This is a genomic window from Maritimibacter alkaliphilus HTCC2654 (assembly GCF_000152805.1).
GTDB classification, from domain to species: Bacteria; Pseudomonadota; Alphaproteobacteria; order Rhodobacterales; family Rhodobacteraceae; genus Maritimibacter; species Maritimibacter alkaliphilus.
In genome coordinates, this window is sequence record NZ_CH902579.1 from 25,695 (window position 1) to 83,365 (window position 57,671).

Here is a 57,671-nt window from a genome sequence, read left to right on the forward strand (position 1 = left end):
GCGTGTACAGGTGATACGTGTCTTGGTACCCGCAAGCTCCTGAACATAGGACGCTGTCAAGGTTGCCGTCCCAGACAACCGTCCGGCAAAGTTCAGGGCAACACGCTCTGCGGCAAGGATCGACGCCGCCGATCCCTCTATACGCATCAACGTATCGCCCGCTTTGCAGGCCGTACCATCCGCCACGACAGTCTCGACCACAAGATTGGGATCAATCAGCCGAAACGCGAGAGAGGCCACCTGCATCCCAGAAACAACCGCGTCCTGCCGTGCACGCATTTGCGCCTTGTAGCGCGTGCCTTCAGGCAGAACGGAACGGGTTGTCACGTCGCCTGCGGCACCCAGGTCCTCCATAATAGCGTTCCGAACCATGGGTTCGAGGATGATATCGGGGACGTTCGCAACATTGCTCATTATTTTTTAGATCCTTATCGGTTTGCAAAAGGGGCAGGAAGGGATGGCCTCATCCCGGCCAAAGCAATCAATACAGAAAAAGCTTTTGGATCCCAGACCCCGTTCGCACATTACCTACGCACCGGGTCACTGACCCGACAGATTGATATGCACATTCTTTTCATGGGTGAAGGAAATCAGTTCGCCAATACCTACTTCGCGCCCGATACCCGATTGCTTGACCCCACCGAACGGGGCACCAAGGAAATGCCGACCGACTTCGTTAACCCAAACAAACCCGGCCTCGACGCGTGCAGCCGTACGATGAGCCATCACCAGATCCCGAGTCCAAATTGCACAGGGCAGCCCAAGCTCAAGTGCATTGACCTCGTTCAGCATGGAATCTTCGTCCGACCATTTGCGAACCGCAAGAACTGGCCCGAAAATCTCTTCACGGGCGATACGCATCTGCGGCGTTACATCCGCAAAAATCGTCGGCGCGATAAAGCTGCCTTTCGCCAGCGCACCTTCGGTCACCGCATGGCCGCCGGTTACGGCACGCGCGCCTTCGCTCATGGCGGATTCGATGAAGTCCATGATCCGATCGAACTGTGTCCGGCTGACGATCGCCCCCATCGTGGTCTCCGGCTCTGTCGGAATGCCTGGCTTGTACCGTTCGACAGCCGCTTTGAGATGTGAGATGACCGCATCGTGGATGTCTACATGCAAGAAAGCGCGGCTCGTCGATCCGCAAGATTGCCCGCACCAGCCGAAATTCATGCCGCCGACGATCGCATCGGCGATCTTCTTCGGATCGCTGTCCGGATAGGCGATCAGCGCGTTCTTGCCGCCGAGTTCGAGCAGCACTGGTTTGACGGTGTCGCTCGCGCTGCGCATCACCGCCCGGCCCGCGGGTACGGAGCCGATGAGTGTGACCTTGGCGACGTCGGGATGTTCGGCCAGCCCAGCTCCTGCCTCGACGCCGCCCGGCAGAACATTGAACGTGCCTTTAGGCAGCAGGCCATCGATGAGCTCCGCCAGCCGCAGCGAAGACAACGGAGCCTGAACCGGCGGCTTGATGATGACGGCATTGCCTGCGGCCAGAGGCGCTGCCATCTTTCCGCCGCAGAACATGAACGGATGATTAAAGGCAAGAATCCTTGCAACCACGCCCATCGGCTGGCGTAGGGTCATGTTGATGCGCTCTGGTCCCATAGGGATCGTATCACCCTTCATTTCGGTCACAAGACCGGCGAAAAACTCCATCTGCGCTGCCGCAATCGCGGCGTCGCCGCGCATTTCAGTATAGGGGTTGCCACAGTTTGCAGCGTCCATCATCGCCAGTTCATCGCCATGCTTTCGCAAGAGATTTGCGATTTCCTTCAGGATACGTGCGCGTTCCAGCGGCACAACATCCCGCCATACCTCGAACCCTTCTTTCGCTGCCGCAACCGCCGCATCGACATCGGCGCGACTTGCCGTCGCAACCGACCCGATCCGCTCGCCGGTTCCTGGGTTGAAAGTGTCTTCGTACTTTCCCTCTAGTGGCGGCACCCATGCGCCGCCGTAGTAGAGATGGGCTGGTTCTTGAAGAGAGAGCTTCGCGTCTAGTTTCAGATTTTCCATCTAAGGTATCCTCCCGGCTTGAGGCCCTAATAACTTAGACTTCTAAATAATGTCAATCAGAGAACCCGCCCGAGGGCCGATTGGACGCCAAGCAAGTGCGGCAAGTATGTTTCAATCGTCTGCTTCGGTGTCCAGCCGGCAGACGACAAACCGATATTGAGAGCAGCGACGGTCAAACCCTTGCGATCATTCAGCGGAACAGCGATTGACCGTAAACCCGTTTCCACTTCCTGGTCCACAAACGCATATCCGTCCTCTCTCGCAGCATCGATCCGGCACAAGGTCTGAACTGGGTCGAGTATTGAGAACTTGGTCCGCGGGGTAAGGTCCGAGCGTCTGACAAGCAGGTCAGCCTCTTCGCGAGGCAGCGCAGCCAACAGAACCCTTCCCATCGAGGTGCAATGGGCGGGGAGTCGTGACCCAGGCATGAGCCCGATGGACATCACACGTTTCTGCGCCGCGCGCGCGATATACACGATCTCGGTCTCATCGAGCAGTGCCACGGAACAGCTTTGACCAATTTGCTCGGAGAGTTGGTCAAGCCAAGGTTGGACAATCTGCGAGAGCGGTAGGGAAGCAAGTGCGGCCACTCCGAGCCGTAGGATGCGCGGGGTAAGAGTAAAAAACTTACCGTCATAGTCGGCGTAACCTTCGCGGTGGAGCGTCAACAGTACGCGTCGCGTAGCAGCGCGATCCAAGCCACTGGCGACGGCAGCTTCGGATATCGAAAGACGCGGGGATGTGGGTCCGAAGGCTTCGATCACTTTCAGCCCCTTGGCGAGCGAGGCGATGTAGTCGGTGGGATTGTTCAACATGCGAACGTTGATATACACATGTTGAAAAAAGATCAATATATGAACATTTTACTCGCTACGGCGGTAATCTAGGGATATTTCGAAGTGAATGTAAGGAGGATCCTGATGAACAAAACATCGCCCAGCCTCGCTGACGCGGTTGCGGATATCCCCGATGGCGTACAGGTTATGATCGGTGGCTTTGGAGGCTCCGGAGCCCCGATCGAACTGATCCACGCTTTAATCGACCGCTTTCGTGCCACCGGCAGCCCCAAGAATCTTACCGTGATAAACAATAACGCGGGAAACGGCGCGATCGGAATCGCCGCGATGATCAAAGCGGGGATGGTCAGGAAGATGATCTGCTCTTTCCCGCGCAGCTCCAACGCCGAGGCATTCAACGAAAAATACCTGGCAAGCGAAATCGAGCTCGAGTTGATCCCGCAGGGTACATTGGCCGAACGCATTCGCGCGCGCGGAGCAGGCATTCCCGCTTTTTATACGCCAACTTCTTTTGGTACCGAGCTTGCCGAAGGCAAGCCGACAGAGACGTTCGACGGCAAGATGTACGTGCAAGAGTTGTGGTTGAAGGCCGACTTCGCCCTGATCAAAGGCCATGATGGTGACGAGACCGGCAACCTTACCTATCGTTTGGCTGGCCGGAACTTCAATCCGTTGATGGCGATGGCTGCCGATCGCACGATTGCGCAGGTCTCCAACCTCCGCGCACCCGGCTCCATCGATCCTGAGGCGGTAGTTACCCCCGGAATCTTCGTCGACAAGATTGTCGAGGTTCCCGCGCCTCAACAAGAAGAAGTACTCGTGCGTAGGGGGGTGGTCTACTGATGTCCGGTTTCAATTTAATGGAAGACAAACTGACGAACGCGCAGATCGCGTGGCGTGCCGCTCAGGATATCGAAGATGGTTCCTATGTGAACCTCGGTATCGGATTTCCCGAGATGATCGCCAAGTTCCAGCCCGATGGCCGCGATGTAACCTATCATACCGAGAACGGCGTGCTGGGATTCGGAAAAGCCCCTGCGGAGGGACAGGAAGACTGGGATCTTATTAATGCGGGCAAAAAGGCGATTACATTGAAGCCCGGTGCATCCTTTTTCCATCATGCCGACAGCTTTTCGATGGTGCGCGGTGGCCACCTCGATCTGGCCGTTCTTGGCGCGTATCAGGTCGCCCAGAACGGCGATCTGGCGAACTGGCGCGTAGGCACCAAAGGCGTGCCGGCCGTGGGTGGAGCAATGGACCTTGTGCATGGGGCCAAGCGTGTGGCGGTTGTAACTGACCATGTAACCAAGGATGGCGGCCCGAAACTGGTCGAGGCCTGTACTTTCCCGCTGACAGGCGTCGGGTGCGTGACCCGCGTCTACACCTCTCTGGCCGTGATTGACATCGAAGATAGCAAATTCGTGCTTCGTGAAAAACTGCCGGGCATCACTTTGGACGCCTTGCAGGCGGTGACTGGCGCGACGTTGCACATTGTTGGCGAAGTTGCCGAACTCAATGTTCCCGAGGGAATCTCATGACTGACGTATACATATGCGACTACATCCGCACACCAATCGGCCGCTTTGGCGGTGCGCTTTCCTCCGTCCGCGCTGACGACCTTGCCGCGATTCCGCTTCGGGCCATTGCCGCGCGCAATCCGGGCCTCGACCTTGCCGCGATCGACGAGGTGATCTTCGGCTGCGCCAATCAGGCTGGCGAAGACAACCGCAACGTCGCCCGCATGGCGCTGCTTCTCGCAGGCTATCCCGAGACGGTGCCGGGTACGACGATGAACCGACTTTGCGGCTCGGGTATGGATGCGGTCATCACTGCAGCTCGGGCGATCAAATCCGGCGAGGCCGAGCTGCTTGTCGCCGGAGGGGTAGAGAGCATGTCGCGCGCGCCATTCGTGATGCCCAAGGCCACCTCCGCCTTCTCGCGGGCCAATGAGGTCCACGACACCACTATCGGCTGGCGTTTCGTTAACAAGCTGATGAAGGAAAAATATGGCGTCGACAGCATGCCCGAGACGGCAGAGAATGTGGCCGAAGATTTTGGCATCTCGCGCCCCGATCAGGATGCCTTCGCCTTGCGCTCGCAGCAGAAAGCGGCCAAAGCCCAAGTCAATGGCCGTTTGGCCCAGGAGATCGTGCCGGTTACGATCCCGCAGCGCAAAGGTGATCCTCTGGTCATCGACACCGACGAGCATCCGCGTTCCACGACTACATACGAAGGCCTGAAAAAGCTTCGGCCCTTCGTGAAAGCCGATGGCACTGTGACAGCGGGCAACGCCTCTGGCGTGAATGACGGGTCTGCCGCTTTGATCCTTTCGACGAAAGAAGCTGCCGAAAAGCATGGGCTTAAGCCGATCGCCAGAGTGCTCGGCGGGGCGACCGCCGGCGTGGCGCCGCGCATCATGGGCTTCGGCCCGGTTCCGGCCTCGAGAAAGCTTCTGGCGCGTCTTGGCCTGCGCCAAGAGGAGTTCGCAGTGATTGAGCTTAACGAAGCTTTCGCCTCGCAGGGCCTCGCCACGTTGCGTAATCTTGGGATTGCTGATGATGACGTGCGTGTGAACCCCAATGGCGGGGCAATCGCGTTGGGTCATCCGCTGGGCATGTCGGGTGCGCGGATTACTGGCACCGCGATGCTTGACCTCAAGCCTGGTGAGAAATCGCTATCCACCATGTGTATCGGTGTAGGACAGGGTATTGCTATTGCGCTAGAAGCCGTCTGACTGGCTCAACGACGGGCGCAATCCTCTTCAACCCGCCGGTGTAGAAGCCGCGCCAGCAGATCGGCATGGCTGTCTTCGTCGAACGTGAACTTGCGTGTCAGACCTACCGCCCCGGCCATGTAATCCGACTTTAGATCGAGCGCAGCAAGGCTGCCGCGCGCAATTTCCCGCGCCACGACGCCGCGCGAGATGAACCAGAGCATCTCAGAACCTTCGAGAAGCGTTTGCGCCGCCGGCAGGGCCACCGTCTCGAACACCGGTGTGAGATCGGATAACCCCATCGCGGCAAGGTATTGATCCACGCTCTGACGGATGATCGCGCCAGGGTTGGGCAGGATGAGGGGATAGCGTAGCAGAGCGTCGGTCACCGGCAGATCCAGCGCTGGATGTCCGGCGCGCGCCACCAGCAAGATCGGCTCGTCATAGAGATACTCGAAAGACAGGTGTCGCGTTGCCCTTAAATCGGCTCTGCCTCAATCTGTGTGGTGGAACGGTAGCATTCTCGCCCGCAACAATTCTGGACCGGCTCGGCCGTACATGGCGCGTTTGAGGGTCTTCAGGCGATTGATCTGACCTTCTGCTTGGCCGTTGCTCCAGGGCATCTCGATGGCGTTTTTGACGGCTTCGTAGTCCCGGTTCACTGTGCGGGCAAAGCGCACGATGGGCGCCAGGTCGGTTTCGATCGCGTCGTCGATCCATGCAGGGAGCGGGTCTGCCACGCGGCCGCGCAGGATACCATTGAACCGCATGGCGAGGCTGCGCATCGATACGAAGGCGGGAGAGCGGGTCTTGAGCGCATCGACTTTACGCGCCTGATCCGAGGTGAGCTTGCCGCGCGGTTTGATGCACAGCGCGGCCGCGATGACCGGGGAGATCGCGTGCCCCGTTTCCGGGTCCCGAACCGGCTCCAGGATCTTGTGTTCTACCTTGGGATCGCTCGCTTGCTGTTCGGCTCTGCGCCAACCCGCCAGCAGCCGCTGCAAATGCGACTGGCTCCCCTCGTAACCACGCTCTTGGATCAGACTGAAAAGGGCGCTGCCAGTTCGAATGCCCTCCTTCCAGCTTTGGCTCAGAACTCTTCAAAATACCATGGCGAACTCGGCTTCAAAGCGGCCCGCCTGCGGTCCGGTGGTGTTTCGAACTGCAGCCATTTCGCGATGCTGCGACGCGGAAACCCTGTTCGCCGCCCGATCTCGCTGCAGGAAAGTCCCTGATTTCGGAGCGCATGGATGGTGGTGAAAATCTCTTCCCGGGACGTCCTGTGCGCAAGGCGGGACTTCAGAAGGCTTCCGGCTGCGGTGATGTTGTCGGCGTCGGACAGCAGCGCCCTGCCGGTGGCACGGCCGTGAAGGTTCATCTGTTCCTCAATGGCCTGCCGCAGGTTTTGCACGATATGGAACCGGTCGGCGACCTGCTTTGCGTGCGGTGCCCCTTGCCGGGCAGCCTTGGCGTAGAGACCGCACCGATCTCTGCTGATCACTTCCACCTCGGGGTGTCGCTTTAGCCAGTTGGTGCAGGTGACGACATCTCGATCCTCGAGGATGTCGATGACCACGCGACGCTCCAGATCCACGATGATCGTGCCGTAGGTTTGCGATTTCCGCCAGCTCCAATCGTCGATCCCGATGATTGTCGGCGCCTCGGTGGTGCCTTGAGCACACCTTTTCAGCTGCCTGAGCACCGTGTCATCGCTGACCCCAAGGCCCAAACGATGCAACAACCGCTCCGCAGGCCGTCCGCCTGTCGCATGCCCAAGATGGCCGACAATCTCCCCTACACGCGAAGTACGACGTGCAAATGGACGCGCAATCGAGCTGATCTGGTCCGAGAAAGTCCGGCGCGGGCAAGCAGGCGCCAAACATCGCCAACGGCAAACTGCGAGATCAACCGTTACCGCGTCTCCATGCGCGGGATAATCCTGCAGCCACCGACGCCGCCAGCCATGACGTCGGCGTGAATGCAATCCACAGTCTGGGCAAATGCCGTTGGGTGCCAAGACGCCAGATACAATCCACCCGCCGGATTCACTTCGTTCAACGCTTTGAACTGCAACATCGCTGCCCGGCGACCAGTGCTTCTTCGAACTCACAACTATCCCTCCTGAATTTTCCAGTTTCAGGATAGTTGCGCCACACAAAGTGAGGCAGAGCCCTTAAACCTGAGACAGGGTTCGCAGCTTCGTGTGGCAAATATTGATGGATGATGATCGCGAAGACTTCGTTGCCGCTGGTGCTGAGGAGGCGCGCAGGGCGGCCGTTCTGCGTCCGCTTGTTCAGGCATATCTCAAAGGAACTGGCAGTCTGGAAAGTGGCATCAATGACGCCGTTTGGGAGCTTGGTGTCAGCAGGGCGACTGTCTGGCGCTGGATAAAGCGTCTGGCCGAAGAGGGTGGGCGCACCAGCGCGCTGGCTTCTCGGAAACGGGGCCGCCCGACTGGTACAACCTTGATATCCGGCAAGGTGGAAGCGGTGATCGAAGAACATCTTCGCCGTTATTTCTTACGGCGGGAACGCCCAAGCCTGTCGCGCATCGTGACAGAAATCCGAAGCGCGTGCTGGCAGCAGGGCTTGCAACCGCCGACACGTCGGACGGTTCAGCGCAGGCTGGATGCAATGGATGCCCGTGAAATTGCCAAGGCACGCGAAGGCGCAAAGGCGGCCCGCCAGAAATTTGCGCCGGTCGTAGGCGACAACAAGGCAAACCGGCCACTGGAGGTCGTGCAAATCGACCATACGCCTGCGGACATCATTCTCGTCGACAGTTTTGAACGCAAACCAATTGGGCGGCCTTGGGTCACGCTGGCGATCGACGTCGCAACGCGGATGGTGACCGGATATTACACCTCTCTCGAGGCACCTTCGCGTCTGTCGGTGGCGCTTTGCCTGACACAGGCTGTGGCCCCCAAGGCGGAACTTCTGGCGGAATTGGTGCGCAATGTTCCTTGGCCCGCGCAGGGTAAACCGCATAGCATCCACGTCGATAACGGGCGCGATTTCCGGTCGCATGCCTTTCGGTCGGCATGTGCAGAATGGGGGATCGATCTGGTCTATCGGCCGCCAGGCAGTCCTCATTTCGGAGGGCACATCGAACGATTGATCGGCACGATGATGGGGGCCGTGCACCTGTTGCCTGGAACAACGCAATCCTCGGTCGTGGCCAAGGGCGACTATGACGCCGAGGGCATGGCCACGATGACCTTAAGCGACTTCGATCGCTGGTTTGCTCTGGAAATCTGCCGCTACAACAACAGCATTCATTCAAGTCTTGGCTGCACGCCCGTTGCCAAATGGGAGGCGCTCTCAGAGCAAATGATGGGCGATATCCCCTTCGAGATTGAAGCCTTTCGGGTGAGCTTTCTGCCAAGTGAACTGCGCAAGGTCAGGCGTGACGGCATCCATCTGTTCCAGATACGGTACTGGTCCGATGCGCTTGCAGGCCACATCGGGCGCGGGGATGGAAAGGTGGTCGTCCGCTACGACCCTCGCGACCTCTCGGTGATCTGGGTCGAACTGGATAATGACCGATACGTCGAAGCTCGGTACCGAAACCTGGAAATTCCGCCTGTGTCGCTCTGGGAATATCGCGAAGCCATGAGGAATGCCCGTGCCCTTGGCAAGTCCGGGTCCAATGAGCTGGTCCTGGCTGAGCTGATCCGACAGCAACGCCAAATCGAGTCTGAAAGCCGGAGCCTGACGAGGGCCGAACGCCGATCCCGTGAAAGAAAAGGGACATTGGAGGGCGCCAACTCGGCCGTCTCAACAACCGAAGGGCTGCGCGCGATCGATACGGGTGATACATCGCGCCCATTGTTCAAGGTGGAGAGATGGTGAATTGAGGGCAGGAAAAACAGAGGAAGACGGTCGGATCACCCTCATTCAATCGGATATCTGGATTGGCTTTCCGCGGGCCGAACAAGTTCTGGACCGTTTGCAGTGTATGATCGAAGCGCCAAGGCAAACCCGTATGCCTGGCCTTCTTGTGCATGGCGCGTCCGGGATCGGAAAGACGATGATCGCCCGCAATCTTTCGCGCAGATATGCACCGGAATATGACCCAGCATCGGGAATTACGCGAACGCCGCTGTTACTGTTACAAGCACCACCAGCTCCCGACGAACGACGGTTCTATCTGCACATCCTGGCGACCGTCGGGGCACCGGCCACGGCACTGAGCGCGCGCGCTCAAAATGTGGCCTCCCTCGAAGTCCGTGTCGTCGCGCTCTTGCGCGACCTTGGCCTGCGGATGATCATGATCGACGAAGTCCACAACCTCTTGGCCGGGACCCACCGCGAACAGCGCCGCTTTCTCAATGTTCTGCGGTATCTCAGCAATGAACTCGAAGTGTCGCTGGTCTGCCTGGGGGTCAGCGAGGCCGTCGATGCCATCCGTGGTGATATCCAGCTTGCCAGGCGGCTGGACGAACATCACCTTCCAAACTGGCGCGACGACGCCGAGTTCTCGGACATGATCCAGACACTCATCGCGGCAATGCCCCTCGAGAAGAAATCCAATCTGAAGGTCAAGTCACTAAAGCAGATACTTGCGCTGACCGGCGGGGTGACCTCGCGCATCTTCGCCCTGATCAAGGATCTTTCCATCGACGCCATTGTCACAGGTGATGAATGCATCACCGATGACGCAATCGCAAAATGGACGCCGGTTTGGTCGCGCCATGCGAACCCCCATCGGCGGCTCGAGAAGTCCGGGGTGTGAAGCCGCACCCGCTGCCCAAGACTGTCGCGCCGCTGCCCGACGAGTTGTTGTCAGGTTGGTTGTCTAGGCTGGCGGCGGCCAACTACTGTGATGATGCGGAACTACTGGCTCATCTCAGAATCGATACCGCGCATGGCACCGCCTTGAACTTCAACGTCGACGCGGCTGCGGCGGCGAAGATTGCCAACGCCGCACGGATTGACCCAGATGTTGTGCGATCTTTGACCTTCCCAGCAATGACGACACGAGAAGCCTCGCTGACGGCCCAGATACCATTCCAGCATTGCCTGCAATGTTCCAGAGAGGGCCTTTCGCTCAAGCATTGGAGGCGAGCCTGGGCATTCGACTGCCAGGTTTGTGGGACGAGACTTGTGCCGACGCTCGGCAAGGCCAGTGGCGAACAGATGCCCGAAAAGCTGATAAATCGTGCGCGCAACGGCGCCGCGCGGCTTGAATACGCCGCGCGATTACGCAGCTCCAAGCAATTTCGGCGCGCAATGCGCGCGGTCACCTTTGCCATATCATTAAAGGCCTTCCGCGGAGATCCGTTATACGCTCTTCAGGGCCACAGGCTGGAAGTAAGGCTGTTTGGCCTTGCTGCAATTGATGCAGCCCAATCCCGTCCACTGGTCAAAGCGGCCATCTCAAGCTCCGGCATCGACGACTATGCAAGGGTTGCTCTATTGCGCGCCTTCGATAAGGAGCCACGTCTGCTTGCCGCGGTTGTTTACATCGCCCGGCAGCGCGCGAAAAGCATAGGCGCGATGGCAGTGGAATCTCATAATTAAGGGCTCTGCCTCACTTTGTGTGGCGCAACTATCCTGAAACTGGAAAATTCAGGAGGGATAGTTGTGAGTTCGAAGAAGCACTGGTCGCCGGGCAGCGATGTTGCAGTTCAAAGCGTTGAACGAAGTGAATCCGGCGGGTGGATTGTATCTGGCGTCTTGGCACCCAACGGCATTTGCCCAGACTGTGGATTGCATTCACGCCGACGTCATGGCTGGCGGCGTCGGTGGCTGCAGGATTATCCCGCGCATGGAGACGCGGTAACGGTTGATCTCGCAGTTTGCCGTTGGCGATGTTTGGCGCCTGCTTGCCCGCGCCGGACTTTCTCGGACCAGATCAGCTCGATTGCGCGTCCATTTGCACGTCGTACTTCGCGTGTAGGGGAGATTGTCGGCCATCTTGGGCATGCGACAGGCGGACGGCCTGCGGAGCGGTTGTTGCATCGTTTGGGCCTTGGGGTCAGCGATGACACGGTGCTCAGGCAGCTGAAAAGGTGTGCTCAAGGCACCACCGAGGCGCCGACAATCATCGGGATCGACGATTGGAGCTGGCGGAAATCGCAAACCTACGGCACGATCATCGTGGATCTGGAGCGTCGCGTGGTCATCGACATCCTCGAGGATCGAGATGTCGTCACCTGCACCAACTGGCTAAAGCGACACCCCGAGGTGGAAGTGATCAGCAGAGATCGGTGCGGTCTCTACGCCAAGGCTGCCCGGCAAGGGGCACCGCAGGCAAAGCAGGTCGCCGACCGGTTCCATATCGTGCAAAACCTGCGGCAGGCCATTGAGGAACAGATGAACCTTCACGGCCGTGCCACCGGCAGGGCGCTGCTGTCCGACGCCGACAACATCACCGCAGCCGGAAGCCTTCTGAAGTCCCGCCTTGCGCACAGGACGTCCCGGGAAGAGATTTTCACCACCATCCATGCGCTCCGAAATCAGGGACTTTCCTGCAGCGAGATCGGGCGGCGAACAGGGTTTCCGCGTCGCAGCATCGCGAAATGGCTGCAGTTCGAAACACCACCGGACCGCAGGCGGGCCGCTTTGAAGCCGAGTTCGCCATGGTATTTTGAAGAGTTCCTGAGCCAAAGCTGGAAGGAGGGCATTCGAACTGGCAGCGCCCTTTTCAGTCTGATCCAAGAGCGTGGTTACGAGGGGAGCCAGTCGCATTTGCAGCGGCTGCTGGCGGGTTGGCGCAGAGCCGAACAGCAAGCGAGCGATCCCAAGGTAGAACACAAGATCCTGGAGCCGGTTCGGGACCCGGAAACGGGGCACGCGATCTCCCCGGTCATCGCGGCCGCGCTGTGCATCAAACCGCGCGGCAAGCTCACCTCGGATCAGGCGCGTAAAGTCGATGCGCTCAAGACCCGCTCTCCCGCCTTCGTATCGATGCGCAGCCTCGCCATGCGGTTCAATGGTATCCTGCGCGGCCGCGTGGCAGACCCGCTCCCTGCATGGATCGACGACGCGATCGAAACCGACCTGGCGCCCATCGTGCGCTTTGCCCGCACAGTGAACCGGGACTACGAAGCCGTCAAAAACGCCATCGAGATGCCCTGGAGCAACGGCCAAGCAGAAGGTCAGATCAATCGCCTGAAGACCCTCAAACGCGCCATGTACGGCCGAGCCGGTCCAGAATTGTTGCGGGCGAGAATGCTACCGTTCCACCACACAGATTGAGGCAGAGCCGATTTAAGGGCAAGGCGACACCCACTTCCGAGAGAACCAGGAACGGTTGCCTGACCATGCTGCGGCTGCCATCCATGCGTTGATCTGCCAAGCGGAGGCGATTGCCGATCAGGCTGAGGCCCTGGAGAAACGGATCCTCGAGTGGCACCGGACGCACGAGACGAGCCGGCGACTGGCGACCATTCCCGGTATCGGACCGATCACCGCCAGCGCAATTGCTGCAAATGTTCCGGATCCGAGCCTGTTCCGCTCGGCACGACAGTTCGCGGCCTGGCTAGGCCTGACGCCACGGGCGAACTCAAGCAGTGGCAAGGATCGACAGACCGGGATCAGCAAGCAGGGTGATGGATATATCCGGCGACTGCTCGTTTCCGGCGCGACTGCGGTGCTTCGCTTTGCAAGGCAGGGCGATGCCGGCAAGGCTTGGATGCTTGGGCTTAAAGCACGCAAGCGACCGAAAGTCGTTGCGGTCGCGCTCGCCAACAAGACTGCCCGGATCGCTTGGGCGCTCCTGCGCCGCAACGAGATCTACGCGGCCCCTGTCTCCTGAGCGCGGAACCGCTGACGGAATGCGTGAAGCTGAGAAGAGATGACAAACCGGTCGAACCGGGGATCGGGACACCCCAGGGGGTCAAGGCGCAGAAAGCGCGCAATTTTGATTGGGACCCGATCCGCGGACTTCATCTGGGCCAGCGGCTAGACCGCACCACAAAGGCCGTAGACATGACTGCTTTCGGCATAGGCGCGTCAATTCCCAGCTTGCGCAGCAGGGGTCGTCCAGACATGGGAACACTTGCCCTCGCCAGAGATGCCCACTGCGCGTTGGCGACGGTCCACCAATGACTTGCGCCACCGGACCTGTGGGGGAACCGGCGCAGCGCCAGTTCCCCATCGGCTCATTCTGCCGGAACCCAGGGCCGGTTATAGGCTGCCACGCGCCAATCACCGTGTTCGATGAACCGGGGGGCGCTCCCGGTTTCCAGCGCCTCGGCTGCGGCGTTCAGCGCCTCGGGCGATGTCTCGGGCCAGGCGCCCGTTTCGATCCGTTCGACCAGGGTCTCGACGATGGCCGTGCTTTCGGCAGCCGTGAACTCGCAATGGCCCGTGCCCTGGACCAGCGACTGCCGATACAGATCGCCGGTACCCTGCTCCTGCACCAGCGCGCCGTAGCCTTCCATCAGCGTGTAGGGAATGGCCCAGTCGCCCAGCATGTGGATGCGGATCGCCGGAACCTGCAGATCGCCGGTCGTCGTGCGCCCGTCTGCGGCCCAGAAATCGCGCGCATAATCCGAGGCCGCGATGCGGGGGGCGGCGTCGATCCTGGCAATGTCGGCCTGAAGGTCCAAACCGGCCTGTTCGTAGAGCGCCTCAACCGTCCGCGCCATCGCGGGTGCGGCATTCTGGTAGAAGGCGGCATAGTCGACCCCCTCGTTCCCGGAAAGTTGCTGCCCCGATGCGGCGTTTTCGAACAGAAGCCGCGAGGTCCCGCCAACATTACCGCCGATGCGCAGCGCCGAGGCCACGATCATGTCGGCCATGGCGCCGGCATCCGCGGTGTCGGGTAGTTCGGTCCCCTCGACCATCCACGGCGACCACTGTCCGATGGCGAAGGCAAGCGCCAGCCGCGCGCGGCCCTCCGGGCTTTCGCCCGCCGTTTCGATGGCGGCCATCCAGGACGCACGGATCGCGTCAAGGCTGCGCTCGCCACCCGCTCCGGCATTGGGCAGGCCGACGATGGCGAGATCGCTGGCCGGACCGTGCCCAGCGGCCTCATAGCTTTCGCCCAGCAGGGTCTGCATGGCGAACCAGCCATCCAGGAAACTGCTCATGATCCAGACCGGCGTATGGGCGGCAAGCACGGCGGCACCGTCGATCCTGTCCGGGTAATCCTCGGCCGAAGCGAGGCTGTCGAGCCCTCCGCCAGAACAGCCGTATTGCAGCACCATGTCAGGAGCGCGCTCCAGGTCCGTGAAAATGTCCTGAACAGCTTGTAGATTCAGGATTTCACGCTGCGGATCGTATTGCCACAGGCGCAGCGGGTGCCGGGCGAGCCCGGCGAAGGCATAGCCACGACCGAGCAGGTCGTCATACCGCTGGACCGCTGACGCGACCGAAACGTTGCTGGCGAAATCCAGATCCCTGAGTAGTCGACCATTCCAGTTCTCGGGCACGCGGATCAGCCATGCCGTCCCGTCCGGCAGGGTTCCCGCATGTTCGTTGAAGGCGGGCTGCTCCTGCGCCGACGCGAGCGGGGCGAAGCCCGCGGTCAGAGCGAGGCAAAGCACCACCATTCCGGTCCGCGAACGCGGGCCGACCAAATTAGCTGTCCGTGACATGAATTTCCTCCAGTTTGATGCAGCGATGAAATCCGGCTCCTCTTCCGGGGAACCATCGCCGGGAAAAACATAGATAGCTAATTATTAGTGTCAAGGGCTCTGATGCACAAATCGGCTTAAGGCCGAGGTTCCCCTTTCCCCGGACGGACTTATCCCACAGCTTCCGTGACGGGTATTCCGAGCGCGGTGTAGCCGTTCAGGACGGCGATGCGGACCTGGAGTTCGGCGACCTGTCGATCGAAGTCCCGTGCCATGAGCCGCTGGCCCAGCAACTTGATACAATGCATCTTTGTCTCGACGCGGCTTCGGCGGTGGTATCCACTCCATCGTCGCCAGAGCGCGCGGCCCAGGTATTTCGCCGCGCGCAGGGCCTCATTTCGCGCCACGGCTCCGGCGGTGATCGTCTTCCAGGGCTTCGCGTTCTTGCGGGGCGGGATGACGGCATGGGCACCGCGATCTGCAATCGCATCGTGGCATTTGCGCGTGTCGTAGGCGCCATCAGCCGTAACGCTACCGATTTCCTGGTCCTGCGGGATTTGGTCGAGAAGGTGGGTAGGATGGGCGCATCACCGATGTGGCTCCCGGTGACTTCGACGGCCCGGATCTCCAACGTTTCTTCATCGATCCCAAGGTGGAGCTTGCGCCAGACGCGCCGTTTCGGGCCGCCATGCTTGCGTGCGTGCCACTCGCCTTCACCTTCGACCTTGATCCCGGTGCTGTCGATCAGCAGGTGCAACGGCCCCTTGGAGCCGCGGTAGGGGATGTTCACGGCCAAGGTCTTCTGGCGGCGAGATAGCGTGCTGAAGTCGGGCACCGTCCAGTTCAGGCCGACCAGCCGTAGCAGGCTCTCGACGAACCCGGTCGTCTGCCGGAGCGCCATGCCGAACAGCACTTTCATCGAGAGGCACGTCTGGATAGCGGCATCGCTGTAGGTCTGCTGGCGGCCACGCCTGCCTGTCGGCGCGGCATCCCAGCTCATCTCGGGGTCAAACCAGATCGTCAGCGAGCCCCGGCGCTTGACTGCTTCATTGTAGGCTGGCCAGTTCCTGGTCTTGTAGGTCGGGGGTATGGGTCTGCTCATGCAGCCTGACTAACAGACTGGATTCGCAAGGTGAAACCTTCACAGCATTTGCGCAACATGTATAACCGCCCCTTGCGCAAGAGGGTTTCTGGATCAGTTTCGCGCGGTGTCGGGTGCTGACATGTATCCGGCCTCTGTTGCGGCCATCATCACGCCGCGGGCCCGTATGGTGTTCGCAGGTCGGGTCCAGATCAAAGCCGCGTGCTCGATGGCACTCTGTTGCGCTCTGGTTCTCCCGATCCCGTCTCACGACCGTGCGCCAAACGTCTCCTTGCCCTCTTCCGCTCCGACGTCCTCGCGACCAGTGACGGCTTACGCCGCAGCGGTCGGAGACTGGTAGGCGCCGCCTCGGGCCATCAGCGCCCAGACGATCCGCGCCATTTTGTTCGCCAGCGCGACCCGCACCAGCATCGGCGGCTTGCGCGTCAGCATCTCGCCAAGCCATGTGCCCGGCCGGGCAGCGGCATGAACATGCCTGTCGCGTAGCCCTTAATTGGGCTCTGCCTCAATCTGTGTGGTGGAACGGTAGCATTCTCGCCCGCAACAATTCTGGACCGGCTCGGCCGTACATGGCGCGTTTGAGGGTCTTCAGGCGATTGATCTGACCTTCTGCTTGGCCGTTGCTCCAGGGCATCTCGATGGCGTTTTTGACGGCTTCGTAGTCCCGGTTCACTGTGCGGGCAAAGCGCACGATGGGCGCCAGGTCGGTTTCGATCGCGTCGTCGATCCATGCAGGGAGCGGGTCTGCCACGCGGCCGCGCAGGATACCATTGAACCGCATGGCGAGGCTGCGCATCGATACGAAGGCGGGAGAGCGGGTCTTGAGCGCATCGACTTTACGCGCCTGATCCGAGGTGAGCTTGCCGCGCGGTTTGATGCACAGCGCGGCCGCGATGACCGGGGAGATCGCGTGCCCCGTTTCCGGGTCCCGAACCGGCTCCAGGATCTTGTGTTCTACCTTGGGATCGCTCGCTTGCTGTTCGGCTCTGCGCCAACCCGCCAGCAGCCGCTGCAAATGCGACTGGCTCCCCTCGTAACCACGCTCTTGGATCAGACTGAAAAGGGCGCTGCCAGTTCGAATGCCCTCCTTCCAGCTTTGGCTCAGGAACTCTTCAAAATACCATGGCGAACTCGGCTTCAAAGCGGCCCGCCTGCGGTCCGGTGGTGTTTCGAACTGCAGCCATTTCGCGATGCTGCGACGCGGAAACCCTGTTCGCCGCCCGATCTCGCTGCAGGAAAGTCCCTGATTTCGGAGCGCATGGATGGTGGTGAAAATCTCTTCCCGGGACGTCCTGTGCGCAAGGCGGGACTTCAGAAGGCTTCCGGCTGCGGTGATGTTGTCGGCGTCGGACAGCAGCGCCCTGCCGGTGGCACGGCCGTGAAGGTTCATCTGTTCCTCAATGGCCTGCCGCAGGTTTTGCACGATATGGAACCGGTCGGCGACCTGCTTTGCCTGCGGTGCCCCTTGCCGGGCAGCCTTGGCGTAGAGACCGCACCGATCTCTGCTGATCACTTCCACCTCGGGGTGTCGCTTTAGCCAGTTGGTGCAGGTGACGACATCTCGATCCTCGAGGATGTCGATGACCACGCGACGCTCCAGATCCACGATGATCGTGCCGTAGGTTTGCGATTTCCGCCAGCTCCAATCGTCGATCCCGATGATTGTCGGCGCCTCGGTGGTGCCTTGAGCACACCTTTTCAGCTGCCTGAGCACCGTGTCATCGCTGACCCCAAGGCCCAAACGATGCAACAACCGCTCCGCAGGCCGTCCGCCTGTCGCATGCCCAAGATGGCCGACAATCTCCCCTACACGCGAAGTACGACGTGCAAATGGACGCGCAATCGAGCTGATCTGGTCCGAGAAAGTCCGGCGCGGGCAAGCAGGCGCCAAACATCGCCAACGGCAAACTGCGAGATCAACCGTTACCGCGTCTCCATGCGCGGGATAATCCTGCAGCCACCGACGCCGCCAGCCATGACGTCGGCGTGAATGCAATCCACAGTCTGGGCAAATGCCGTTGGGTGCCAAGACGCCAGATACAATCCACCCGCCGGATTCACTTCGTTCAACGCTTTGAACTGCAACATCGCTGCCCGGCGACCAGTGCTTCTTCGAACTCACAACTATCCCTCCTGAATTTTCCAGTTTCAGGATAGTTGCGCCACACAAAGTGAGGCAGAGCCCTTAATTGTGAGATGAGAAATCCAACGAAATCAACGGCCTTGCTTTGCCCTTAAATATGATATTTTGCCTTTAAATCGGGAGTGGACAGAACATGGGGGTCGTCGTCGGTGATCTGGCCTGTGCTAAGGTAAGCTCTTTGTATGGGGGGCTGCCATGGACGTACGGATTACAATCGAAACTACCTTCGACAACGGGGAGAAGCGCACTCATCAGCTTGACGGCATTTCTCGACCATACCGGGTGACCTGCCCAGACGGGATCGGGCTGCGCCTCGAGGATGGGAAAAGGATCCTCGAACAGATCCAGAGGGTAATCCTTTACGATCAGGTCGATGAGATCATTCGAGAAAGCCGCGTATGCCCGGATTGCGCCTCGGTTCGTGCCATTCATGACTATCGCACGCGCGATCTCGACACGCTCTTTGGGCGGGTTCGGGTCAAAGCCGCGCGCTTGCGCCGCTGTTCGTGTGATGCCAGGTCAGCGGCGATGCCCGGCGGACCTATTTCTCCGCTGGCCTATTTCTTTCCTGACCGGGCTACCCCGGAGCTGCAGCGGCTCCATGCGGAACTCGGGTCCCGGCATTCCTTTCGCGAAGCCGCGCGGCTGATGAAAAGCTTCCTCCCCTGCCATCCGCCCCATCACACCACGGTGCGTGACCGGTTGGGAAGAGTAGCCGCGGGGCTCGAGAAAAGTCGAAGGGCATCAGGCGATCCCGCTGAAGCACTTCCCAAAGGGGGTTTGACGGTTTTTCTGGACGGTGCGCATATCCGCTGTCGACCGGAGTATCAGCAGCGACACCTGGATCTTGTGGTCGGTAAGATTGAAAGTCGCAATATGTGCCGACGATTTGGCTTGGTCGCCAATGCGACGGCATCGCCAGGCAGCCGGATGCGAGAAGAGCTGTCAGACTTTGGATGGAAGCCGGGCCGTCTGTTGACGGTAATCTCTGATGGCGAGCTTGCTCTCCCGAACCTCATACGGAATGCCATGGGTGGCGACGGCCAGGTGAAGCATATCCTCGACTGGTGGCACATCTCGATGCGTATTCGACATGTCGAGGCCGCCGTTCAGGGTCTGGTCCAGATACCGGGATTCACTGGAATTCCGGTGCTGTTCCAGCGCCCCGCGAAAAGCCTTCGCTGGTGGCTGTGGCATGGCAGAGCACGGGTCGCGGAAACTTATCTGAAAGGGCTCATGCACGATTGCACCCGCCGGCATTGCCAACTTATTTGCACCCGGCTGAATGCGGCCTGCTCCGCGCCCGTCATGCGGTCATCTCGAGTGCGTAGCCGTTCCAAAGATCAAAGGCATCGGATCGGGCGTGGCGGTACGATGTGGCGGTAAGACGATAGCGGCGGGGACGGAAGAACATGTTGATCTGGTCATGTGCGTCCAGAAATCTCTGAGCCTGTCCGGGTGACTTGAACCGCCCCATGAGTTTCTCTCGCTTGCGGGTTGGCCGATGGGATCCTTCGATCCGGTTGTTCAAGCCCTTGTGCGCCCGATGATCAGCATTCGCCACGAGGTTGCGGATCGGCCTGATGTAACTGCGCAGCTTGTCGGTGATCACGACCCGCGGCGCGCCAAACCGGTCGATCAGCCGCTTCAAGAACCGGCTGGCGGCCTTTGCATTACGTTGCTTTTGCACGAGAATGTCGAGCACATTCCCATTCGCGTCGACTGCCCGCCAAAGCCAGAACTTCACGCCATTGATCGGAACAACGACTTCATCCAAGTGCCATTTGTCACTGGCGCCCGGCCTGTCGCGCTTGATGCAATCGGCGAAATGGCGGCCAAACCGGTTCACCCAGTTCCGGACGGTTTCCCGGCTGACCATCACGCCGCGTTCGGCCAGCAGATCCTCGACATCTGCCGTGCTCAGCGCAAACCGATGGTAAGCCCAGACGGCATAGGAGATGATCTCGCGGGGAAAACGAAAGCCCTTCAGGCGTCGAATTGTCGGCACGGTTTTCATGATGACCGCCTATCCCGACGGAACCCCGTGATCAACTTGGCAATGCCCCTGCATTACATCCCCGTTCTGGCCCGCAAACCCGGCGCCCTTCGCAACGGGGCGCCCTTCAGGGAATGGGAGCTGCCGGTGCCAATCCGCCGCGTGTGGCGCAAGCTGGAACGCCAGCCGGGCGGTGACCGGCAGATGGTCGACATCCTGAGCGCCGTGCTGACCGACGGGATTGATGCGGTCGAGGCGGCCTGCGCCGAAGCCCTGTCGCACAATGTCCATTCCGCAGGCGTCGTGCTGAACATCCTGGCCCGGCACCGCGAGCCGCCACCACCCCTGACAATCACCACCCCGGATGCGCTGAAGCTGGCCTGCGAGCCCATTGCCGACTGCAACCGATATGACAGCCTGAGGAGAACACAGAATGGAAAGATCCGAGGTAATCGACGCGATGGGAAAGCTGAGGCTCTACGGAATGAGGGCCGCCTATGACGAGGTCCTGACCACCGCCGTCAAACGCCAGCACGAGCCGCAACAGATCATTGGTGACCTGCTGACCGCCGAGATCAGGGAGAAGCAGGCCCGGTCAGTCAAATACCAAATGACCATCGCCAAGTTGCCGCTCGCCAAGGAACTGGAGGAGTTCGACTTCGAGGCCGCCGAGGTTAACGAGACCCTGATCCGCGACCTGGCCAACGGCGACTTCCTCGACCATCAGCGCAACCTCGTCCTGATCGGCGGCACAGGCACCGGCAAAACCCATCTTGCCGTCAGCATCGCCCGGACCTGTATCCGGGCAGGGCGCCGGGGCCGGTTCTTCAACGTGGTCGACCTGGTGAACAAGCTCGATGCCGAAGCCCGCGCCGAGCGCCAGGGCCGGACCGCCGACCTGATCTCCCGCCTCGACTTCCTGATCCTGGACGAGCTCGGCTATCTGCCCTTCGCCCAGACCGGCGGCCAATTGCTGTTCCACCTGATCAGCAAACTCTACGAACGCACATCCATCATCGTCACCACCAACCTGGCCTTCGGCGAATGGCCCAGCGTCTTCGGCGATGCCAAGATGACCACCGCACTGCTCGACCGGCTCACCCACCATTGCGAAATCGTCGAAACCGGTAACGAAAGCTGGCGCTTCAAGAACCGCGCATAGCGCCAACCCGAAACCCCGCAGGCCCGCCGCCGCTGCGCTATGTGAGGGCTACGCAGCGCCGGGCCTGCTCACCACCAAGGGGGTCAATATTGGATGCCGATAGGGGGTCAAACTTCAATGCCGATTGACACCGCGATGTACAATCTGTGCCTGCTCGACCCCGATTTCCGTTCCTTTGATCTGGACTGCTGGAGGGTGGCCGGTTTCGGCGGTGCGCCTATGCCGCAATCCACAATTGCGGCGCTGGCAAGGGACCTGCCGAACATGGTGCTGCACAATGTCTACGGGTCGACCGAAACCACATCGCCGGTCACCATCATGCCGGGCGGCCAGATCGCAGAACATGCCGATACTGTGGGACAGGTGCTGCCCCTTGCTGACATCATCGTGGTCGACGACGCTGGTCGTGAAGTGGCCCCCGGCGAAAGCGGAGAGCTTCTGATCGGAGGACCGATGGTGGTGCCGGGATACTGGGAGAACCCGGAAGGCAATGCCAAGGGGTTCACCGGCGGATACTGGGTGTCGGGCGACATCGGTTCAAAAGACGAGAATGGCTTCGTCCGCGTCTTCGACCGCAAGAAGGACATGATCAACCGCGCGGGCTTCAAGGTCTACTGTATCGAGGTCGAGGACGTGCTGGCGTCGCATTCCTTGGTCGTTGAAGCGGCAGTGGTGGGCGTCCCTGACGACGTGTTGGGCGAGCGGGTGCACGCCTACATTTTCCTGGATGGAAATCAGGTGGACGCGGACGAGATCAAAAATTATTGTTCTGCCCGACTATCCGACTATAAGGTTCCCGACCTCGTGACCTTTCTGGATGGGCCATTGCCGCGCAATGCGAACGGCAAGGTCTTGAAGAACGTGCTGCGGGACATCAAGACGGCCTGACACCTTGCGGTGATCAAGGTCGGCGCGGTGCGCGGAACTATGGGAGCACAATGGTTCAAGACCTAAAAATCGAGGCGTTGTCGGCGCCGCCGGCCTATCAGGTCGTGTCGCGCGAGATCCGCAAACTCATCCTGTCGGGCAGTCTCCAACCGGGTGAGCCCTTTCCGTCGGAGCTCAGTCTTGCCGAGAAACTTGGGGTCAACAGGTCCACCGTGCGCGAGGGGATCCGTCAGCTCGAAGCCGACGGGCTGGTCCGGCGTTCGGGACGCCGGCGACTTTTCGTGTCGATCCCGGACACGTCGCAGATCGCGCCGCGCGCCACCGATGCCATGGTCCTGTCACGCATTACGTTCCTCGAACTCTGGGAGGTGTGTCGTGAGGTCGAACCGCTTTCGGCGAGACTGGCGGCAATCCACCGGACAGAAGATCAATTGGTTCCGCTGCGGGCAAACCTGATCGAATTCCGGGATGCGATGGAAACAGGACGGGCGGATTACGAGATCGACCTCGCGTTTCACGCATTGATTGCGGAGGCGAGCAACAATGTCGCGCTTCTACTGACCCGTTTCCCGATCGGGCAGTTGCTTTTTCCGGCCTCGCGGCACCTCAAACCGGTGCTCGAGCAGGCCCGGCCGCGCGAGATGGCAGCGCATGAAAAGATCTTCGACGCCGTCGAGCGGCAGGATCCGGACGAGGCCGAGCTTTGGATGGCGCGGCACGTCGCGGACCTCAAACGTGGTTGGGACCTCGTCGGCTTGCCCTACGATTTCGAGATCAATCCCTTCGTCTCCACATAATGACACGATAGGCATTCCAAGCGTGCCCTAGATTACGAAAAAGCCGGCGCGGGGAGGTCTCGCGCCGGTCGTCATCCGATGTGTCTGTCGGTCGCCTGAATTCCTACTGGCGATGCTGATCCGGTAGTCTGTCTTGCTGACGCGCAACGTCGAGCTCCTGTCAGGCTAGGGGCGGGGTCCACCCAGGTGGGCAGACCCCGCGAGGGGTCATTGGCTCGGCGTCCAGGGACGGTTGTACGCCCCAACGCGCCAGTCGCCAAATTCGACGAAGCGGGGATCGGATCCCGTCTCCAGCGCGGCCGCGGCCGTGTTGAGTGCCTCGGGCGTGACCTCCGGCCAGGTGCCGGTTTCGATCCGTTCGGCCAGAATTTCAACGATCACGCTGCTTTCTGCGGCCGTGAAGTCGCAGTGCCCGGTCCCCTGAACGAGGGCCTGCCGATAGAGGTCGGTGGTGCCGGTTTGTTCGACCAGCGCCTCGTACCCCTGCATCAGCGAATAGGGGATGGCCCAGTCTCCCAGCATGTGGATCCGGATGGCGGGAACTTCGAGCTCTCCGGTCGTGGTGCGTCCGTCCCCGGCCCAGAAGTCGAGCGCATAGTCCGACGCCGCAATCCGGGGTTCGGCGTCAACCGTCGCAAGATCGGCCTGAAGGTCCAACTCGGCTTCGGCATAAAGCGCCTCGACCAGCTGTTTCATCGCCGGCGCGGCGTTGGCGTAGAACGCAGCGTAATCGACGCCTTCGTTGCCGGACAACTGCTGACCCGATGCCGCATTTTCGAAGTACAGCCGCGCAGTGCCGCCGACATGGCCTGCAATGCGCATCGCCGATTTCACCACCATATCAGCCATCGCGGCGGTATCGGACGTGTCGGGCAGGTCAGTGCCTTCCACCATCCAGGGCGACCACTGACCAATGGCAAAGGCCAAGGCCAGGCGGGCGCGACCTTCGGGCGTCTTGCCCGCATTTTCGATAGCGCTCTTCCACGACGCCCGGATGGCGTCGAGGTTACGATCGCCGCCCGCGCCTGCGTTCTCCAGACCGCCGCCCGCGCCTGCGTTCGGCAGACCGGCCACCGTCAGATCCGAGGCCTGGCCCAGGCCCTGTGCCACGAAATCTTCCGCCAGCAGCGCCCGCATCGCGAACCAACCGTCCAGAAAACTGTTCATGATCCAGACCGGTGTATGGGCCGCAAGCACCACCGAGCCGTCAATCTTGTCGGGGTAATCTTCGGCCGAGGCGAGGCTGTCCAGACCGCCGCCGGAGCATCCGTATTGCATCACCATGTCGGGCTCGCTTTCGAGCTGGGTGAAGGTGTCCTGAACGGTCTGGAGGTTCAGGATCTCGCGCTGCGGATCGTATTGCCAGAACCGGAGGCGATGGCGCTCCAGACCGGCAAAGGCATAGCCGCGCGCCAGCAGATCTTCATAACGGGGCGCGTAGGCCGGGGCATGGATGAAGCTGGCGAAATCGAGATCGCGCAACAGGCGGCCGTTCCAGTTCTCCGGGACGCGGATGAGCCAGGAAGTGCCGTCGGGCAGAACGCCGCTATGCTCGCGGAATGGGGTTTTGTCCTGTGCCGAGACAGGGGCTGCAAGGCTGGCCGCAAGCGCTAGGCAAAGCATCTTCTGCCCCGCCCGATATGAAAATCGAAACATGGTTCTCCTCCAGGTTGTGTTTTGGATGGCGCAGAGCTCCTCTCGTCCCGCCATCCTGTCAATAAACGTAGATGGCTAAATTTATGAGTGTCAAGTTCATATTTGCGTAAGGTCAAAGCGTTTTTTTTTTCGAAATTGCGCCAATGCACAACTGCTGATCGGCTCCGGACGTCAGACACAAGATTTTAGGGCCGTTGCCAAAGCGGAACAGCTGAAAAGTCGCGACGCTGATCTCTTTGATTAATCAGCGTTTATGGTTACTCTACCCTTCGAATAATACAGCGAACTCCTCACGCAGCTCACGCTTCAGGATCTTCCCGCTCGCATTCTTCGGAAGGCTGTCCCGCAGGGCGATGTGCTTGGGTGTCTTGAATACGCTGAGCGCGCCGCGGCAGTAATCGGTAACCTCTTCGGCGGTCACATTCTGCCCTGGTTTTGGCACCACGACGGCGACGACGGCTTCGATCCACTTCGGATGCGGAACGCCGAAGACAGCAACCTCTGCAACCTTGGGATGTCGAAATATGGTCTCCTCGACCTCGCGGCTCGCGACGTTCTCTCCGCCGGTCTTGATCATGTCCTTCTTGCGGTCGACGACGTAAAGATACCCATCCTCGTCGAACCGTCCGAGGTCGCCACTGTGGAACCAGCCGTTGCGGAACGCCTCTGCCGTCTTATCGGGGTCGTTATAGTAGCAAAGCGTAAGGTGGGGGCTTCTGTGCACGATCTCGCCAACTTCCCCGACCGGGACCTCATCGTCCTGATCGTTGACCACACGCGTCTCGACATTCAGGCCCGGACGGCCCGCGGATCCTAGTTTGGTCAGCTGTTCTTCCGGTCTGAGGATTGTCGCGCAGGGCGCCATTTCGGTCTGGCCATAGAAATTGTAGAGCCGCATGTTCGGCAGTCGCGCCGACAATTCCTCGATGATGGCGGTCGGCATGATAGAGGCGCCGTAATAGCCCTGACGCAGGCTCGACAGGTCGTGCTTGTCAAACTCGGGATGGCGCAGCAGCAGGATCCAGACCGTGGGCGGACAGAAAAGCTTGGTCACCTTTTCCGCCTCGATAGCGGCGAACATGGCCGCCGGGTCGGCCCCATCATGCAGGATGCTGGTCGCGCCGAGGTAGAGGTCGGGGGTCAGGAAGCAATCCAGTTGGGCGCAATGAAAGAGCGGAAGGCAGTGAAGTTCGACAGTGTCCGGCTGCATCTCTCCATCCACGATGACGGTGACGTACTGATCGAGCAGCGCGGAAGTGCTCATCATCGCGCCCTTAGGCCGGGATTCCGTGCCGCTGGTGTACATCATCTGGATCGGGTCGTCGGGCTGGACATCTGTCCAAGGCTCGGAGGCATCGGCACAGGCAAAAAGGTCTTCGACCGGGCTCCACCGGTCGGACACCGCTCCGCCCCCATGCGCGATAGAGAGCAGAATGTCGGGGCCGCCCCCGATCCGGTCCAGCGCCTCCTCCGCGACCGGGCAGAGCGTATCTTGGCAGATCAGGCCACGGGCCCCAGAGTGATCCAGAATGTAGGCGACATCCTCGGCGTTCAGCATGAAGTTGACGGGCGTTGCGATGGCCCCGATCTTTGCGAGCGCAAAGCGGACGATGACGAACGCACGGCTGTTGCGTGACAGGATGGCAACCCTTTCCCCCTTCGATATGCCAAGCGATATCAGTGCATTCGCAGTCCGGTTCACCACGTCGTTCAGATCGGCGAATGTGTCCCGGTGCTCGCGGAAGGCGAGGGCGAGCCGGTCTGGATACCGGGCCGCGCTTCGCCGCAGCAGATCGCCCAGCTGCTGGCTGCGTGCCCTTTGCTGCTCTGCGCCGGTCTGAATCTCGAGACCTGTGTTCATGGTTTTGCCCTCCCTGTCACGGTCGCCATGCGGGCAACCCTCCTGAAAATCTCTGTGTCGCTTTGATGCCCTGTCCGCCTCGGAATGTTGCGACTATTGCGTTAGGCTTGGCCGGTGGTTGAGCCGGCCATGCCCTTGAATGCCAACCGCACGCTTGTACGACCGGCAAGTGCAGGGCGCCCGAATTATTGCCGAAGCGATGTCAATGTGGTCACCAGGCTCTTGCTGGTTTCGTCAGTGATCTCTGACGCGAGTTCGGCAAAGACCGGGTCCCAGGCCGGGGCGAGACGTTGGCGATTCTCTTCGGTCACGCGATAGAGGTTGGCCGTTGTTTCAACCTGTGTCAGCGCGGTCTCGTTGATGGTGCGCAGGCCTTTCGTTCCACTCAATGTTGTTTCGGAGGACACGCGTTCGACGGTTGCCCGCTGCTCTTCGCTCAGCGCATCCCAGACATCCATTCCGACAACGGTAATCAAGGCATTGCCGGTCAGCTGGTAGCCCGAGAAATACGGCGCGACCTCGTACATTGAACTTGCAAGGTAGATCGTTGGAACGGTCAGCGAACAGTCGACGGTTCCAGTCTGAAGTGCGGTGTAGACGTCAGAGGCCGGCAGGGCGACTGGGCTGCCGCCAAGGATCTCGACCTGCTTGGCCTGCCAGCGTCCGGCTGCTCGGATCTTCTTTCCCGCCCAGTCGTCTATGGTTTCGACAAAGGCGTCGCGACAGGCCAGCACGCCGCTGCCCACAGCGTCGAGCGCTTCGGGGATCGAGACCAAACCACCATTGAAAGCGGCCTCGAACTGCACCTCTCCGCCGGTGGCCTCGGCCAGGGTCTCAGCCCATGTCACCCCGATCTGCGAGAATTCGTTCGCGGCATTGAAGGGGAGCGAGTAGGGATGTTCTTCGGCGATCGCCCCCGTCGCGAGACACAGCGCACTTGCCGATATGACTGCAAATTTCTTCATGTGTTTTCCTCCCTGGTTGGTGCGGGCTGATTGCCGCGCACTTGTATCAGCGAGCGCGTCTGCCTCCTCCGACAGGCGCGCAGGCCTTCGGCCCCGCGTGTTGTCAAACCGATGCAGGACCGGCAGAGTCTGACGCCCTGAACCGGACGCCGGACAGCGCTTCCTTCTTCACGCGATTGCGGAAGGCTTCGATGGTGTCGGGCCAGTGAGTGAACACCTTGCCGGTGCCGCCGACCCGGTAGTAGGACACGCAGTTCCCCTGAACGAGGACGCTGGCATCGGCCCTGGCCTGGATATCGTCGTTGAAGGCGGCATAAGCCGCTTCGTCGACCTCGAGGATGTCTGCACCGCGATCTTCGGCCTGCTTCATTGCATCAAGGATGAAACGGGTCTGCGCCTCGACCATGTCGGTGACCGACGCGCCGCCGCCGTTCGGGCCGCAGATCATGAAGAAGTTAGGAAACCCTTCGACCATGGACCCGAAATAGGCGTGCGGGACCTCCTGCCATTCCTGCGCGAGGACACGGCCTTGGCTGCCGGTGATGGTCAGGTCGCCCATCATCCCGGCTGGATCGAAACCGGTGGCCCAGATCACGACATCGACCGGGTAACGCTCGCCGTCCACATCGACGATCGCGTCCTCCGAAAGGCCGGACACACCGCGTCCGATCAATTCGACGTTGTCGCGTTCGAAAGCCGGGTAATAGTCGGTGCTGAAGAGTGGTCGCTTGCACCCGAACCGGTATTTCGGCGCCAGCACCTCGCGGGCATGCGGATCCTTGACCTGTTCGTCAAACAGCTTGCGCCAAGCCGCTTCCTGTTCCGCGATCACGGCGCCGTTCATCGGAAACCGGGACTTGGCGATCACTTCGAAACGGTCGAACCATTCCTTGCGCCGTTCCAGTTGCTGACTGGCAAACTCTTCGCTGTCGCGATCGATATCCGCAAAAGAGATGTCCGGACGCGGCATGACATAGGAGGGGGTACGCACAAAAACATAAAGCTTTTCAGCATGTTTCGCCGCATAGGGCACCACCTGGATTGAGGTCGCACCGCCACCGACGACGGCCACCCGCTTGCCGTCGAGGTCAATATCGTCGTTCCAGAAAGAGGTATGGATGGACTGGCCCTCGAACCCGTCGAGGCCCTTGATCTCAGGCAGGGTCGGCTGCGAGAGGAGGCCACCGGACCAGATCAGCATCCGTGCGGCCCAAGTCCGGCCATCGCGACTCGTCACGCGCCAGCATCCGGCGTCATCGTTCCAGGTGGCCTGACTGATGCGAGTGTTGAACACCGTCTTGCGGGTCACGCCATACCGGTCGGCGAGGTCGCGGAGATAGGCTAGTATTTCGCTGCCTGGCGCGAAATTGGTCGACCAACTGGTGCCGGGGTAGAAGCTGTAGGCGTAAAGGTCGATCGGCGTGTCGCAGGCGATATTGGGATATCGGTGCTGCCGCCAGACGCCGCCCACGCTATCTGCGGCCTCGATGACGGCGATGTTGTCGTATCCGCTTTCGATCAATTGCGCAGCCGTTCCGACGCCGCCTAGTCCTGCGCCAATGATGAGCACGTCCAGCAAGGTGTCGTCGCTCATGATCCGACCCTCTCATGTCCGTTTTGGAAACCGGTGTCGGGGCGTACCGTGTCGTCCTGCATGCTATTCCTCCCTATTCGGCGCGGTTCGGCGTCTTCAGGCCAGGTCATTCCGTTCATCCGGACGACGGTGCCGAAAGTCCGATCCGGGCGGGACAGTCAGGCCCTGGGGCCTGACATCCAGATTTCACCTTAAGATTGCGGGCCGATCTCCTCCTCCGGCCGGTGCAATCGGGCGGCGTCGGGACTAGCGGCCGTAGTATGCCGTGAAGGTGGTCGACGCGATCTTGTTCTGATGAACCATGAAGCCGACCATCGCGGCCGAGGCCTGATCGTCGAGCGGCAGAGCTTCAACGCTCAGGGCGTGTAATGTGAATACATAGCGGTGCGGCTTGTCGCCCGGTGGCGGAACCGGACCGCCGTAGATCGGGGCGCCCCAGTCAGATCGGCCCTGAACAGTCGGCATCGGAAGGTCGCCGGTCGCTGCGGCGTTTTCCGGAATGCTGGTTGTCCCGGCGGGGATGTTGAAGAGGATCCAGTGCCAGAACCCGCTGCCGGTCGGGGCGTCGGGATCGTACATCGTGAGGGCAAAGCTTTTGGTCCCATCGGGCGCCCCGCTCCATTCCAAGCCGGGCGACTTGTTGTCGCCGGTGCAGCCCCAGTCATTGAAGACGAAGGTTTCGGGGATCGTTTCGTTTTCAGGAATGCCTACGACATTTATCTTGAAGGTGCTCGCTGTCGCGTCTGCCATGGTATACTCCATTGTTTGCTGGCTTAGGTTTGGTCTGTTCAGGGGATCAGGACGACCTTCCCGAACGGGCGGTTATCTTCGACATGGCGATGCGCCGCGGCAGCTTCGCTCAGTCGGAAAGTCTTTTCCACGGGCATCACGAGTTCTCCGGCGGCGACATCCGAAAGCAGGCCCGAAATCATTTGTCCGATTTCGGGAAGGTGCATGACTTTGCCGAAGATGAAGCCTGTGACCGTGACCGCGGATTGTCGGATCGCGGCAGGGTCAAGCGTGGGTTGAACGCCGCTTGCCATGCCGACCATGACCAACCGACCCCGGGGGCGAATGGCGGCAAATAAGTCGGAAAACTTGGGGCCACCGACAAGGTCGATCGCTAGATCGACACCATATCCCCGGGTCGCCGCCAGAGTTTCGGCCCTGATGTCGCCCGTCCTGCCGTCGATACCGATATCGAGACCGAGCGTCTTGAGGGCGGCGATCTTCTCGGGTGAAGAAGCGGTGCCGATCACCCGGGCGCCGGCCCGCTTGGCGATCTGGACGAGAGCGATACCCACCCCTCCGGAGGCGCCGTGGATCAGTAAAGTTTCACCCGATCTCAACTGTCCGTATTCGAAGAGCGCCTGATGCGCCGTTCCGAAAGCAACCGGCACTGTTGACATCGCCTTCAGATCGGTACCGGCGGGGTGTGAACCGGCATGCAAGATTGACCCCTGTATTGGGGTAATCGGCGTCCAAAAGTGACCCCCCTGATATTTCTGTTCAGAAGCTTCCTCAAAGGATTGAGGGAGCGATTTGGGGATGTTGGTTGTGGAGACGATTGCGAAGATCAGGCGGGCGCATTTCATCCAGGGGAAGTCGATCAAGCAGATCTGCCGGGAGCTGCGGGTATCACGGAACACGGTGCGGAAGGTGGTGCGGTCCGGGGCAACCGAGTTCAGCTATGACCGTTCCACGCAGCCCCGCCCCAAGATCGACCCGTGGCGGTCCGATCTGGATGAGATGCTGGCTGAGAATGACCGGCAACCCAAACGCCAGCGGCTGACACTGGTTCGGATTTACGAAGAGCTGCGCAACCGGGGTTATGACGGCAGCTATGATGCGGTGCGGCGCTATGCGGCGAGTTGGTCGAAGGCGACCCGGGAAGCTTCCGCCGCTGCCTACGTGCCGCTGAGCTTCGACCCGGGCGAAGCCTATCAGTTCGACTGGAGCCATGAGGTTGTCCTGATTGACGGCGTGACCACGACGGTGAAGGTTGCGCATGTGCGCCTGAGCCACAGCCGGATGCCGTTTGTGCGGGCCTATCCCAGAGAGACACAGGAGATGGTGTTCGACGCCCACGACAAGGCGTTTGCCTTCTTCGGTGGGGCCTGTGCGCGGGGCATCTACGACAATATGAAGACCGCCGTTGACGCGATCTTCATTGGCAAGGATCGGGCCTATAACCGGCGGTTCCAGCAGATGTGCGGCCATTACCTGGTCGACCCGGTGGCCTGTACCCCGGCCTCGGGCTGGGAGAAAGGCCAAGTCGAGAACCAGGTCGGCGTGATCCGCCGGCGCTTCTTCGTGCCGCGTCCGAAGTTCAAATCCTATGCCGAGTTGAACGCCTGGCTGGAGGATCGCTGCCTGGCCTATGCCAAGGCGAACAAACATCCAGAGTTGCGCGACAAGACGATCTGGGAGGTGTTCGAGGACGAGCGCCCGAGCCTTGTGCCTTACGTCGGCCCTTTCGATGGATTCCATGCAGTTCCCGCATCGGTGTCCAAGACCTGCCTCGTGCGGTTCGACAAGAACCGCTACTCGGTCGATGCCCGGGCGGTCGGGCGGCCGGTGGAGATCAGGGCCTATGCCGCCCGGCTGGAATGCTGGCAGGATGGGCAAATCGTTGGCCAGCATGAGCGGGCCTTCGGGCGGGACAAAACCATCTTCGATCCCCTGCATTACATCCCCGTTCTGGCCCGCAAACCCGGCGCCCTTCGCAACGGGGCGCCCTTCAGGGAATGGGAGCTGCCGGTGCCAATCCGCCGCGTGTGGCGCAAGCTGGAACGCCAGCCGGGCGGTGACCGGCAGATGGTCGACATCCTGAGCGCCGTGCTGACCGACGGGATTGATGCGGTCGAGGCGGCCTGCGCCGAAGCCCTGTCGCACAATGTCCATTCCGCAGGCGTCGTGCTGAACATCCTGGCCCGGCACCGCGAGCCGCCACCACCCCTGACAATCACCACCCCGGATGCGCTGAAGCTGGCCTGCGAGCCCATTGCCGACTGCAACCGATATGACAGCCTGAGGAGAACACAGAATGGAAAGATCCGAGGTAATCGACGCGATGGGAAAGCTGAGGCTCTACGGAATGAGGGCCGCCTATGACGAGGTCCTGACCACCGCCGTCAAACGCCAGCACGAGCCGCAACAGATCATTGGTGACCTGCTGACCGCCGAGATCAGGGAGAAGCAGGCCCGGTCAGTCAAATACCAAATGACCATCGCCAAGTTGCCGCTCGCCAAGGAACTGGAGGAGTTCGACTTCGAGGCCGCCGAGGTTAACGAGACCCTGATCCGCGACCTGGCCAACGGCGACTTCCTCGACCATCAGCGCAACCTCGTCCTGATCGGCGGCACAGGCACCGGCAAAACCCATCTTGCCGTCAGCATCGCCCGGACCTGTATCCGGGCAGGGCGCCGGGGCCGGTTCTTCAACGTGGTCGACCTGGTGAACAAGCTCGATGCCGAAGCCCGCGCCGAGCGCCAGGGCCGGACCGCCGACCTGATCTCCCGCCTCGACTTCCTGATCCTGGACGAGCTCGGCTATCTGCCCTTCGCCCAGACCGGCGGCCAATTGCTGTTCCACCTGATCAGCAAACTCTACGAACGCACATCCATCATCGTCACCACCAACCTGGCCTTCGGCGAATGGCCCAGCGTCTTCGGCGATGCCAAGATGACCACCGCACTGCTCGACCGGCTCACCCACCATTGCGAAATCGTCGAAACCGGTAACGAAAGCTGGCGCTTCAAGAACCGCGCATAGCGCCAACCCGAAACCCCGCAGGCCCGCCGCCGCTGCGCTATGTGAGGGCTACGCAGCGCCGGGCCTGCTCACCACCAAGGGGGTCAATATTGGATGCCGATAGGGGGTCAAACTTCAATGCCGATTGACAAAGTCCAGGGACCACCGCGCATTGGGTTGTCCCGCGATCGGCATCGGCGTCCTCGTCCCACGTGCGCGCTTGCGACCGCGCCGCCTTTTCACGGACAGCCCTTCCTCGCGGTAGATGCGATACAGCTCTTGTGGTTCATGGTCATGCCCTTGCGCTCCAGCAGCAAGCCGATCCGGCGGTAACCGAACCTGCGCCGCTTACCGGCGATCTCCTGCATCTCCTTGCGTATCTCGGCATAGTCCGGCGGGCGTTCACGCCGAACTGTTTTGGGATCGACACCGACCAGCCGACACGCCCGGCGCTGCGAGATCTCATGATCCCGCATCACCCGGAGCGCTGCCTCTCACCGCTTGATCAATGTCGTCAGTTCTTTCCCAAAAGATCTTTCAACACGACATTATCCAGCATGGTGTCCGCCAGCAGGCGTTTGAGCTTGGCGTTCTCATCCTCAAGCGCTTTCAGCCTTGCAGCCTCGGACACTTCCATCCCGCCATACTTGGCCTTCAGTTTGTAGAACGTAGCGGTGCTCAGGCCATGCCTGCGGCATACCTCGACCGTCGGCATTCCGGCCTCCTGCTCTTTGATCATCCCAATGATTTGCGCCTCGGTGAAACGGCTCTTTCGCATGTGTCTGCTCCTTCAGAGTTGGCGCAGACTCTACATCACGGTGAGGGATTTCGCGGGGGGCAGGTCATGTCGAATATCTCCTCATTCAGAAGTTCGTCACGCAGGCTGCCGTTGAATGACTTGATGAACGCATTCTGTCGTGGCTTGCCGGGGTCAATGTAGTGCAGGGAATGGCATTGTGGTCGGCCCATCTCAGGATGGCCCGGCTGGTGAACTCCGTTCCGTTACACCTTCGGAATAGCGCTGATTGAAGGCTATGATTGCCTGCGGAGCCCACAGATTGCGCAGTAGGCGATCATAGCCGGGTTTCAGGTCCCTACAGTGGTTTTGCACAAACTACACCGCAAGGCAGACCGACCATGGCCGGTAACAGTATTGCACAGGCCGAGCCCGTTTTGGCGGTGATTGATATTGCCATGCCCCGCCACGAAGTTTTGACAACTATTCCCGGCAGGAAGCGACACCAATCCTCAACATACCTCGCCAGGGTACTAGTGAGACATAAAAACCGGAACTTTACTGGTCCTCGTTACCTCATGCGTGACACCACCAAAAAGGTCTTGAGAGAACTTGCTATGTTCGTACGCCCCCATCACGATTAACTTTGCGTCCAGTTCTCTGGCCGTCTCTTGAATAACCTCGGCGATACCGCCCTTGCTTTTTGGACGGATAACATGCTCTGCGTCGACATTATGACGCTTCAGATGCGTCAAGATATCCGCCCCCTCCGGCATTTTCGGAAAGCTAGACCCAACACTTAGTATTGTCACCCGACGCGGCTTTTCCTCGAGGATCGTCATTGCATCGTTGAGCGCCCGGGCCGCAGAACGCTTTCCGTCCCATGCGACAAGTGCATGCGATGCAAGCTGATCCGTAGAATATCCATTCGGAACCACAAGAACGGGTCGGCCGCTCTGCAATGAGATCATATCCGGGCTGACGACCCGAAACTCATCTGTTGGTAGGTTGGAATGATAGCCGGTAACGACAAAATCGAAATTTCGCGCCAGCTCTGGCAAGTTCATTTTGCCAATCTCATTCGGCATAATAAAGCGGGACCGCTCTGCAAGGCCTGCCTCGGCAGCCGCCTGTTGGAACAGATCACGTGCTGCTGCAATTTTCTCGTTTCTTGCACTGCCAAGCTTGTCGAGAAGATCTTCTGTCAAACCAAGAACATGCTCGAAATACGAGGATGCGTTCCCATAGACACAAGTCAGCCATGCATCGTGCTTTGCGGCGATTTTTGCCGCGTGCTTAACGCTGCTTGGGAAGCCTGCGCTACCGGAATGTGCAATAAGGATGTTCTTGATGCTCATTTTATCCTCACAATTCGAACTTCATAGGCAAACTAGCAATCACAATCTTAGAAGTCTATGATTTTATGAGGAACAGTACACGCCCTGCATCCCGACAAAGAAAAGACTGGGCAAGCAAGCTGCCCAGTCCCCTGGTGATACAAGCCCTACATTCCGCTTCATGAGGAGTGCAGGATGCTTGATCACCCTTTCTTGTTCGCTTCAATCTCGTCGAGGAACGGAATGTCTGACCTGAGACCCGTTTCCTCCTCCGTTTTGAGGTAGAATCCGTCCCAACGAAGGAGACGGAAGAATGAAGCGATCACGGTTCAACGAAGAACAGATCATCGCGATCCTGAAGAAGCAGGAGAGCGACATTTCGAAGGCGGTTGTGTGCCGAGAGCATGGGATCAGTTCATGATCAGCCCCACCTGCGTGGTCCGGTTTGATTGTTAGTGCATGACCGGTCTCGGGTCCATCAGAGCGATGGTTTCCGGGGCGGGTGGGCGATATCAAGGCACTATGTGGTCGTTTGGTATTGTAGTGTTTCCTCCATTGCTCGATCAGGATTTCCGCTTCCCGAAAGCCGTAGAAGACTTCTCCCGTGAGCAGTTCATCGCGGAACCTGGCATTGAAGCTTTCGCAGTAGCCGTTCTCCCAAGGTGACCCGGGCGCGATGTAGGCAGTCTTGGCGTCGGCGGCCCTGATCCAATCCTGAACGGCCTGAGCCACGAACCCCGGGCCGTTGTCAGACCGGATGTAAGACGGCACACCCCGCATGATGAACAGGTCGCTCAAGGCATCGATCACGTCATCCGAGTTCAGCTTGCGCTTCACCTTGATCGCTAGGCATTCCCGGCTATGCTCGTCCAGGATGTTGAGCGTCCGGCAGTGGACAAAGTCATAGCTCCAGACGTGGTTGCGATACTCAGGGCGCAGCCGGACACGGGATCCGTCATTCAGCCAGAGCCGTCCCTTCTTCGGTTGCTTCATTGGCACCTACAGCCCCTCTCGCCGCCATACGCGCTCGACCCGCTTGTCGTTCGCCTCCCAGCCCGCATGTCTCAGAAAAGCGGCGATCCGACGATAGCCGTAGCGGCCATACTGCCGCGCCAGTTCGATCATGTCCGCGACCAGACGCTCCTCATCGGCACGGCCATGCGGCACTTTCCTCTGTGTGGATCGGTGCTGCCCCAGGACACGGCAGGCGCGTCTCTCTGACAGATGGAACCGGGTGCGGACGTGATCGATGCAGGCACGGCAGCGAGCGGGGCTCAGAAGTTTTCCTTTGGCGCCTCCGCCAGGATCAGCTTGTCCAACGTCAGATCCGAGACGGGTTTTCTCAACCGTTCGTTCTCTTTCTGGAGGCGCTTCAGTTCCCTGAGCCGGTCGGTTCCCATACCCCCGTACTGCTTGCGCCAGCGATAATAAGTCTGCTCTGTAATGCGAACCTTGCGGATCGCATCCACCCGGGACATGCCTTGCCCGACAAGCACTTCAACCTGCCGCAGCTTCGTGACATTCTCTTCCGGCTTGTGTCTCTTCGTAGCCATTCTGATCCTCCATTTTCCTAAACATAACGGCGGACCACTTCAGTGTGCGAGGATCAATGCAGGCGGCCCGCCTTGCAACAAATCAAGCATCCCAGGGATTTGACGAAGACGAACTTACCGTCTTCTTTGCGGCGATGGACAAGCTGATCAGCAACCTTTCACATAGCTGACCGTCCCTCGGCGTTCACTCAAGCGTCGGAGCAATCGCAAGGATGATGACCCCCGTCGCAGCCAGAGCAGCCGCAATGTAGAACCTGGGGCCAGGCCGTCTTTCGGTTTTGAAGATATGCCCAGCAAGCCAGGCTGCAAAGAACATCTCGATAGATGACATGATGGCAACGACGGTCACACTGGTGAACATCAACGAGAAAAACAGTGCGACTTGTCCGATTGTCATCGCACCACCAGCCAGCAATTGCCACCCGCTTGGCTTATGCAACCTCCATGAAAGCCCTACCCGGCCACGCAATCGAAAAAGCCCCCACCCAACGAACCATACCAATCCCGTCAACGCACCAATGAACACCCCGGCCAGCGGATCAGGCAAGGTCTGCATCGCGAGTTTGCGCGCTACGAAGGAGCCACCATAACCCGCAGCAGAGCCAAGCGCCAAAACCCGACCCTTGGTCCTGTCCTGTGGCGAAGGTTCCGTAGAGACCAGGGTCGATACCGCCTTGGCGGACTTGCGAGTCATCATGATCAACACGCCACCTGTCACCAGAATAAACGCAATCACAATAGAAGTCGTAATCACCTCTCCAAGCAGGAGAAATGCGAAAATCGCTGCAAAAACAGGAATCAGACGCCGGATGAAGCCTGTCTCGATCGCGCCAGCCAGCTCCACCGACCGAAACAACGTCAGGCGGCCAACCACATTCCCCAGAACACCCGCCAGCACAAAATAGGCCACCCCGATCAGTACGGGCTGGCTAACAGAAGGCAGCTCTGGCCCCCAAACCTGCCAAAGGGCACCGGAAACGAAACCTGTCATCAACACTGACAGCAGAACATCATTCCCGCGCCCTTGGGCGGATTGAGAGCTTTTGGCAATTGCGACCGAGCTAAGCGCATAACAAAACGCACCAAACGCGGCCATCAGACCACCAAAGCCAGCAGTCATTGGTCTAATCGGGCAACAAGAGCGGCGCTATTCATCCGCGACAAGCTGATCCAGGAAGCGTTCTGCCGACATGATTTCACGCATGGGCAGCTTTTCCTGCTGCTGCATAAGCTCTGTCGTGTATGTCAGCCCCTTGCCATCCCAGAACCACCAGTAAATGATCTCGCCCTTCTTATCCCGAATGGGCATTCTGAAAATTGGGAACTCCCTTTCAGCACGGGGAATTTCAACCGTACCCACCCGGGCGTGTTTCAGCCCGAGCTTTTTCAGAACACCACTCAAAGGCACCATCGCGATGGGCGAGGCCTCGCGTGCCAGAACGGTTACAGCTTCGGGCCGTTTCTGGAATGGGCCTTTCAAGAACTTCACGACCGGGGGATAGCTGGGATGCGTATGCGTAAGCTGCACATAAGCCAAACCAGCAGATGTTTCGATCTCAACAATGTCGCCAGGTTGATAATCTTCCATTCTCGGCATTCCTCTTACAGGCTATAGGCTTCCAGGGTCGACGGATGGAACAGCTCTTCGATCTCCACACGGCGCGGCGACAAGCCCTGGCTTACGTGGTAGTCCAAAAACTTGTTGAGCACATGCGCATTTCCACTGACGCCATAGCTCCAAGGGTCATCCCCCATCAGCGCGTGGACACGGTTGAGATTGTCCTCCACGAAGGGCATCGTCACCTTGGTGGCAGATGTGTCCGAAAGGGCCTCTTCGGCCAACCGTTTTGACTGCGTAAATGCCTTGAGCAATGCCGCGGGCAAGAACGGGTATTCTTCTGCCAGGCTCCGGCGTACGCCCAGTACGTGCATGATCGGGAAGATTTTGGTTTTCTCGAAGTAATATTCCGCCGCTGTAATGCTGTCTGCGAACAGTCGCCCAACATGCGGATGACGTTCAGCAAAGCAACGCGGCCAGCGCGGCCCGATAAAGCCATCAATTTCACCCGCTTCAAGCATGCTGTTCAGCGTGCTACCTTCTGGGGCTTCCTCCATACGAATGTCATCGGGCAACTGAACCTTGATTTTTTCAGGCCGGCCGGGTGTGTCCATGCCGCCGCGCACCCAGATGATATCCGAGGGCTTAACGCCATATTCCTCTTCCAGGATACCACGCACCCAAACGTTAGCTGAAAGCTGATATTCGGCGATACCGATACGTTTGCCCTTCAGGTCTTCTGGTTTGTTAATCCCTTTGTCCGTGCGGATATAGACAGAGGTGTGACGGAACGCACGGCTCAGGAAGACCGGGATTGCCACATAATGCGGATTCCCTCGGGCAACCGAAATCGAATAGGACGACAGCGAGATCTCGCTGATATCGAAAGCCTCGTGGCGGAACGCGCGAAAGAACATTTCTTCCGGCGACAACAGCATCGGAACCGGGTCTACTCCGTCGATCTGAACACGCCCATCCACGATTGCCCGTGTGCGGTCATAGTTACCCATTGCAAGGGAAAGTTTGAGATTGCTCATCCTGTCGGCTCCTAGTGATTTGTTTTACATTGCCGCTGAAGATCGACCGCTTGTCCGGTCTCTGCGGATTGCAAGATCGCGTGGCAAACCTCCAGGCTTGCCAGCCCCCATTCCCCTGTTTGGTCGGGGGCCTTGTTATGACGCACGGCATCCACCAGCGCATCCAGAACGGTTCTGCGTGGTGCCGGTCCGAATTTGGCTTCGATAAAGCCGCGTTCGGTGTCACCGAACACTTCTATCCCATCCGGGGTCAGTCGCAGATCGGCACGGTCACAAAGCGCGATCACCGGACCGAAATGTTCGTTATGTTCAGCCTCAATCGTCGTGCCGCTGCCGAATGTTCGTGTAGTTTTCAGCCGGACCTCGTCATCAGGGTTGAGATCCAGCAAAGCACGCCTTGCTCCACCGTAAGCCCCTTCTGATTTACGCTGTCCAAGCTCTCCGACATTGTTCATCCAGATATCACTGTCGAAATGCGCATAGCCCGAGTACGTCATGTTCGCGACACACCCCCCGGCAAAATTCATCAGTGCAGTGAATGCGCCCTCGGTCGGGCGCTTGGGATCCCATGCGCCCGTCATGGCATAAATTTTTTCGGCCATGCCGCCGGCAAGCCTGCGAACCACATCAATCTGGTGGATCGCCTGACTGAACAGCACGCCCCCACCCTCTTCGGTTCGCAGCTCTTCCGGGCGACGCGGACGATAGAGGAAGTCCGTATAGTTAAAGGCCTGGATCATGCGCAACTGACCGAACTTTCCGCTGGAAATAAGTTGCGTGGCCAATTCAACCGGCGGGTCGAAACTGTGACTCGGCCCAACTATCAAATGCACCCCAGCCTCCTTGGCTGCGGACACCATTACTTCGGCATCCTCCATCGAAACGGCCAACGGCTTTTCGACAAGGATATGTTTGCCCGCGCGCGCCGCAGCTAACACATGATCCACATGCATCTGGTGCGGCGTCGCAATGTAAATGGCCTCAACGTCAGGGTCTGCGCACAATTCCTCGACGGTGGCATACCCTGTGCCACCGTACTCTTTTTCGAATGCGTCGCGGCTTTCCTCCCTTGGGGCGGCGGCAGCCGTCAGCTTCACACGGGTGTCGGCATCAAACGAAGGCACCATGAGCATGAAAGCACGCCCAAGCCCCGCCACGCCAAGACGAACGGGATCAGAGGTCAAGAACCAGCCTCCCGGATTTGGCGCGCGAAACGCAAATCATGATCTGGCTGCCTTTTTCTTCTTCCATCAGCACCATATCACGATGATCTGCCTCGCCTTCCAGTAGGCGGGTTTTACAAGTACCGCACGTGCCACTTTCGCAAGAACTGCTTGTTGCGAAGCCAGCATCACGCAGTGCTTCGAGGATAGAACGATCCTCAGGAACAGTAACCGTTTGGCCGCTTTTCTTCAGCTCGACTTCGAAAGCAACGTCATCCTGACGAACCACATCAACAGGCTTGAAATCCTCGAAGTGGACACGGCCTTCGGGCCAGTGACCCGAGAAAGCTTTGATTTCTTCCATCAGCGGTTTGGGTCCGCAGCAGAAGACATGGGTCGCGCGCGGCGTCACCAGATCGTCCCAGAAATCATAGACAGCGTTCGGATCGCCGTCATCGTGGTGCACGATGATCCGGCCTTCGAAATCTTTCATCAGCTCATCAAGATAGGCCGATTCTTCCGCGCTCCGGCTTACGTAAATGATCCGAAGCATCTTACCTTTCTTATCCAGATAACGCGCCATCGAATAGATTGGCGTGATACCGATACCGCCGGCAATCAAGAGGTATTTCTGCACATCCGTCAGCGGGAAATCGTTTTCCGGGTGCTCGATATTCAACTCTGTCCCGACAACAGCTTGCTCATGCATGGAGGCAGACCCCCCGCGCGACTGCGGCTCTCGCTTGATGGCGACCACATATTCTTTTGGGTCGCTCCCATCATTTACCAGAGAGTATCGGCGCATAGCACCCGATGGTGTCTCGATCGTGATATGTGCACCTGGGTTGAACTCTGGCAGGGACTCGCCGCCAACCGGAGCCAAAGTGAATTCTGCAATAGTAGGTGTCAGATCGCGCCGTTTTTCGACGCGCATTTTGATCTGCTCCATGGGGTCCTCCCGTCCGTTCGCTTCCGAAATATAATTAGATAGCTAAGTTCAAGATGTCAACTGGACGCACCGCCCAGCCACGCGCTAATTGTGTCTAGAAATCACATATTTGGCCCTAAACGGTCTTCTCGTCCGCCAATATCCTTGGCCGACATGACAACCCCTGCTTCAGACAGGTCCGAAACGCCATGACATCCCGTAAAAATCATGGTCCTGCGCATCTCGTCTTCGAGAATCGAAAGCGCGCTGGAAACCCCCGCACGCCCCCGCGCCGCCAGGCCGTAAAGAGGTGCCCTGCCCAGCAGCACAGCGTCCGCCCCCAACGCAAGCGCCTTGACGATATCACTGCCGCGCCGAACACCACCATCAAGCAAAACTGTCATATGTTGGTCCAAGACGGACACAATCTCTGAAAGAATTTCAATCGTCGCCGGAGCTCCATCAAGCTGCCTGCCACCGTGGTTGGAAACAACCACCCCATCAGCGCCTTCGCGTTGTGCGGCCATTGCATCCTCAGCACACATGATCCCCTTAATCACAAGTGGCTCCTGCCACAGCTTCCGAAGACGCCTTACATCGTCCCAGGAAAAATTCGGGTTTCGTTGCGCCCGCGTAAATTCGGCAAGCGCCTTGTCGCTGACATCATCCCCCTAAAAGGCCGCCAGATTTTGCAGTCGCGGCCTATGTTGGCTCAGCCATACGGATTTGAACCATCTCGGATGCAACAATCCGTCCAATACGACAGAGGGGCTCATGCGGATTTCATGCGCGAAACCATGCCGCAAATCCCTCTCTCTTTTGCCACCCACCAACGAGTCGACAGTGATTACAAGAACACTGTAGCCCGCAGCCGACGCCCGTTCGATCAATGCATTGGAAAATGCTTCTTTGCCCCATGGGTACAGCTGAAACCAAAGTGGCCAATTATTTTTCTACGCGATTTCTTCCATAGTCGTGTTTGACGCTGTCGAAACCGTAAATGCGACCCCGGCCTGCTTTGCTGCGGCTGCAAGGTGCAAGTCCCCTTCTGGCCAATAAAGCCCGTTCAGGCCGGTTGGTCCGATTTGGAAAGGCGCCGCATACTTCTGACCGAACAGCGTGACAGAGAGATCGACATCCCCACCCTTGAGAATACGTGGCTTGAGTCGGATATCATCAAATGCGCTACGGTTCCTGTGCAGCGTGATTTCGCTCTCGGCACCACCATCCAGAAAATCAAATACCACACGGGGCAAACTCCGCCTGGCTCGGGTGCGAAAATCTTCGATGTTTACTTCTTGCCGCATCCGGCCTCCTGCCTCCTGCCAATTTCAACATGGCCACCAACCATGCTCAGGGCCAGAATCAAAATCCGCCCAAGGTCTATGCGGCCCCGGGCGGATCTGTTTGCAAACGTCGGACCGGTTATTCAGCTGCGGCTGTTTTGCCCGAAGTATTCAGCAAGGTGCGCCAATCCACATCTTTCGGATAAACGCCTTCATGAGAGTTGATCATGCTTTGCGGGATTTCATAATCGGTGCCGATTGCTTTGCCACCCTCTGCCACTTTCTTGGCGGCATCCGCCATCAAGCGACGGAACTCGACGATAGCCAGGTCCGAAGCACCAAGCACATCGGTATGGCGCTGAACGCGCGCGCCCATCGACACCCACATGGCGATATCTTGGTTCGGAATACCTTTGATCCCAGTGAAGTTACCTTCTTTCATGGCATCACGGTCTTGCAAGAAGTCGTTCTCGACAGTCCGCAGGCAGCGCCACTTGTCGTCAACATCCACTCCTGGAACAGCATGGGTAAACTTGCGCCATTCTTCGGTCGACGGCACATTCGGGCCATCCCAAGCGATGAAGTGGAACGCGGTCTCTTCATCATTGATCGGCACGATAACGGCCGCCACACGATAGTTGTTGTTCGGTGGGATCAACGAATAGTAGGGCGCAACAAATTCGGTCACACGGATATAGTTATGGGTCGCCGCGTTTTTGATCGGCGTACGGATTGCAGCATAGTGGAACCCGTAGCTGGTTGTCTCTGTCTGCATACGCGGAGACTTGTCCGTCGAGGGACGGTACCAGGATTTTTCATCGGCAGCAGCACCTTCCACGCGGGCCGGAACCATGTCCGACGAGTGCAGCGAGGACGAGTGGGCACTGTCGATCTGACCTTCGTGGATCTGCGCCCAGTTTGCGGGAATGCGGATTTTAAGGATAGCGATCGCCGAATCCTCGCGCGGGGCAAACGCCGGCGGCTGGAATTCAGGCATATCTTCTTTGTCACCCAGCCAGGCCCAAACGAAACCACCCCATTCTTTCACAGGATAAGAGCGATGCTTCACCTTATCCATAAGGGGGCTACCTTCGGGTTCGGAAGACATGGCAACGACATTGCCATCAACATCCATTTTCCACCCGTGATACAGACACCGCAGCCCGCATTCTTCGTTCCGGCCATAGACCAGCGATGCCTTGCGGTGCGGGCAAAGTTCATCAAGCAGGCCAAGACGCCCTTTGGTGTCGCGGAACGCTACATAGCTTTCCCCGAGCACCTCAACACGAAGCGGCTTGCCGTCGGGCTCTTCCACTTCTTCAATCAGGCATACAGGGGTCCAGTGCTGACGCATAAGACGTGCCATCGGTGCATCACCGGTCACGCGCGTCAGCAGTTCATTTTCTTCAGGTGTAAGCATTGAATCTCCTCCACAGGTCGCCGCATCAGAATTTGCGAAATTTTATTGGGAAACGCCATTATTCTTAGCTCTCTAAGTTTAGTCTGTCAATGGTCAGAGCGATATTCCCTTCACCTCACAAGTAAGAAAAACCCACGTAAATAAAACTACTTATGGGTTTGCGAGCAATTGGTATTATTCCGCGCATGATCGGGCCTTGTGTTCATACAGATCTGCTCTGCCGGTTCCTCTCTGGTTGTTCTATGGCCTCGGGATTCGTACACCCCGCTTGCGCAGCTCCCTGCATCGATCAGAATCACCGAAGTGTATTTTGATCAATAACCTCTTGGGCAAAAAAGCCCGCAGACAGTCATCCGAACAGACCGCGATTGGAACCAAAGACGCGGCCTGAAACTTTTCCGTCTCTCAGTCAAAACGGCAAGTAGCCGCCAAACCTGGCGGCCACTTTGGATTCGCATTCAGCACATTACACGTGGCTGACGTTACCCGCTTGCGGGGACTTCTTCCTTCAACAAGGCCTGTCGTCCAACCAGAGCGATGATAAGCAAGGTACACACAATTGAGACCGCGAAGTACGGGCTAACCGCGCCAATTGCAAAAATCGTCAGGAGACCTCGCTCCAACGAGCTGAGCTGGGTTTTGATAAAGCCTTCCATTGACGCCGAGACTGCAAGAGCACCAGCAACGGCACCAATAACAGCAAGCGTATTTGCCAACGGACCAAGCTCAAGAACGATGCCGGGGTTCCAGACAAAAGCGAACGGCAGAAGGAAGCCAACAATTGCAAGCCGCACAGCCGAGAATGCGATCTTGAATGGATCGTCATCAGCAATCGCAGACGCTGCGATTGCAGCCACAGCGATTGGCGGCGTCAGAGCAGACAGGATTGCATAGTAGAGCAGGAACATCTGGCTCGGCAGCAGAGGGAAACCCAGCTTGGAAAGAGCGGGGCCGACAAGCACAGCCGCCAGAATATACGCACTCGGAGTCGGCATACCCAAGCCCAGCACAATGGTCACCACAGCAGCAATCACTAGCGTCAACAGCGGCTGCGCATTACTGACCGTCAGGATCACGTTAGCCGATTTCATCCCCAATCCTGTCATAGACAGGCCACCAATAACCAGACCAGCAGCAGCACATGCCCCAGCGACAGGCAAAATTTGCAGGGTGGTTGTGCCAAGGCCTTCCACCATTGCCCACAACGACATCCGCGTTTGCTTGAGGATCATCGACGCAAGGATTGTCACCAGAACACCGACACCTGCGGTGAAGGTCGGCGAATAGCCAAGTATCAGCGCCACAATGATCCCGATAATGGGCAGCAAGAAAACCCAGCCGGTTCTGAACGTTTCCTTCGTCGTCGGGATTTCATCCTGAGAAGGCCGCAGATCGTATTTCACTGCGCGGAAGTGCACCTGGGTAAACACGCCCATATAGTACAGCAACGCAGGAATAAGCGCGGCAAGCACGATCGCATTGTACGAGATACCCGAATACTCTGCCATGATGAAGGCAGCCGAACCCATAATCGGCGGCATGGCACTGCCCCCCGTGGACGCCGCAACTTCAACCGCACCCGCAAACCGGGCCTTATAGCCCAAGCGCTTCATCACCGGGATCGTGATGGACCCCGTGGCCACAACATCCGAGGTTGGGCTACCAGACATGGTTCCATACAGACCCGACGAAATGATGGCGATCTTTGCAGGGCCGCCTCGTGCGCCCCCGGTGACCAGAGCCGCCAGGTTGAAAAAGAAGTCCCCTCCCCCAGCCTTGGCAAGGAAAGTCCCGAACATCACGAACAGGAAGACGTAACTTGCCACAACCTGAAGCGGGACACCGAACAACCCATCTGTGGTGAAGATCAGAATATCGAGCAGATAGCTGAACTCGCTGACGCGATGCCCGAACGGCGGCGGCAGAAGATAGCCAAAAAGGTTGTAAATCAGGAACAGCATCACAACGCCTGTCAGCCCCAAGCCAGTTGTCCGGCGCGTGGCTTCGATGGTCAGGAACAGCAGTGACGACCCAAAGAACAACTGATCCGTCGTGAACTGGTCCAGCAGGCTGATACGGTCCGAAATCTCGCCAGAGCTTACATAGAAGTAAATCCCGCAGGCCAAGCTGAGCGCAGACAACATCCAGTCATAAAATGGAATGCTATCTGGCGCTTTCGCGGTTGCACCAATCGCCAAGAAGAGAATCGTGAAAATCCCGGATACGAACAGGATCCCCTGAATGAGCGGGTCTGCGATAATGAACAGATTAGAGTGAATCACCCATGCCGCGAACGCCGCGGCCAGAACCATGACGACGGTCCGCATGGGTGGCTCTAGCTTCCGACGGCGTCCAGTTTCGGTAAGAGAAGGGAAATTCATGCTGGCACCATTTCCATGTTTGTGAGGTTTGGTCAGCTTTGAGTGCGCAAAATCATCCTACTGCCCGTGATCAGCACGGCCAGAGCACGACAGAGGCACTCTTGCAAACGAATCCGGTGCGCTTTGGTCAGCGCACCGGCATTGTTTTCCGAAGGCTTACTTGAGAAGCCCCAGCTCCATGTAGGCGCGCTTCGCGCCCGGGTGGAACGGCAGCGTTCTCTGCGAAACCAGCAACTCAGTTGAGAGCTGTTTCATTGCGTTATGAACGCCGCGGATTTCATCAATGTTCGAGGCAATGCTCTTGGCCAGCATGTAACCGGTTTCTTCGGGCAAGGCATCAGAGGTGATTACCATCGCGCCAAGTGCCAGCGTGATAACATCGGAAGTCTGGTTCTTATAGTTTCCGGCGGGAATGACGTAGGTCCCGGTGCCAAAACGCTCATTGGTCTTTTCGATGATATCCTGAGGCACGCTCAGCAGAACAACGTCGTTGCCTTCATCAACCTTGCGGAACGACGAGTGCCCAACGAAGATACCGTTGATCACCATATCCGTACGGCCATCGCTGATCAGGTCTGCCTGCTGGGACGAACCGCCACGCACCAGAACGCCGCCATTCGCTTCAATCGTTCCTTCGTCATAGCCTGCTTCTTCCAGCATGAAAGTGGCAATATTGGCCACGATGTTACCTGCGTTGTTGTTCGCCACACGGATTGCAGCGCCCGACTTCGCCAAGTCGTCGATGCTGTCGATGTTATACTCTTCGGCAAGAGACTTCTTGATGAAGAAATGCATCGGGGCCCAGTTGTACATGTACCCGATTGCCTGAAGGTTCTCGATGGGCGCCTTGAACGGCTCATCACCCGCTAGCGCCAGCTTGATTTCTGCATCATGGGCCAGACCCAGATCGGTCCGGTTTGCACCCAGCAGACCGATATTTGCGAAACCGCCACCAGTGGCCTGGTAGGTCACGACACCGCTTGCATCGTCAACCTTCACAGCCCGGTCGATCCCTGCGCCCAGCAGCGACCAAAGACCTGACGGACTCCCCCCGGACAACGTGACGTTGACGCTGTCCGCCATGACGCCGGTCCCGATAACGGAGATGCTCAGCGCCGCAACGGCAGCCTTGATTTGCTTTTTCATGGTTTCCTCCCTGTCATATTATCATAGATTTCTAAATTTAGATATCTATCTTATAGATCATTATTAAAAACCGAACTTTGCGTCAACCATGATCGAAACCGAGACACCGTCCAAAAATTTAGGTTAAGAACTGCGAATGGCTTGAACGCTCTCGCAGAGCATCCAAACCCCTACTCACATAAGGTTGCAGCACGCCCAAGGCCTAGCACAAGACTATTCCGAACTCTCTCAGAGCTTCCCCAAAACCATACATCTCAGCGGAAGTAGCCCAACGGAATCACCCGAGCCTAAAAGGCCCGGCTATCGCAGATGAAGCTAAAGAGACCTTCAGGATCCAAGGTTACTTCTGGTCGGTGGGACGCGGACACCGCTCAAAGCAGCTTTTTCCTCATCATCTTCGAGGTTTCGAATCATTACAGCAAGGGCCTTGCGCAATGTTTTCTCTTCGGCACCACTCAGGCCTCTGATGGCGGCGTTATTCACTTCGTGTGCCAAAGGCTCCAGGAGCTCCCGCAACTCCCAACCTTTTTCCGTGAGGAAAGCATGCTGACGACGACGGTTCCCAGCCACATTGCGGCGTTCAATATATCCAAGCTCTTCCATTCGGCTGAGTGCAGTATGCGCAGTAGGCTCTGTCAGATGTGCTCTTTCGCTTAACTCTCGTTGCGACAAACCATCTTCCTGCCAAAGGATTCGAAGGAATATCCACTGCCCGAAAGTCACATTTTGCGTCTGTAACCGCAGCTGCAACGCACGGTTAAACCCTCTTGCCGCAAGACGTACCAAGCGAGCAATGCGCTCGTTATATTGGGTCAAACCGTCGTCTTTCAACGCGGAATCAGATTTTTCGTTCATGTATGCTCAGACCACAAACATCTATTGCCCAAAATCAGTTCTGGGCTTCTACAGGTCCGAGACTATCCCTGTCATCTTACGAAGATGCAAGCCTCAACAATGTCACTACTTTTACAGCTAGTGACATGCGGTGCGCGCAAACCGACGTAAATCTTGCAGCAAACCCTGCTTACAACTTTTCGATTTTTTCTCTCCATATTTTTCGATTTGGGGGTTTCTGCGCGCTTGATGCGTGTTGCGTTTTCGACGAAGATGTCGGGCAAGACGGTGTAGAGCTCAATGGTGTGTCCCGGGATATGCGGGGGGAGGATCACCCGGTCGAAGCCGCGCAGCGGGCGGGCAGCGGTTCGGTTTCCGTCACGCCTAGCCTAGCACCGGCTAGGTGTCCTGCTGTCATCACCCGCACCCGCGCATCCTCATCAATGAAACCCCGCGCGAGGTGTTGATTAACACCGCATCCGGCTTCATCATGCGCAGTTCGGCCTCGCAGATCATTCCTCGTGTCAGCGCGTTCAACGGCACATGGAGGCTCACCAACATCACACATGGCCAGAAGCTCAGCGCGTTTCACCAGCCCCACGCCCGTAGGTGCGGTGTCCGGTATCAGGAACGGATCGTGCACCAGTATCTGTGCCGGATCTGTGCCGGCTCGAACGCCAACTGTCGCTCGATCACCCGGTCCTATCCGCCCCGAATCGATCAATCCGATCGCCCGGCCTCGCACCATCCGCGCAAATATCTGTTGCGGTCGGCCCGCATTCTCGCGCAGCAGGCGCTCGGATTCATGCAGCCGGTACAGCAGCACCAGCATCAGCATCCCTATCGCTTCGGGCATCCCCAAAAAGTTCTCGGGCGTTACACCATTCGTCACGATCAGACCGCGCGCGGCACAGGCCTCCCAGATCTCCCGCACCCACCCCGATCGTTGGAAGTACTAGCGCCCGCAGCCGTGGCGAGGCGTCCAGATCCGCGTCGCTCAGCCCCGACCGCGAACTGACCACGATGATAGCAACGTCCGACAGCAGCGCCTGCCGCTGTTCCTCCGTCAGCCGCAGCGGAACACCTAGGGTGATCTGGGGGCCGCGAACGACCTCCCAGCCTTCGGTCCGCAGACGATCCGAACCCTCGAAGTCCAGTGGGTGACGGAAGTGCCACGCCTCGCCCGCCCAGCCCAACGGCAAACACACAAAGCTGGCACAGACACCTTCCAGACCTTCGCCAAGCGCCCCGGCCTGCGTCATGATATCAAGCTCAACCTCTGCATCGGGGGCGTTCAGCGCAGGTTTGATCGGTAAATCACCGGGCATCTCGCCCGCCCCTACACCCAGAGCATCGGCAATCGCATGCATCGCAACATCCGGACCGCAGGCAGCGCTTGATGCTCCATCCCCCAGCCATTGTGCAGCTGATAATCCAGCGACGCCTGGATCACCTGCGCCTTCACATCGCCCGCCAGTTTCAGCGTGCCCGCGACATCCAGCCAGTCCAGGCTCAGGATCACATCCGCCTCGCGCAGCACCGCGCCCGCCGCATCGTCAATGAAGAAGGCCGGTTTGCCGCGATGCTGCGGGTGATCCGTCGGGAAGGACGCCCCGTTCCGGATATCCGTCAGAACCTTCGCCCCAGCGCCTTGGCGTTCTTCGGCAGATCTGCCGCCCGCGCCACTCCTTCGGCCGAGGGTGCCGCCGGAGGCGACGGCTGGTAACGCGCAAAATCTGGCAACTCCGGTGCCTTCTCGTGCTGCTTTTCCTGGATCGACACGTCGAAGTTCACATAGGTCGGGCCTTTCGGTTCGCTCCACGCGATTACATCCGCACGCAACATCGATTCCAGCGCCGCATCAACCGGCCCCGTCGCCCCATAAATCAGAACCGGCACACGGTCGCAGCACACGTTGAAGATCGCCATCGTACCATGCATCAGACCCACGTTGCTGTGCAGGATCACCGCCAATGGCTCCCCCGCCACCTTCGCATAGCCATGCGCAATCGCAACCGCATGCTCTTCGTGCAGACACAACAGCATCTGCGGATCTTCATTGCCAAGGTGGTTCACAAGGCTGTCGTGCAAACCCCGAAAGCTCGACCCCGGGTTCAGTGCAACATACTTCACTCACCCCCAAACCTCGCAATATATCCGCAAATACATCGCTACCCCACACCCCCAAACTATCCGACGATACTGGGCGCTCAACCTGATACAGCCTGTGGTCTGTCATGTGTCTTGACCTTTCCTTATGAAGTGTTGATGCAACAGCGCCCCATTTTGAAAGGCGTACGCAATAGGTATCCATTGCCCGCCGAAAGGGCGGGCATTTTGCATTTCAGACGGTCTGGAGCGGCTCAGAGGATCAGAAATCCAAACCGAAATCGACGGTTCCCGCCGAATGGGTCAAAGCACCGGAGGAAATATAATCCACATTTGCCGATGCGATTTCGCGCAAACGGCCAAGGGTCACATTCCCGCTGGCTTCGGTCTTCGCCCGCCCGTCAATGCGCTTTACAGCTTCGGCCATGTCTTCGGTCGACATATTGTCGAACATGATGACATCTGCGCCCCCGGTCTGAAGCACCTCGTCCAACTGATGCAAACCGTCGATCTCGATCTCTACCACGACCATGTGACCCACATTTCGTTGAACGGCTTCCAGCACCTGTTTGATGCCACCAGCCGCTGCGATATGGTTGTCCTTGATCAGGATCGCATCGGACAGGGAAAACCGATGATTGTGGCCGCCGCCATGCAAAATGGCGAGCTTTTCGACAAGTTTCAGCCCCGGTGTGGTTTTGCGTGTACAGGTGATACGTGTCTTGGTACCCGCAAGCTCCTGAACATAGGACGCTGTCAAGGTTGCCGTCCCAGACAACCGTCCGGCAAAGTTCAGGGCAACACGCTCTGCGGCAAGGATCGACGCCGCCGATCCCTCTATACGCATCAACGTATCGCCCGCTTTGCAGGCCGTACCATCCGCCACGACAGTCTCGACCACAAGATTGGGATCAATCAGCCGAAACGCGAGAGAGGCCACCTGCATCCCAGAAACAACCGCGTCCTGCCGTGCACGCATTTGCGCCTTGTAGCGCGTGCCTTCAGGCAGAACGGAACGGGTTGTCACGTCGCCTGCGGCACCCAGGTCCTCCATAATAGCGTTCCGAACCATGGGTTCGAGGATGATATCGGGGACGTTCGCAACATTGCTCATTATTTTTTAGATCCTTATCGGTTTGCAAAAGGGGCAGGAAGGGATGGCCTCATCCCGGCCAAAGCAATCAATACAGAAAAAGCTTTTGGATCCCAGACCCCGTTCGCACATTACCTACGCACCGGGTCACTGACCCGACAGATTGATATGCACATTCTTTTCATGGGTGAAGGAAATCAGTTCGCCAATACCTACTTCGCGCCCGATACCCGATTGCTTGACCCCACCGAACGGGGCACCAAGGAAATGCCGACCGACTTCGTTAACCCAAACAAACCCGGCCTCGACGCGTGCAGCCGTACGATGAGCCATCACCAGATCCCGAGTCCAAATTGCACAGGGCAGCCCAAGCTCAAGTGCATTGACCTCGTTCAGCATGGAATCTTCGTCCGACCATTTGCGAACCGCAAGAACTGGCCCGAAAATCTCTTCACGGGCGATACGCATCTGCGGCGTTACATCCGCAAAAATCGTCGGCGCGATAAAGCTGCCTTTCGCCAGCGGACTATCCGTGACCGCATAACCGCCAGTAACGGCGCGCGCACCCTCACTTTTGGCAGAGTCAATGAAACCCATGACCCGGTCGAACTGCGCACGGCTGACAATCGTGCCTATCGTGGTTTCAGGATCCGTCGGAACGCCCGGCTTATATCTTTCAACAGACTCGGCCAGATAGGAAATGACTTCGTCGTGGATATCCTCGTACAGGAATGCGCGACTTATCGAGCCACAGGACTGGCCGCACCAGCCAAAGTTCATTCTAGCGACAATCGCGTCCGCAATCTTTTTCGGATCACTGTCGGGATAGGCAATCAGCGCGTTCTTGCCACCCAGTTCCAGCAGTACAGGTTTGCCCGTAGCGCTGGCGCTTCGCATCACAGCCCGGCCAGCCGACACAGAGCCAATAAGCGTGACCTTTGCAGCGCCAAGGTGCTCGGCCAGGCCAGCACCTGCCTCTAGATCACCCGGCAACACGTTGAATGTGCCTTTGGGCATCAGGCCATAAACAATCTCTGCCAGGCGCTATGCAGACAAAGGCGCCTGTACCTGCGGCTTGATGATGACAGCGTTCCCTGCCGCCAAAGGCGCCGCCACTTTACCGCCACAAAACATGAACGGATGATTGAACGCCAGGATACGTGCCACAACACTAAGCGGCTGGCGCAGGGTCATATTCACCCGATCCGGCCCCAAAGGGATCGTGTCGCCCTTCATTTCAGTCACAAGACCGGCGAAAAACTCCATCTGGGCCGCCGCGATGGCCGCGTCGCCGCGCACCTCGGTATATGGGTTGCCGCAATTGGCCGCGTCCATCATCGCAAGCTCATCTCCGCGCTTGTGCAAGAGAGCCGCGATTTCCTGCAGAATACTGGCACGCTCAAGAGGAGCAACATCACGCCATTCCTTCAAACACGCAGGCGCTACGTCCACCTCGGCCCGGGTCGCCGCAGCCACTAATCCGATCAGCTGACCTGTGCCCGGGTTAAAAGTCTCCTCGTAATTTCCTGCGCTTGGCGGAACCCATGCGCCCCCACAATACAGCTGCTCCTTACCAGAGAGAGCATGGTTTGCATCCATATTCACCATGCGCATATGACGTTTCCTCCCGCGATTGCCCTTGATTACTTAGATTACTAATATATTCAACCAATGAACCCCATCGCCTGCCAAGTGAAATCGTTGCGCGTATGAAAGGTTTTCGCCGGGCGGCACGCAGGTTAGCTGCCCTGTCAGGCACCCCCCACCGGGTGCCGCTGATCGCTAGCGCATCGGCTGGGGTGACTAATGCCTTCCAAGCTACCAACATTCAAGTGAAATATTGGACCCTCCACTAGCAAGCAAATTACCGCCATACGCTCACTATCTGCTATTTTAGATCACTAATTATTCGCGTAAATACTCTCTTGGATTGAATTATTTTCTGGGCATTCAATTGATTAAGAAAAAGACAGCCTGGCCCTTTCAGGAAGGGTTTATCATCAACGGAACGGCGGAAACCCATGTGTTTACCGACTACCGCTGGAATGATGGAAGCGTGAGCCGCCGCCAGTTTGTGGATCCAAACAGTTACGACCACACGCGTATCACAGTACGGCCGATTTCACTAAAGCTGCCAAGCAGCCAGGATCAGTAGGAGAACCACTCCGAGTGACCCACCGTGCCCTCGTAGTCTCCGTATTCGACCATGATGCTGCGCAAATAGAAGTACGAGGAACTTCCGCCGCTCGGAAAGGCAATCTCCTGCCCGCTTTCCGAGATGAATGTCACGGGCCAGGGCGTGTGGGATCGGTAGACCCGCTGGATGTACCGGCAGGTGCGGTTCTCTCGGTCGCAGGAACGAAGCGACCAGTCCCAATACCGATCACCTCCCCTTTCTCTATAGGCTTGACCGGTGAACCAGATCACATGGGTCCGGTTCAGCCATTCGTATTCAGGCAAGTTGGTGTCGAGCTCGCCCTCGCCGCCGGGTCCGCCCAGTTCGGCCGGCACATGGGCAAAGGTGCAGACCCCGAAGGGCGGCAGGCTCGGCCAGGGTGTGATGCGGCGGATCATGGTGCGATAGGCGCGCGCGCAGACCGCGCTCGGGGGGAAGCCTCCCGCCATGCAGAGCATGATGGCGCAGTCGACGTCATAGGCCCGCGCTTTCTCCGGGGCTCCGAACACCGCCATCACTCCCATTGCAGCTGCCATCATCTGTCGCTTCATGTCGCTCTCCCGCAAAAGTTGCGCAGACTATCGCGCAATATGTGTTTATCTGCAATATGTCGTATTGACTCCATATGACTTTATGGCCTTAGTGTCGTGAAGTAGAAGGGCTCTCGTGGGGAGAGTCCGAACATGCCGATAGCGCGCAACCAGATCCTGATCACCATCGATGGTGTCAAAGACCTGTCCGAGAAGGGCATAGCGTTCCGCTGCCGGTATGAACTCGTGGGGTTCACGGACGATGGCAAGCCGCGCTACCAGTGCATCTACCTGCGCGAGGGCGAGCCGGAAGCCATTCTGGTCTCGACCCGGATCACCCCGCACGGGCCAGAGCCGCGGTATTTCAACATATGGCCGGGACTCTTCAAACATCATCTCGAGTTCGGTGACGGGCGCGATCTGCGCTTTGGTCCTGACTACAGCATTACCCTCGAGGAGCGCGGCTGACGTCATCGCCTTCGGCCGCGACGGGACAGCCCGGACCTCGGGCTGGACCTTTCATGGCGAACGACCTGCCTGGGCGGGGCTGGGTGATAGCGCTGAGGCCGGGGTGGTTCTTGCCTCGCTGGATGCCACACCGCCGTCCGGACGCGACGACATCCTCTCCCTGATCCGCACGACTGCTGACCGGTACCAGGGGAACCGCGCCCTGCGGCAAGTCGGCCTCGATGAGGACGACTGGCTGGTCCTTTTCCAAGCCCTGGTCGAGGCCGAAAGCAGCTACAATCCGACTGCCGTGAGCCCCAAGGGTGCCTATGGTCTTGGCCAGCTGATGCCGGATACTGCCCGTGCGCTCGGCGTCGATCCGCGCGATCCCTCACAGAACCTCGACGGCGCCGCACGCTATCTGCTCGCGCAGCTGGCCACATTCAAGGACATCAACCTGGCGCTCGCAGCCTATAATGCCGGGCCGCACCGCGTGGTCGAGTATTCCGGCACCCCGCCTTTCACCGAGACTCGCGACTACATCGCGCGCATCCATCGGATCCGGTCCCGGCTGGCGGGTGCGCCTTTTTCCGCGCCGGATATCCGTGTCGCGACCCGCGTGCCTGCCCGCGCGCCGGTCCTTATCGAACTTCAGTAAAACAAGGGAACTTCGCATGCTTCGACATCGCCTCAGCCGCCTCTTGCCTGCCGCCACAACCCTGGCGGCTTTCGCAACGCCCGTCCTCGCGCAAGACTTGTCACCGATCCAGACCATGCTGGAAACCGTCGAGGCCGCGCTGACCGGTCCCATCGGGATCGCGGTCGCCACGCTCGCGGTCATCGGCACCGGTTTCATGTGCATGATGGGACGGCTGAACTGGGGCTGGTTCGCCTCGGTCATCATCGGGATCGTGCTGATCTTCTCGGCCGGCACCATCGTCGACGGCTTCTCGTGACATTCCGGCAAAATAGCGTCCTACGAGCGACCCGAACGCGTTGTGCTACGCAAACGCTGCCTCGGGCCCCTCTCCGGACACACATTTCCTTCTAAGCCGGAATATCACCCAATGGCAGAACGATCTCCCCTCTTTCTGGGCCTCGCCCGTCCGCCCAAGTATCTGGGTCTCCCTGTCGGATACCTCGTGGTTCTGGCGACCGGGGTCGTTCTGCCGTTCATCTGGACGAAGTCGATGGTGTTCTTCCTGATCGGGATTGTCGCCTATCCGATCCTCTGGTTCGTCGCCGACCGCGAGCCGCATTTCTTCGAGGTCCTGCGCGTCTCCTACGGCTCTGTGCGCGCGACGAAGAACCGGGCCCTGCATGGAGGCGACAGCTTTGGCGCGTGATGCGGGCACCCTTTCTTCCTTCGGGACCGCCTTGCATCACGCCGGCGGCGGCGAGTTCGCGCGGGAGAGCTATCTGGCCGAGCACCTGCCGTATTTCGCGCTCACGGATGACGATGTCATGGTGCTGCGAGAAGGCGATCTCCTCGCAACCATGCGCCTCGATGGTCTCAATCCGATGACCACTGAGGACGCCCGGCTCGACGCGCTCAAGCGCGCGGTTGCCGCCATCGTCGCCCAGACCGGCAATGCCTTCGGTTTCTACATACACCGGATCTCCGTGCCGCAAAATCTCGGGATGCGCCCCATCGAGGGCGACAGCTTCGCCGCCGCGATCGATGCGCGGTGGCAGTCCCATGTGAAAAACCTGCGCCCCGCCAAGCGCCAGCTTTATCTCAGCGTCATCCGGCGGCCCGACATCTCGGCGCGCATTCCGCTCCTTCGGGCACTGGCCCGCAAGGCCTGGGTCAAGGACCGCGCGACACGGATGCAGGAGTTGAACGAGGTCATGGGCTTCTTCGAGGTGGCGCTTGCGTCGGCCAATCCGGTCAGACTCACGAAAGCTGGCGGCGAATGGCTGGGCTATCTCAATACGCTGAACGCCGGCAGCTTCTCCCCCATCGCCTTCGGGCAAAGTGCCTTGCCCCTCTCGCACACCCTGAGCAATTGCCGCGCGACCTTTGATGGCGACGTGGCCACCCTGACCGATGCAGTGACTGGGCGGGTCAAATACGGCGCGCTCTTCTCAATGAAGACCTATCCCGCACTGACCGACGTCACGCTGCTCGACGCGCTCGACCTGCCCCTCGACATCGTGCTCACGAACTCCTTCAGCCCGATCCCGAACAACATCATGGCCGAACGCATCCAGCGGATCATTCGTCAGATGCACGCCTCAGACGATGCCGCCGTGTCCCTGCGCGAACAGCTGGGACAAGCCGCCGATGATCAGGAGGCAGGACGCATCGCCTTTGGCGACCACCACCTCTCCATCGCGGTCTATGCGCCCGACCGCGACACGCTCGAACGGGCCGCCGCCCAGATCAAACGCGTGGGCCAGGAAATCATGTCGGTGATCGTCCGCGAAAACATGGCGCTGAAGGCGACGTATTTCGCGCAGTCGCCCGGCAACTTCGGCTACCGCGCCCGCAAGACACCAATCTCCTCGATTAATTTCGCTGACTTCGCGGCCCTGCATGGCAGCGTCGAGGGGCGCAGCCCGGACCAGTCGCCATGGGGTCAAACCATCACGGTCCTGCCCACGGTCGGCACTTCTGGCTATCGCTTCAACTTCCACGAGGCGGGAGCCCCAAGCAAGGAACCCACGGTCGGCCATACGCTCGTTCTGGGGCGCACCGGCACCGGCAAGACACTGACCACCGCTTTCCTCGCAGCCCAAGCGCAACGGGTCGGCGCGCGGCTTTTCTTCTTCGACAAGGACCGCGGCCTCGAAATGGCGGTCCGCGCCCTTGGCGGGCGCTATAACGAAATCCGGGCTGGCGTACCCACGGGCCTCAACCCGCTTGCCACCGAGACCGACGAGCGCGGCCGCGCCTGGCTCTCGGACTGGCTCGCGACACTTCTCACGCGCAATGGCACGCTCTCCGGCGAACAATCCCGC

Annotated in this window: 48 protein-coding genes and 11 pseudogenes (1 of these 59 only partly in view); 22 read left to right on the forward strand and 37 right to left on the reverse strand. The window is 59.0% G+C overall.

Annotated features, from left to right (window positions below; all coding sequences use genetic code 11):
- From RB2654_RS20665 to RB2654_RS20675, 3 genes are all read right to left on the reverse strand, one after another.
- Positions 1-414, reverse strand: a 414-nt coding sequence (locus RB2654_RS20665; protein ID WP_008335449.1) for a nicotinate-nucleotide diphosphorylase, incomplete at its 3' end; no start/stop codon positions are given.
- A gap of 126 nt (positions 415-540) precedes the next feature.
- On the reverse strand, positions 541-2,019 hold the full coding sequence (locus RB2654_RS20670) for an aldehyde dehydrogenase family protein (RefSeq protein WP_008335450.1): 1,479 nt from the start codon (positions 2,017-2,019) through the stop codon (positions 541-543).
- Positions 2,020-2,075: 56 nt separating this feature from the next.
- A complete protein-coding gene (locus tag RB2654_RS20675; RefSeq protein WP_008335451.1) occupies positions 2,076-2,834 on the reverse strand; it encodes an IclR family transcriptional regulator domain-containing protein in 759 nt (252 codons plus the stop codon).
- Positions 2,835-2,939: 105 nt separating this feature from the next.
- Between RB2654_RS20675 and RB2654_RS20680 the strand changes: the two genes are divergently transcribed.
- From RB2654_RS20680 to pcaF, 3 genes are read left to right on the forward strand one after another with little or no spacing between them, the layout of a single operon-like run.
- On the forward strand, positions 2,940-3,659 hold the full coding sequence (locus tag RB2654_RS20680) for a 3-oxoacid CoA-transferase subunit A (RefSeq protein ID WP_007803187.1): 720 nt from the start codon (positions 2,940-2,942) through the stop codon (positions 3,657-3,659).
- Between the two features lie 17 nt (positions 3,660-3,676).
- Positions 3,677-4,354, forward strand: a complete 678-nt coding sequence (locus RB2654_RS20685) for a 3-oxoacid CoA-transferase subunit B (RefSeq protein ID WP_008335453.1) — start codon at positions 3,677-3,679, stop codon at positions 4,352-4,354.
- Complete coding sequence (gene pcaF, locus RB2654_RS20690) at positions 4,351-5,550, forward strand: 3-oxoadipyl-CoA thiolase (protein WP_007803192.1); 1,200 nt, start codon at positions 4,351-4,353, stop codon at positions 5,548-5,550. The genes RB2654_RS20685 and pcaF overlap by 4 nt, the downstream gene beginning before the upstream one ends.
- A 5-nt stretch (positions 5,551-5,555) precedes the next feature.
- Here pcaF and RB2654_RS20695 read toward each other — a convergent pair whose 3' ends face one another.
- Positions 5,556-5,993, reverse strand: a complete 438-nt coding sequence (locus RB2654_RS20695) for a LysR substrate-binding domain-containing protein (protein ID WP_083783479.1) — start codon at positions 5,991-5,993, stop codon at positions 5,556-5,558.
- 30 nt (positions 5,994-6,023) lie between these two features.
- Positions 6,024-7,639 (reverse strand): annotated as a pseudogene (locus tag RB2654_RS23025) (ISL3 family transposase).
- Between the two features lie 106 nt (positions 7,640-7,745).
- Between RB2654_RS23025 and RB2654_RS20705 the strand changes: the two are divergent.
- The 5 genes and pseudogenes from RB2654_RS20705 to RB2654_RS20725 form a co-directional block, all read left to right on the forward strand.
- Positions 7,746-9,380 (forward strand): TnsB C-terminal domain-containing protein, encoded by a 1,635-nt coding sequence (locus RB2654_RS20705; protein ID WP_024099411.1) that lies wholly within the window; start codon positions 7,746-7,748, stop codon positions 9,378-9,380.
- Between the two features lies 1 nt (position 9,381).
- Positions 9,382-10,263, forward strand: coding sequence for a TniB family NTP-binding protein (locus RB2654_RS20710; RefSeq protein WP_024099410.1), 882 nt, complete (start codon positions 9,382-9,384; stop codon positions 10,261-10,263).
- Positions 10,260-11,051: a TniQ family protein gene (locus RB2654_RS20715; RefSeq protein ID WP_008335465.1), complete on the forward strand. Its 792-nt coding sequence runs from the start codon at positions 10,260-10,262 to the stop codon at positions 11,049-11,051. The genes RB2654_RS20710 and RB2654_RS20715 overlap by 4 nt, the downstream gene beginning before the upstream one ends.
- 63 nt (positions 11,052-11,114) lie before the next feature.
- Positions 11,115-12,731 (forward strand): ISL3 family transposase, encoded by a 1,617-nt coding sequence (locus RB2654_RS20720; RefSeq protein ID WP_422908288.1) that lies wholly within the window; start codon positions 11,115-11,117, stop codon positions 12,729-12,731.
- Between the two features lie 34 nt (positions 12,732-12,765).
- A pseudogene (locus tag RB2654_RS20725) lies at positions 12,766-13,290 on the forward strand (IS110 family RNA-guided transposase); the annotation flags it as partial.
- A 346-nt stretch (positions 13,291-13,636) separates the two neighbouring features.
- On the opposite strand, the gene RB2654_RS20730 reads toward RB2654_RS20725, so the two are convergent.
- The 4 genes and pseudogenes from RB2654_RS20730 to RB2654_RS20745 all read right to left on the reverse strand — a co-directional run bounded on the left by RB2654_RS20730 (position 13,637) and on the right by RB2654_RS20745 (position 18,279).
- On the reverse strand, positions 13,637-15,076 hold the full coding sequence (locus RB2654_RS20730) for a hypothetical protein (protein WP_246146646.1): 1,440 nt from the start codon (positions 15,074-15,076) through the stop codon (positions 13,637-13,639).
- 149 nt (positions 15,077-15,225) lie between these two features.
- A pseudogene (locus RB2654_RS20735) lies at positions 15,226-16,079 on the reverse strand (IS5 family transposase).
- A 390-nt stretch (positions 16,080-16,469) separates the two neighbouring features.
- Positions 16,470-16,634 (reverse strand): annotated as a pseudogene (locus tag RB2654_RS23505) (IS110 family transposase); the annotation flags it as partial.
- 28 nt (positions 16,635-16,662) lie between these two features.
- Positions 16,663-18,279, reverse strand: a complete 1,617-nt coding sequence (locus RB2654_RS20745; RefSeq protein ID WP_422908288.1) for an ISL3 family transposase — start codon at positions 18,277-18,279, stop codon at positions 16,663-16,665.
- Between the two features lie 216 nt (positions 18,280-18,495).
- Between RB2654_RS20745 and RB2654_RS23030 the strand changes: the two are divergent.
- Positions 18,496-19,593 (forward strand): annotated as a pseudogene (locus RB2654_RS23030) (ISKra4 family transposase); the annotation flags it as partial.
- 13 nt (positions 19,594-19,606) lie between these two features.
- On the opposite strand, the gene RB2654_RS20760 reads toward RB2654_RS23030, so the two are convergent.
- On the reverse strand, positions 19,607-20,317 hold the full coding sequence (locus RB2654_RS20760; RefSeq protein WP_008335478.1) for an IS6 family transposase: 711 nt from the start codon (positions 20,315-20,317) through the stop codon (positions 19,607-19,609).
- A gap of 45 nt (positions 20,318-20,362) precedes the next feature.
- On the opposite strand from RB2654_RS20760, the pseudogene RB2654_RS23035 reads away from it, so the two are divergent.
- The 4 genes and pseudogenes from RB2654_RS23035 to RB2654_RS20780 all read left to right on the forward strand — a co-directional run.
- Positions 20,363-20,797 (forward strand): annotated as a pseudogene (locus RB2654_RS23035) (IS21 family transposase); the annotation flags it as partial.
- On the forward strand, positions 20,730-21,458 hold the full coding sequence (gene istB / locus RB2654_RS20770) for an IS21-like element helper ATPase IstB (RefSeq protein ID WP_083783480.1): 729 nt from the start codon (positions 20,730-20,732) through the stop codon (positions 21,456-21,458). The pseudogene RB2654_RS23035 and the gene istB (RB2654_RS20770), both read left to right, overlap by 68 nt.
- A gap of 117 nt (positions 21,459-21,575) precedes the next feature.
- Entirely contained in the window at positions 21,576-22,346 is a 771-nt protein-coding gene (locus tag RB2654_RS20775; protein WP_008335485.1) for a class I adenylate-forming enzyme family protein, read from the forward strand.
- A gap of 104 nt (positions 22,347-22,450) precedes the next feature.
- The gene (locus RB2654_RS20780) at positions 22,451-23,143 is read left to right on the forward strand and encodes a FadR/GntR family transcriptional regulator (RefSeq protein WP_161600713.1); all 693 of its coding nucleotides are present in this window, start codon (positions 22,451-22,453) and stop codon (positions 23,141-23,143) included.
- Positions 23,144-23,350: 207 nt separating this feature from the next.
- Here the strand turns inward: RB2654_RS20780 and RB2654_RS20785 are convergent, their stop codons facing one another.
- The 6 genes from RB2654_RS20785 to RB2654_RS23040 form a co-directional block, all read right to left on the reverse strand.
- Positions 23,351-24,799: a hypothetical protein gene (locus RB2654_RS20785; RefSeq protein WP_246146641.1), complete on the reverse strand. Its 1,449-nt coding sequence runs from the start codon at positions 24,797-24,799 to the stop codon at positions 23,351-23,353.
- Positions 24,800-25,061: 262 nt separating this feature from the next.
- Entirely contained in the window at positions 25,062-26,660 is a 1,599-nt protein-coding gene (locus RB2654_RS20790; protein ID WP_008335492.1) for a fatty acyl-CoA synthetase, read from the reverse strand.
- A gap of 185 nt (positions 26,661-26,845) precedes the next feature.
- Positions 26,846-27,625, reverse strand: coding sequence for a TRAP transporter substrate-binding protein (locus RB2654_RS20795; protein ID WP_008335495.1), 780 nt, complete (start codon positions 27,623-27,625; stop codon positions 26,846-26,848).
- A 103-nt stretch (positions 27,626-27,728) separates the two neighbouring features.
- Positions 27,729-29,219, reverse strand: coding sequence for a flavin-containing monooxygenase (locus RB2654_RS20800; protein ID WP_008335497.1), 1,491 nt, complete (start codon positions 29,217-29,219; stop codon positions 27,729-27,731).
- Between the two features lie 246 nt (positions 29,220-29,465).
- A complete protein-coding gene (locus RB2654_RS20805) occupies positions 29,466-29,969 on the reverse strand; it encodes a YbhB/YbcL family Raf kinase inhibitor-like protein (protein WP_050772051.1) in 504 nt (167 codons plus the stop codon).
- A 38-nt stretch (positions 29,970-30,007) separates the two neighbouring features.
- Complete coding sequence (locus tag RB2654_RS23040; protein ID WP_148912692.1) at positions 30,008-30,832, reverse strand: quinone oxidoreductase family protein; 825 nt, start codon at positions 30,830-30,832, stop codon at positions 30,008-30,010.
- On the opposite strand from RB2654_RS23040, the gene istA reads away from it, so the two are divergent.
- Entirely contained in the window at positions 30,768-32,333 is a 1,566-nt protein-coding gene (gene istA / locus RB2654_RS20815) for an IS21 family transposase (RefSeq protein WP_008335500.1), read from the forward strand. The two genes, RB2654_RS23040 and istA, sit on opposite strands and share 65 nt — an antisense overlap.
- The gene (gene istB, locus RB2654_RS20820) at positions 32,266-32,994 is read left to right on the forward strand and encodes an IS21-like element helper ATPase IstB (RefSeq protein ID WP_083783480.1); all 729 of its coding nucleotides are present in this window, start codon (positions 32,266-32,268) and stop codon (positions 32,992-32,994) included. Before istA ends, istB (RB2654_RS20820) begins: the two co-directional genes overlap by 68 nt.
- A 123-nt stretch (positions 32,995-33,117) precedes the next feature.
- Here istB (RB2654_RS20820) and RB2654_RS23045 read toward each other — a convergent pair.
- The 3 genes and pseudogenes from RB2654_RS23045 to RB2654_RS23960 all read right to left on the reverse strand — a co-directional run.
- Positions 33,118-33,751 (reverse strand): annotated as a pseudogene (locus RB2654_RS23045) (transposase); the annotation flags it as partial.
- Positions 33,752-33,786: 35 nt separating this feature from the next.
- The gene (locus tag RB2654_RS23050; protein ID WP_081288639.1) at positions 33,787-33,942 is read right to left on the reverse strand and encodes an integrase core domain-containing protein; all 156 of its coding nucleotides are present in this window, start codon (positions 33,940-33,942) and stop codon (positions 33,787-33,789) included.
- A gap of 300 nt (positions 33,943-34,242) precedes the next feature.
- Positions 34,243-35,067 (reverse strand): universal stress protein, encoded by an 825-nt coding sequence (locus RB2654_RS23960; protein ID WP_008335508.1) that lies wholly within the window; start codon positions 35,065-35,067, stop codon positions 34,243-34,245.
- 292 nt (positions 35,068-35,359) lie between these two features.
- Between RB2654_RS23960 and RB2654_RS23510 the strand changes: the two are divergent.
- A pseudogene (locus RB2654_RS23510) lies at positions 35,360-35,464 on the forward strand (transposase); the annotation flags it as partial.
- Between the two features lie 34 nt (positions 35,465-35,498).
- On the opposite strand, the pseudogene RB2654_RS23060 reads toward RB2654_RS23510, so the two are convergent.
- From RB2654_RS23060 to RB2654_RS20915, 17 genes and pseudogenes are all read right to left on the reverse strand, one after another.
- Positions 35,499-36,599, reverse strand: a pseudogene (locus tag RB2654_RS23060) (IS3 family transposase).
- Between the two features lie 184 nt (positions 36,600-36,783).
- Entirely contained in the window at positions 36,784-37,719 is a 936-nt protein-coding gene (locus RB2654_RS20850) for an EamA family transporter (protein WP_008335527.1), read from the reverse strand.
- 27 nt (positions 37,720-37,746) lie between these two features.
- Positions 37,747-38,187 (reverse strand): hypothetical protein, encoded by a 441-nt coding sequence (locus tag RB2654_RS20855; RefSeq protein ID WP_008335528.1) that lies wholly within the window; start codon positions 38,185-38,187, stop codon positions 37,747-37,749.
- 14 nt (positions 38,188-38,201) lie between these two features.
- Positions 38,202-39,194 carry an ABC transporter substrate-binding protein gene (locus tag RB2654_RS20860; protein ID WP_027246167.1) on the reverse strand — a complete coding sequence of 331 codons (993 nt, stop codon included), beginning with the start codon at positions 39,192-39,194 and terminating at the stop codon, positions 38,202-38,204.
- A gap of 11 nt (positions 39,195-39,205) precedes the next feature.
- Positions 39,206-40,378, reverse strand: coding sequence for a Gfo/Idh/MocA family protein (locus tag RB2654_RS20865; protein WP_027246168.1), 1,173 nt, complete (start codon positions 40,376-40,378; stop codon positions 39,206-39,208).
- Positions 40,368-41,306, reverse strand: a complete 939-nt coding sequence (locus RB2654_RS20870; protein WP_027246169.1) for a PDR/VanB family oxidoreductase — start codon at positions 41,304-41,306, stop codon at positions 40,368-40,370. The genes RB2654_RS20865 and RB2654_RS20870 overlap by 11 nt, the downstream gene beginning before the upstream one ends.
- A gap of 101 nt (positions 41,307-41,407) precedes the next feature.
- Positions 41,408-42,592 (reverse strand): annotated as a pseudogene (locus RB2654_RS20875) (alpha-hydroxy acid oxidase).
- Between the two features lie 118 nt (positions 42,593-42,710).
- On the reverse strand, positions 42,711-43,991 hold the full coding sequence (locus RB2654_RS20880) for a Rieske 2Fe-2S domain-containing protein (RefSeq protein ID WP_008335543.1): 1,281 nt from the start codon (positions 43,989-43,991) through the stop codon (positions 42,711-42,713).
- A 482-nt stretch (positions 43,992-44,473) separates the two neighbouring features.
- The gene (locus RB2654_RS20885) at positions 44,474-46,318 is read right to left on the reverse strand and encodes a TRAP transporter permease (protein WP_008335545.1); all 1,845 of its coding nucleotides are present in this window, start codon (positions 46,316-46,318) and stop codon (positions 44,474-44,476) included.
- Positions 46,319-46,528: 210 nt separating this feature from the next.
- The gene (locus RB2654_RS20890; protein ID WP_008335546.1) at positions 46,529-47,518 is read right to left on the reverse strand and encodes a TAXI family TRAP transporter solute-binding subunit; all 990 of its coding nucleotides are present in this window, start codon (positions 47,516-47,518) and stop codon (positions 46,529-46,531) included.
- A gap of 327 nt (positions 47,519-47,845) precedes the next feature.
- Positions 47,846-48,373, reverse strand: coding sequence for a MarR family winged helix-turn-helix transcriptional regulator (locus RB2654_RS23065; protein ID WP_232237206.1), 528 nt, complete (start codon positions 48,371-48,373; stop codon positions 47,846-47,848).
- 310 nt (positions 48,374-48,683) lie between these two features.
- A complete protein-coding gene (locus RB2654_RS23965) occupies positions 48,684-49,190 on the reverse strand; it encodes an NAD(P)-dependent oxidoreductase (protein WP_243614727.1) in 507 nt (168 codons plus the stop codon).
- Positions 49,156-49,722, reverse strand: coding sequence for a hypothetical protein (locus RB2654_RS23970; RefSeq protein ID WP_234994837.1), 567 nt, complete (start codon positions 49,720-49,722; stop codon positions 49,156-49,158). Before RB2654_RS23970 ends, RB2654_RS23965 begins: the two co-directional genes overlap by 35 nt.
- Positions 49,692-49,892 carry a hypothetical protein gene (locus tag RB2654_RS23745; protein WP_008335562.1) on the reverse strand — a complete coding sequence of 67 codons (201 nt, stop codon included), beginning with the start codon at positions 49,890-49,892 and terminating at the stop codon, positions 49,692-49,694. Before RB2654_RS23745 ends, RB2654_RS23970 begins: the two co-directional genes overlap by 31 nt.
- Before the next feature lie 89 nt (positions 49,893-49,981).
- Positions 49,982-50,443 (reverse strand): thiamine pyrophosphate-binding protein, encoded by a 462-nt coding sequence (locus RB2654_RS23750; RefSeq protein ID WP_008335565.1) that lies wholly within the window; start codon positions 50,441-50,443, stop codon positions 49,982-49,984.
- A 280-nt stretch (positions 50,444-50,723) separates the two neighbouring features.
- Positions 50,724-51,575, reverse strand: coding sequence for a carboxylating nicotinate-nucleotide diphosphorylase (nadC, locus tag RB2654_RS20910; RefSeq protein ID WP_008335572.1), 852 nt, complete (start codon positions 51,573-51,575; stop codon positions 50,724-50,726).
- A 126-nt stretch (positions 51,576-51,701) separates the two neighbouring features.
- A pseudogene (locus RB2654_RS20915) lies at positions 51,702-53,168 on the reverse strand (aldehyde dehydrogenase family protein).
- A gap of 316 nt (positions 53,169-53,484) precedes the next feature.
- Between RB2654_RS20915 and RB2654_RS23075 the strand changes: the two are divergent.
- Entirely contained in the window at positions 53,485-53,709 is a 225-nt protein-coding gene (locus RB2654_RS23075; RefSeq protein WP_239368556.1) for a hypothetical protein, read from the forward strand.
- Here RB2654_RS23075 and RB2654_RS20920 read toward each other — a convergent pair.
- Positions 53,703-54,281, reverse strand: a complete 579-nt coding sequence (locus tag RB2654_RS20920; protein WP_040885919.1) for a hypothetical protein — start codon at positions 54,279-54,281, stop codon at positions 53,703-53,705. The genes RB2654_RS23075 and RB2654_RS20920 overlap by 7 nt on opposite strands.
- 132 nt (positions 54,282-54,413) lie before the next feature.
- On the opposite strand from RB2654_RS20920, the gene RB2654_RS20925 reads away from it, so the two are divergent.
- From RB2654_RS20925 to RB2654_RS20945, 5 genes are all read left to right on the forward strand, one after another.
- Positions 54,414-54,728: a hypothetical protein gene (locus tag RB2654_RS20925; protein ID WP_008335576.1), complete on the forward strand. Its 315-nt coding sequence runs from the start codon at positions 54,414-54,416 to the stop codon at positions 54,726-54,728.
- Positions 54,667-55,365, forward strand: coding sequence for a lytic transglycosylase domain-containing protein (locus RB2654_RS20930; RefSeq protein WP_342665834.1), 699 nt, complete (start codon positions 54,667-54,669; stop codon positions 55,363-55,365). Before RB2654_RS20925 ends, RB2654_RS20930 begins: the two co-directional genes overlap by 62 nt.
- Positions 55,366-55,381: 16 nt before the next feature.
- The gene (locus RB2654_RS20935; RefSeq protein ID WP_036761582.1) at positions 55,382-55,663 is read left to right on the forward strand and encodes a TrbC/VirB2 family protein; all 282 of its coding nucleotides are present in this window, start codon (positions 55,382-55,384) and stop codon (positions 55,661-55,663) included.
- A gap of 111 nt (positions 55,664-55,774) precedes the next feature.
- Entirely contained in the window at positions 55,775-56,053 is a 279-nt protein-coding gene (locus tag RB2654_RS20940; protein WP_008335580.1) for a VirB3 family type IV secretion system protein, read from the forward strand.
- Positions 56,028-57,671 carry the 5' portion of a VirB4 family type IV secretion/conjugal transfer ATPase gene (locus RB2654_RS20945; RefSeq protein WP_187432416.1) on the forward strand. 750 nt of this gene lie beyond the right edge of the window, so the window shows 1,644 of its 2,394 coding nt (coding positions 1-1,644); it begins with the start codon at positions 56,028-56,030; its stop codon lies off the right edge, out of view. Before RB2654_RS20940 ends, RB2654_RS20945 begins: the two co-directional genes overlap by 26 nt.

Excerpts from the sequence above, each read along its gene's own strand:
- RB2654_RS20880 (WP_008335543.1), bottom strand. The coding sequence starts at position 43,991 with ATGCTTACACCTGAAGAAAATGAACTGCTGACGCGCGTGACCGGTGAT.
- RB2654_RS20855 (WP_008335528.1), bottom strand. The coding sequence starts at position 38,187 with ATGGAAGATTATCAACCTGGCGACATTGTTGAGATCGAAACATCTGCT.
- RB2654_RS20885 (WP_008335545.1), bottom strand. The coding sequence starts at position 46,318 with ATGCGGACCGTCGTCATGGTTCTGGCCGCGGCGTTCGCGGCATGGGTG.
- RB2654_RS23960 (WP_008335508.1), bottom strand. The coding sequence starts at position 35,067 with ATGAGCATCAAGAACATCCTTATTGCACATTCCGGTAGCGCAGGCTTC.
- RB2654_RS20940 (WP_008335580.1), top strand. The coding sequence starts at position 55,775 with ATGGCAGAACGATCTCCCCTCTTTCTGGGCCTCGCCCGTCCGCCCAAG.
- RB2654_RS20870 (WP_027246169.1), bottom strand. The coding sequence starts at position 41,306 with ATGGAGCAGATCAAAATGCGCGTCGAAAAACGGCGCGATCTGACACCT.
- RB2654_RS20705 (WP_024099411.1), top strand. The coding sequence starts at position 7,746 with ATGGATGATGATCGCGAAGACTTCGTTGCCGCTGGTGCTGAGGAGGCG.
- RB2654_RS20805 (WP_050772051.1), bottom strand. The coding sequence starts at position 29,969 with ATGGCAGACGCGACAGCGAGCACCTTCAAGATAAATGTCGTAGGCATT.
- RB2654_RS20685 (WP_008335453.1), top strand. The coding sequence starts at position 3,677 with ATGGAAGACAAACTGACGAACGCGCAGATCGCGTGGCGTGCCGCTCAG.
- RB2654_RS20795 (WP_008335495.1), bottom strand. The coding sequence starts at position 27,625 with ATGAAGAAATTTGCAGTCATATCGGCAAGTGCGCTGTGTCTCGCGACG.
- RB2654_RS20935 (WP_036761582.1), top strand. The coding sequence starts at position 55,382 with ATGCTTCGACATCGCCTCAGCCGCCTCTTGCCTGCCGCCACAACCCTG.
- RB2654_RS23965 (WP_243614727.1), bottom strand. The coding sequence starts at position 49,190 with ATGCTGATGCTGGTGCTGCTGTACCGGCTGCATGAATCCGAGCGCCTG.
- RB2654_RS20675 (WP_008335451.1), bottom strand. The coding sequence starts at position 2,834 with ATGTTGAACAATCCCACCGACTACATCGCCTCGCTCGCCAAGGGGCTG.
- RB2654_RS20890 (WP_008335546.1), bottom strand. The coding sequence starts at position 47,518 with ATGAAAAAGCAAATCAAGGCTGCCGTTGCGGCGCTGAGCATCTCCGTT.
- RB2654_RS23065 (WP_232237206.1), bottom strand. The coding sequence starts at position 48,373 with ATGAACGAAAAATCTGATTCCGCGTTGAAAGACGACGGTTTGACCCAA.
- RB2654_RS20785 (WP_246146641.1), bottom strand. The coding sequence starts at position 24,799 with ATGTTTCGATTTTCATATCGGGCGGGGCAGAAGATGCTTTGCCTAGCG.
- RB2654_RS20800 (WP_008335497.1), bottom strand. The coding sequence starts at position 29,219 with ATGAGCGACGACACCTTGCTGGACGTGCTCATCATTGGCGCAGGACTA.
- RB2654_RS20775 (WP_008335485.1), top strand. The coding sequence starts at position 21,576 with ATGCCGATTGACACCGCGATGTACAATCTGTGCCTGCTCGACCCCGAT.
- nadC (WP_008335572.1), bottom strand. The coding sequence starts at position 51,575 with ATGAGCAATGTTGCGAACGTCCCCGATATCATCCTCGAACCCATGGTT.
- RB2654_RS20925 (WP_008335576.1), top strand. The coding sequence starts at position 54,414 with ATGCCGATAGCGCGCAACCAGATCCTGATCACCATCGATGGTGTCAAA.
- RB2654_RS20790 (WP_008335492.1), bottom strand. The coding sequence starts at position 26,660 with ATGAACACAGGTCTCGAGATTCAGACCGGCGCAGAGCAGCAAAGGGCA.
- RB2654_RS23050 (WP_081288639.1), bottom strand. The coding sequence starts at position 33,942 with ATGGGCCGACCACAATGCCATTCCCTGCACTACATTGACCCCGGCAAG.
- RB2654_RS20670 (WP_008335450.1), bottom strand. The coding sequence starts at position 2,019 with ATGGAAAATCTGAAACTAGACGCGAAGCTCTCTCTTCAAGAACCAGCC.
- istA (WP_008335500.1), top strand. The coding sequence starts at position 30,768 with ATGTTGGTTGTGGAGACGATTGCGAAGATCAGGCGGGCGCATTTCATC.
- RB2654_RS20680 (WP_007803187.1), top strand. The coding sequence starts at position 2,940 with ATGAACAAAACATCGCCCAGCCTCGCTGACGCGGTTGCGGATATCCCC.
- istB (WP_083783480.1), top strand. The coding sequence starts at position 32,266 with ATGGAAAGATCCGAGGTAATCGACGCGATGGGAAAGCTGAGGCTCTAC.
- RB2654_RS20920 (WP_040885919.1), bottom strand. The coding sequence starts at position 54,281 with ATGAAGCGACAGATGATGGCAGCTGCAATGGGAGTGATGGCGGTGTTC.
- RB2654_RS20850 (WP_008335527.1), bottom strand. The coding sequence starts at position 37,719 with ATGACTGCTGGCTTTGGTGGTCTGATGGCCGCGTTTGGTGCGTTTTGT.
- istB (WP_083783480.1), top strand. The coding sequence starts at position 20,730 with ATGGAAAGATCCGAGGTAATCGACGCGATGGGAAAGCTGAGGCTCTAC.
- RB2654_RS20730 (WP_246146646.1), bottom strand. The coding sequence starts at position 15,076 with ATGTCACGGACAGCTAATTTGGTCGGCCCGCGTTCGCGGACCGGAATG.
- RB2654_RS20760 (WP_008335478.1), bottom strand. The coding sequence starts at position 20,317 with ATGAAAACCGTGCCGACAATTCGACGCCTGAAGGGCTTTCGTTTTCCC.
- RB2654_RS20860 (WP_027246167.1), bottom strand. The coding sequence starts at position 39,194 with ATGAGCAATCTCAAACTTTCCCTTGCAATGGGTAACTATGACCGCACA.
- RB2654_RS23970 (WP_234994837.1), bottom strand. The coding sequence starts at position 49,722 with ATGCATGCGATTGCCGATGCTCTGGGTGTAGGGGCGGGCGAGATGCCC.
- pcaF (WP_007803192.1), top strand. The coding sequence starts at position 4,351 with ATGACTGACGTATACATATGCGACTACATCCGCACACCAATCGGCCGC.